Annotated in this window: 57 protein-coding genes (1 of these 57 cut by a window edge); 20 read left to right on the forward strand and 37 right to left on the reverse strand. The window is 63.6% G+C overall.

What is annotated here, in order from left to right:
- From fliK to fliE, 4 genes are all read right to left on the reverse strand, one after another.
- Positions 1–269: the beginning of a flagellar hook-length control protein FliK gene (fliK, locus tag RW095_RS34315; RefSeq protein ID WP_317020259.1), read on the reverse strand. The gene continues 1,195 nt to the left of window position 1, outside the view; 269 of the gene's 1,464 nt are visible here — the first part of the coding sequence; its start codon is at positions 267–269; its stop codon lies beyond the left edge, outside the window.
- A gap of 67 nt (positions 270–336) precedes the next feature.
- Positions 337–663 (reverse strand): flagellar protein FliT, encoded by a 327-nt coding sequence (locus tag RW095_RS34320; protein ID WP_317020260.1) that lies wholly within the window; start codon positions 661–663, stop codon positions 337–339.
- Positions 660–1,094, reverse strand: a complete 435-nt coding sequence (fliS, locus tag RW095_RS34325) for a flagellar export chaperone FliS (RefSeq protein ID WP_128592521.1) — start codon at positions 1,092–1,094, stop codon at positions 660–662. Before fliS ends, RW095_RS34320 begins: the two co-directional genes overlap by 4 nt.
- A gap of 238 nt (positions 1,095–1,332) precedes the next feature.
- On the reverse strand, positions 1,333–1,683 hold the full coding sequence (fliE, locus tag RW095_RS34330; protein ID WP_128592522.1) for a flagellar hook-basal body complex protein FliE: 351 nt from the start codon (positions 1,681–1,683) through the stop codon (positions 1,333–1,335).
- Between the two features lie 236 nt (positions 1,684–1,919).
- Here fliE and fliF point away from each other — a divergent pair, with 236 nt between their 5' ends.
- From fliF to fliR, 13 genes are all read left to right on the forward strand, one after another.
- Positions 1,920–3,716, forward strand: coding sequence for a flagellar basal-body MS-ring/collar protein FliF (fliF, locus tag RW095_RS34335; protein WP_317020261.1), 1,797 nt, complete (start codon positions 1,920–1,922; stop codon positions 3,714–3,716).
- Entirely contained in the window at positions 3,706–4,701 is a 996-nt protein-coding gene (gene fliG / locus RW095_RS34340) for a flagellar motor switch protein FliG (RefSeq protein ID WP_027776990.1), read from the forward strand. The genes fliF and fliG overlap by 11 nt, the downstream gene beginning before the upstream one ends.
- Positions 4,688–5,371 carry a flagellar assembly protein FliH gene (fliH, locus tag RW095_RS34345; protein ID WP_317020262.1) on the forward strand — a complete coding sequence of 228 codons (684 nt, stop codon included), beginning with the start codon at positions 4,688–4,690 and terminating at the stop codon, positions 5,369–5,371. Before fliG ends, fliH begins: the two co-directional genes overlap by 14 nt.
- Positions 5,365–7,020, forward strand: coding sequence for a flagellar protein export ATPase FliI (gene fliI / locus RW095_RS34350; protein WP_317020263.1), 1,656 nt, complete (start codon positions 5,365–5,367; stop codon positions 7,018–7,020). Before fliH ends, fliI begins: the two co-directional genes overlap by 7 nt.
- A gap of 2 nt (positions 7,021–7,022) precedes the next feature.
- On the forward strand, positions 7,023–7,472 hold the full coding sequence (gene fliJ / locus RW095_RS34355; RefSeq protein ID WP_317020264.1) for a flagellar export protein FliJ: 450 nt from the start codon (positions 7,023–7,025) through the stop codon (positions 7,470–7,472).
- 60 nt (positions 7,473–7,532) lie between these two features.
- Positions 7,533–9,071, forward strand: a complete 1,539-nt coding sequence (locus RW095_RS34360; protein WP_317020265.1) for a flagellar hook-length control protein FliK — start codon at positions 7,533–7,535, stop codon at positions 9,069–9,071.
- A 905-nt stretch (positions 9,072–9,976) separates the two neighbouring features.
- Positions 9,977–10,474: a flagellar basal body-associated protein FliL gene (gene fliL / locus RW095_RS34365; RefSeq protein ID WP_317020266.1), complete on the forward strand. Its 498-nt coding sequence runs from the start codon at positions 9,977–9,979 to the stop codon at positions 10,472–10,474.
- Positions 10,475–10,538: 64 nt separating this feature from the next.
- A complete protein-coding gene (gene fliM, locus RW095_RS34370; protein WP_020070762.1) occupies positions 10,539–11,537 on the forward strand; it encodes a flagellar motor switch protein FliM in 999 nt (332 codons plus the stop codon).
- Positions 11,530–11,997 carry a flagellar motor switch protein FliN gene (gene fliN / locus RW095_RS34375; protein WP_317020267.1) on the forward strand — a complete coding sequence of 156 codons (468 nt, stop codon included), beginning with the start codon at positions 11,530–11,532 and terminating at the stop codon, positions 11,995–11,997. Before fliM ends, fliN begins: the two co-directional genes overlap by 8 nt.
- Positions 11,994–12,593, forward strand: a complete 600-nt coding sequence (gene fliO, locus RW095_RS34380; protein WP_317020268.1) for a flagellar biosynthetic protein FliO — start codon at positions 11,994–11,996, stop codon at positions 12,591–12,593. The genes fliN and fliO overlap by 4 nt, the downstream gene beginning before the upstream one ends.
- Positions 12,593–13,426, forward strand: a complete 834-nt coding sequence (fliP, locus tag RW095_RS34385) for a flagellar type III secretion system pore protein FliP (protein ID WP_317020269.1) — start codon at positions 12,593–12,595, stop codon at positions 13,424–13,426. The genes fliO and fliP overlap by 1 nt, the downstream gene beginning before the upstream one ends.
- Positions 13,427–13,508: 82 nt before the next feature.
- Entirely contained in the window at positions 13,509–13,778 is a 270-nt protein-coding gene (gene fliQ / locus RW095_RS34390) for a flagellar biosynthesis protein FliQ (protein ID WP_013340831.1), read from the forward strand.
- A 37-nt stretch (positions 13,779–13,815) separates the two neighbouring features.
- Positions 13,816–14,598: a flagellar biosynthetic protein FliR gene (gene fliR, locus RW095_RS34395; protein WP_317020270.1), complete on the forward strand. Its 783-nt coding sequence runs from the start codon at positions 13,816–13,818 to the stop codon at positions 14,596–14,598.
- A gap of 108 nt (positions 14,599–14,706) precedes the next feature.
- On the opposite strand, the gene flgL is transcribed toward fliR, so the two are convergent.
- The 12 genes from flgL to flgB all read right to left on the reverse strand — a co-directional run bounded on the left by flgL (position 14,707) and on the right by flgB (position 27,214).
- Positions 14,707–15,930, reverse strand: a complete 1,224-nt coding sequence (gene flgL / locus RW095_RS34400) for a flagellar hook-associated protein FlgL (protein WP_128589886.1) — start codon at positions 15,928–15,930, stop codon at positions 14,707–14,709.
- A gap of 10 nt (positions 15,931–15,940) precedes the next feature.
- Entirely contained in the window at positions 15,941–17,914 is a 1,974-nt protein-coding gene (gene flgK, locus RW095_RS34405) for a flagellar hook-associated protein FlgK (RefSeq protein ID WP_317020271.1), read from the reverse strand.
- Positions 17,915–18,089: 175 nt separating this feature from the next.
- Positions 18,090–18,860 (reverse strand): flagellar brake protein, encoded by a 771-nt coding sequence (locus RW095_RS34410; RefSeq protein WP_317020272.1) that lies wholly within the window; start codon positions 18,858–18,860, stop codon positions 18,090–18,092.
- A 352-nt stretch (positions 18,861–19,212) separates the two neighbouring features.
- Positions 19,213–20,217, reverse strand: a complete 1,005-nt coding sequence (gene flgJ / locus RW095_RS34415) for a flagellar assembly peptidoglycan hydrolase FlgJ (RefSeq protein ID WP_110405353.1) — start codon at positions 20,215–20,217, stop codon at positions 19,213–19,215.
- Between the two features lie 12 nt (positions 20,218–20,229).
- Positions 20,230–21,411 (reverse strand): flagellar basal body P-ring protein FlgI, encoded by a 1,182-nt coding sequence (locus RW095_RS34420; RefSeq protein ID WP_317020273.1) that lies wholly within the window; start codon positions 21,409–21,411, stop codon positions 20,230–20,232.
- Positions 21,412–21,413: 2 nt separating this feature from the next.
- Entirely contained in the window at positions 21,414–22,112 is a 699-nt protein-coding gene (gene flgH, locus RW095_RS34425) for a flagellar basal body L-ring protein FlgH (protein WP_128592219.1), read from the reverse strand.
- 48 nt (positions 22,113–22,160) lie between these two features.
- Positions 22,161–22,949, reverse strand: a complete 789-nt coding sequence (gene flgG, locus RW095_RS34430; RefSeq protein ID WP_020070751.1) for a flagellar basal-body rod protein FlgG — start codon at positions 22,947–22,949, stop codon at positions 22,161–22,163.
- 143 nt (positions 22,950–23,092) lie between these two features.
- On the reverse strand, positions 23,093–23,851 hold the full coding sequence (flgF, locus tag RW095_RS34435) for a flagellar basal-body rod protein FlgF (protein WP_128592223.1): 759 nt from the start codon (positions 23,849–23,851) through the stop codon (positions 23,093–23,095).
- Positions 23,852–23,870: 19 nt separating this feature from the next.
- The gene (locus tag RW095_RS34440; protein WP_317020274.1) at positions 23,871–25,409 is read right to left on the reverse strand and encodes a flagellar hook-basal body complex protein; all 1,539 of its coding nucleotides are present in this window, start codon (positions 25,407–25,409) and stop codon (positions 23,871–23,873) included.
- A 43-nt stretch (positions 25,410–25,452) separates the two neighbouring features.
- Positions 25,453–26,184: a flagellar hook assembly protein FlgD gene (gene flgD, locus RW095_RS34445; protein WP_317020275.1), complete on the reverse strand. Its 732-nt coding sequence runs from the start codon at positions 26,182–26,184 to the stop codon at positions 25,453–25,455.
- 10 nt (positions 26,185–26,194) lie between these two features.
- Positions 26,195–26,620, reverse strand: a complete 426-nt coding sequence (gene flgC / locus RW095_RS34450) for a flagellar basal body rod protein FlgC (protein ID WP_027805057.1) — start codon at positions 26,618–26,620, stop codon at positions 26,195–26,197.
- A gap of 102 nt (positions 26,621–26,722) precedes the next feature.
- A complete protein-coding gene (flgB, locus tag RW095_RS34455; protein ID WP_317020276.1) occupies positions 26,723–27,214 on the reverse strand; it encodes a flagellar basal body rod protein FlgB in 492 nt (163 codons plus the stop codon).
- Between the two features lie 216 nt (positions 27,215–27,430).
- Here flgB and flgA point away from each other — a divergent pair, with 216 nt between their 5' ends.
- From flgA to RW095_RS34480, 5 genes are all read left to right on the forward strand, one after another.
- Positions 27,431–29,038: a flagellar basal body P-ring formation chaperone FlgA gene (gene flgA / locus RW095_RS34460; RefSeq protein WP_317020277.1), complete on the forward strand. Its 1,608-nt coding sequence runs from the start codon at positions 27,431–27,433 to the stop codon at positions 29,036–29,038.
- A 153-nt stretch (positions 29,039–29,191) separates the two neighbouring features.
- Positions 29,192–29,545 (forward strand): flagellar biosynthesis anti-sigma factor FlgM, encoded by a 354-nt coding sequence (gene flgM / locus RW095_RS34465; protein ID WP_027776970.1) that lies wholly within the window; start codon positions 29,192–29,194, stop codon positions 29,543–29,545.
- 93 nt (positions 29,546–29,638) lie between these two features.
- Positions 29,639–30,085, forward strand: coding sequence for a flagella synthesis protein FlgN (locus RW095_RS34470; protein ID WP_317020278.1), 447 nt, complete (start codon positions 29,639–29,641; stop codon positions 30,083–30,085).
- 431 nt (positions 30,086–30,516) lie between these two features.
- Complete coding sequence (locus RW095_RS34475) at positions 30,517–30,699, forward strand: type II toxin-antitoxin system HicA family toxin (RefSeq protein WP_128588352.1); 183 nt, start codon at positions 30,517–30,519, stop codon at positions 30,697–30,699.
- Positions 30,696–31,106, forward strand: coding sequence for a type II toxin-antitoxin system HicB family antitoxin (locus RW095_RS34480; RefSeq protein WP_317020279.1), 411 nt, complete (start codon positions 30,696–30,698; stop codon positions 31,104–31,106). The genes RW095_RS34475 and RW095_RS34480 overlap by 4 nt, the downstream gene beginning before the upstream one ends.
- A gap of 73 nt (positions 31,107–31,179) precedes the next feature.
- On the opposite strand, the gene RW095_RS34485 is transcribed toward RW095_RS34480, so the two are convergent.
- The 20 genes from RW095_RS34485 to flhD all read right to left on the reverse strand — a co-directional run bounded on the left by RW095_RS34485 (position 31,180) and on the right by flhD (position 53,417).
- Positions 31,180–31,914 carry an RNA polymerase sigma factor FliA gene (locus tag RW095_RS34485; protein ID WP_128595997.1) on the reverse strand — a complete coding sequence of 245 codons (735 nt, stop codon included), beginning with the start codon at positions 31,912–31,914 and terminating at the stop codon, positions 31,180–31,182.
- A gap of 28 nt (positions 31,915–31,942) precedes the next feature.
- Complete coding sequence (locus tag RW095_RS34490; protein WP_317020280.1) at positions 31,943–32,812, reverse strand: MinD/ParA family ATP-binding protein; 870 nt, start codon at positions 32,810–32,812, stop codon at positions 31,943–31,945.
- The gene (gene flhF, locus RW095_RS34495; protein WP_317020281.1) at positions 32,805–34,790 is read right to left on the reverse strand and encodes a flagellar biosynthesis protein FlhF; all 1,986 of its coding nucleotides are present in this window, start codon (positions 34,788–34,790) and stop codon (positions 32,805–32,807) included. Before flhF ends, RW095_RS34490 begins: the two co-directional genes overlap by 8 nt.
- Positions 34,791–35,164: 374 nt before the next feature.
- Positions 35,165–37,267 (reverse strand): flagellar biosynthesis protein FlhA, encoded by a 2,103-nt coding sequence (gene flhA, locus RW095_RS34500; RefSeq protein ID WP_317020282.1) that lies wholly within the window; start codon positions 37,265–37,267, stop codon positions 35,165–35,167.
- Positions 37,264–38,469: a flagellar biosynthesis protein FlhB gene (gene flhB, locus RW095_RS34505; protein ID WP_317020283.1), complete on the reverse strand. Its 1,206-nt coding sequence runs from the start codon at positions 38,467–38,469 to the stop codon at positions 37,264–37,266. The genes flhA and flhB overlap by 4 nt, the downstream gene beginning before the upstream one ends.
- Positions 38,470–38,686: 217 nt before the next feature.
- Positions 38,687–40,003 carry a DUF3443 domain-containing protein gene (locus RW095_RS34510; RefSeq protein ID WP_317020284.1) on the reverse strand — a complete coding sequence of 439 codons (1,317 nt, stop codon included), beginning with the start codon at positions 40,001–40,003 and terminating at the stop codon, positions 38,687–38,689.
- Between the two features lie 15 nt (positions 40,004–40,018).
- Entirely contained in the window at positions 40,019–40,555 is a 537-nt protein-coding gene (locus RW095_RS34515; RefSeq protein WP_317020285.1) for a DUF2844 domain-containing protein, read from the reverse strand.
- Positions 40,556–40,816: 261 nt separating this feature from the next.
- The gene (gene cheZ / locus RW095_RS34520; RefSeq protein ID WP_128592425.1) at positions 40,817–41,527 is read right to left on the reverse strand and encodes a protein phosphatase CheZ; all 711 of its coding nucleotides are present in this window, start codon (positions 41,525–41,527) and stop codon (positions 40,817–40,819) included.
- A gap of 1 nt (position 41,528) precedes the next feature.
- Positions 41,529–41,924 (reverse strand): chemotaxis response regulator CheY, encoded by a 396-nt coding sequence (gene cheY, locus RW095_RS34525; protein ID WP_006050905.1) that lies wholly within the window; start codon positions 41,922–41,924, stop codon positions 41,529–41,531.
- A 59-nt stretch (positions 41,925–41,983) separates the two neighbouring features.
- On the reverse strand, positions 41,984–43,072 hold the full coding sequence (locus RW095_RS34530) for a protein-glutamate methylesterase/protein-glutamine glutaminase (protein ID WP_317022783.1): 1,089 nt from the start codon (positions 43,070–43,072) through the stop codon (positions 41,984–41,986).
- A gap of 5 nt (positions 43,073–43,077) precedes the next feature.
- Entirely contained in the window at positions 43,078–43,863 is a 786-nt protein-coding gene (gene cheD / locus RW095_RS34535) for a chemoreceptor glutamine deamidase CheD (protein ID WP_317020286.1), read from the reverse strand.
- A complete protein-coding gene (locus RW095_RS34540) occupies positions 43,860–44,792 on the reverse strand; it encodes a CheR family methyltransferase (RefSeq protein ID WP_317020287.1) in 933 nt (310 codons plus the stop codon). Before RW095_RS34540 ends, cheD begins: the two co-directional genes overlap by 4 nt.
- 201 nt (positions 44,793–44,993) lie before the next feature.
- Positions 44,994–46,895, reverse strand: coding sequence for a methyl-accepting chemotaxis protein (locus RW095_RS34545; protein ID WP_317020288.1), 1,902 nt, complete (start codon positions 46,893–46,895; stop codon positions 44,994–44,996).
- A gap of 42 nt (positions 46,896–46,937) precedes the next feature.
- On the reverse strand, positions 46,938–47,468 hold the full coding sequence (locus tag RW095_RS34550) for a chemotaxis protein CheW (protein WP_317020289.1): 531 nt from the start codon (positions 47,466–47,468) through the stop codon (positions 46,938–46,940).
- 63 nt (positions 47,469–47,531) lie between these two features.
- Positions 47,532–49,826: a chemotaxis protein CheA gene (gene cheA, locus RW095_RS34555; protein WP_317020290.1), complete on the reverse strand. Its 2,295-nt coding sequence runs from the start codon at positions 49,824–49,826 to the stop codon at positions 47,532–47,534.
- Positions 49,827–49,913: 87 nt separating this feature from the next.
- The gene (locus RW095_RS34560) at positions 49,914–50,291 is read right to left on the reverse strand and encodes a response regulator (RefSeq protein ID WP_317020291.1); all 378 of its coding nucleotides are present in this window, start codon (positions 50,289–50,291) and stop codon (positions 49,914–49,916) included.
- A gap of 84 nt (positions 50,292–50,375) precedes the next feature.
- Positions 50,376–51,383 carry a flagellar motor protein MotB gene (gene motB, locus RW095_RS34565; protein WP_317020292.1) on the reverse strand — a complete coding sequence of 336 codons (1,008 nt, stop codon included), beginning with the start codon at positions 51,381–51,383 and terminating at the stop codon, positions 50,376–50,378.
- A 19-nt stretch (positions 51,384–51,402) separates the two neighbouring features.
- Positions 51,403–52,263, reverse strand: coding sequence for a flagellar motor stator protein MotA (gene motA, locus RW095_RS34570; RefSeq protein WP_134961442.1), 861 nt, complete (start codon positions 52,261–52,263; stop codon positions 51,403–51,405).
- Between the two features lie 227 nt (positions 52,264–52,490).
- Positions 52,491–53,051, reverse strand: coding sequence for a flagellar transcriptional regulator FlhC (flhC, locus tag RW095_RS34575; protein WP_128596008.1), 561 nt, complete (start codon positions 53,049–53,051; stop codon positions 52,491–52,493).
- Positions 53,052–53,096: 45 nt separating this feature from the next.
- Positions 53,097–53,417 (reverse strand): flagellar transcriptional regulator FlhD, encoded by a 321-nt coding sequence (gene flhD / locus RW095_RS34580; protein ID WP_317020293.1) that lies wholly within the window; start codon positions 53,415–53,417, stop codon positions 53,097–53,099.
- 702 nt (positions 53,418–54,119) lie between these two features.
- Between flhD and RW095_RS34585 the strand changes: the two genes are divergently transcribed.
- Positions 54,120–55,184, forward strand: coding sequence for a glycosyltransferase family 4 protein (locus RW095_RS34585; RefSeq protein WP_317020294.1), 1,065 nt, complete (start codon positions 54,120–54,122; stop codon positions 55,182–55,184).
- A gap of 313 nt (positions 55,185–55,497) precedes the next feature.
- Here the strand turns inward: RW095_RS34585 and RW095_RS34590 are convergent, their stop codons facing one another.
- A complete protein-coding gene (locus RW095_RS34590) occupies positions 55,498–55,800 on the reverse strand; it encodes an H-NS histone family protein (protein ID WP_020070720.1) in 303 nt (100 codons plus the stop codon).
- Between the two features lie 293 nt (positions 55,801–56,093).
- Here RW095_RS34590 and aqpZ point away from each other — a divergent pair, with 293 nt between their 5' ends.
- Positions 56,094–56,834 carry an aquaporin Z gene (gene aqpZ / locus RW095_RS34595; protein ID WP_317020295.1) on the forward strand — a complete coding sequence of 247 codons (741 nt, stop codon included), beginning with the start codon at positions 56,094–56,096 and terminating at the stop codon, positions 56,832–56,834.
- The last annotated feature ends 10 nt before the right edge of the window (positions 56,835–56,844 follow it).

Genomic DNA, 56,844 nt, shown 5'->3' on the forward strand with positions numbered 1-56,844 from the left:
GCGGGCCAGATCGGCAACTGCCCGACGATCGCGGGCGTCGCCTCGCCGCCGGAGCGGACGATCGCGTTGAGCGTCAGTGCGACGGCGGACAGCGCGGTCTGCGCGGAAGGCTGCGGCGCAGAAGGAGCGACCGGAGCCGGCGTTGCCGGCGCGGTCTCGACGTCGGCCGCGCCCGTCTGGGTGGTGGCCGCGCTGCCGGGGGCAATGTTGAGCAGGCTGTCGACGCGGGTCGCGAGGAGCGATGCGACGGCCGTGTCGATTCCGTTCATGCCGATTCCTTGATCACATTGGCGGCAACGCGCTCAATTCACACAATCAGACGCCTTGCGGTCACCCTCAGCGCGCCCCGTACAGCTCCTTGAGCACCCGGGACGGCCGGCCGCCGAACAACGCCGACAGTTTGGCGAGGCTCGGATTGGCCAAGTCGCGGATCGCGGCGTCGTCGGCGAGGATTTGCCGGATCAGCGCGTACTTGCGCAGGCGTTCCGTCTCGTCGAGTCTGACGCCCGTCTCCGCCTCTTTCAACGCGTCGACGAGCAGCCGGTATTCATCCTGCAAGTGGACCAGGTCGTTCCACAGGGCACGTCGGGCAGCCATCAACATGCGGCAGGACAACGCTGCAATGGCCTCGTAGCGGGCAAAGTATTCTGCGTTCGATGTCATCTCATGCTTTCCGCGGCCGGCTGAGCAGCCATCCGCGCTATCTCCGGGGCAATCCCGATCCATGCCTCTTCGAGCGTAGCCAGCAGGCCGTCTACTTCGACCAGCATTGCCTCGCTCTCTTTTATGTTGGCTTCGAGCAGCCGGCGCGACATATAGCTATATAGCGCGTTCAGCCGCTGTGCAATCTCGCCGCCCACCTCAAGGTTGAGCGACTGTTGCAGCCCGCTTTCGACGATCTGAATCGCCTTGCCGATCGCCTCTCCACGACCGGGCACATTGGCCTGCAGCAAGTGCATCCGCGCTTGCGCGATTGCCTGCCGGGCCCCCTGATACAACATCACGATCAGACGATGCGGACTCGCGCCCATCACCCCTGTCTCGACGCCCACGCGTGCATACGCATTGGCTCCAGAGTGTCCTGGGGAAAACATCGGCGCTCCTCCTCAATTGCAACTACGGTTGGTCGTGGCAGCCCATCGCGATGCGTAAGCGCACCCCGATTCATGCCTGTATCTGGTTATCGGATACGCAGCGAAAAAGCTTTAGGCCGGTGTAAGGAGGATTAAGGGGCCAGGCTGCGCAAGCCCCTCGGGGCCGCGCGGCGCGTGTCACGCGGGCAGTTGCAGCCGGGCGGGCGGAACATTCTTGCCGCCGCGGCCGCCGCCTCGTTCAGACCTGCATCTGCATGATGTCGTTATAGGCGGACACCAGCTTGTTGCGCACCTGCAGGCCGAACTGGAAGCCGACGTTCGCCTTCTGCATGTCGACCATCACGTCGTTCAGCGACACATTCGACGCGCCAAGCTCGAACGCCTGCGATTCGCCGACCGCCTTGGTCTGATCGCCGCTGATCTTGTCCAACGAAGCCTTCAGTGCCGACGCAAAACCGCCGGTAGTTGCCGCGCCGGACTCGCCTGCGGCCGAAGCGCCGGTCGCGGCGGTGCTGCCGCCGGCGGCGTGCGCCGCCATCGACTGCAATTGTTGCAGCGCCGACGAAAGCGCGTTCACGGGCAAAGTCATGTTCTCTCCAGGAATGACGAGCGGCACGACCAAACCGTACCGATCTGGACGAAAGCATAGCAGCGGGCTTTCCTGGAAAGCCCCGAAACTAGGGGGCAAACCCGGCTCTATTCAAGCAATCGCGCGCGCCTGCCGTGCGGATAATTTCAGTCGTGAAAGTATCTGTCCATACTCCCGCCGAGCCTCGGTGCGGTTGAGCGGCAGAACGCAAAAGGCTTCCCGGAGAAACCCGACGCATGGATTCGTCAGCCAACTCTTTGATCAACCCCGACGCCCGCATGGGCCTCGCCGGCGCACAGCCCGGCGCGGCGGCGGGCGCCGGTCAGCCCGGCGGTAACGCAGACCTGGGCGGCCTTGGTGGCGGCCTCGGCGGCAATTTCGGCCAGCGCCTGTCGGGCCTCGCGCAAATGCGCGGCAACCCGCGCGCGCCGCTGATTTTCGCGGTGGCGCTGCTTGTGGCCGTGGTGGCAGGCCTGTTCCTGTGGTCGCGCGCCCCGGACTACAAGGTGCTCTACAGCAATCTGTCCGACCGCGACGGCGGTGCGATCATCACCGCGCTGCAGCAGGCCAACATTCCGTACAAGTTCTCCGAGTCGGGCGGTGCGATCCTCGTGCCGGCCGAACAGGTGCATGAGATGCGGCTGCGCCTCGCATCGCAAGGCCTGCCGAAGAGCGGCTCGGTCGGCTTCGAACTGATGGACAACCAGAAGTTCGGCATCAGCCAGTTCGCCGAGCAGATCAACTATCAGCGCGCGCTGGAAGGCGAGCTGGAACGCACGATCGAATCCGTTTCGTCGGTCAAGTCGGCCCGCGTGCATCTGGCGATTCCGAAGCCTTCCGTGTTCGTGCGCGACAAGGAAGCGCCGTCGGCGTCGGTGCTCGTCAATCTCTATCCGGGCCGCGCGCTCGACGAAGGCCAGGTGCTGGCGATCACGCACATGGTGTCTTCCGCGGTGCCGGAAATGCCGGTCAAGGGCGTGACCATTCTCGATCAGGACGGCAACCTGTTGACGCAGCCGTCGGTCGGCGGCGGGCTCGACGCGTCGCAACTAAAGTATCGCCAGCAGATCGAACGCAGCACGCAGCAGCGCATCGACGCGATTCTCGCGCCGCTCTTCGGCGCCGGCAATGCGCATTCGCAGGTGAGCGCCGACATCGACTTCTCGCGCACCGAACAGACTTCGGAAAACTACGGCCCGAACGGGAACCCGCAACAGGCGGCGATCCGCAGCCAGCAGTCGAGCACCGCGACCGAAATGTCCCAAGGCGGCGCCTCGGGCGTGCCGGGCGCGCTGTCGAATCAGCCGCCGCAGCCCGCCTCCGCGCCGATCAATGCGCCCAACGGCGCGAGCGGCGGCGTGACGACGACGCCCGTCAGCGATCGTAAGGACATGACCACGAACTACGAGCTCGACAAGACCGTGCGTCACCTCGAGCAGCCGATGGGCGGCATCAAGCGTCTGTCTGTGGCGGTGGTGGTCAACTATCTGCGCGTGGTCGACGGCAAGGGTCACGCGACGATGCAGCCGGTCACCGCCGACAAGCTCGCGCAGGTCAACCAGCTCGTGAAGGACGCGATGGGCTTCGACGCGCAGCGCGGCGACTCGGTCAACGTGGTCAACAGCCCGTTCACCGCCGACCTGGACCCGAACGCGGACCTGCCGTGGTGGCGCACGCATGACATGCTGGCTCTGTACAAGCAGATCGCGACGTATCTCGGCATCGGCGCCGTAGCCCTGTTCCTCTACTTCGTGATGGTGAAGCCGGCGCTGCGCCGCGCCTTCCCGCCGCCGGAACCGGTCGCCGCCGCGGCGCTGCCGTCGCCGGACGAGCCGATCCTGCTCGACGGCATCCCGAGCGCGGAACGCACCAACGGCATCGTCGAAATAGATACTGGCGACAGCGAGCTGCTGGCGCTGGAAAACGCGAAACACAAATATGAGCGGAATCTGGAGTTCGCACGCAGCATCGCGCGCCAGGATCCGAAGATCGTTGCAACAGTCGTCAAGAATTGGGTGACCGATGAGCGCTGAAGGCGTAATGAAGAGCGCGCTTCTGCTGATGTCGATCGGCGAGGAAGAAGCCGCGCAGGTGTTCAAGTTCCTTGGACCGCGTGAAGTTCAGAAGATCGGCGTCGCAATGGCCGCCATGAAGGCCGTGACGCGCGACGAGATCGACGTGGTGCTGCACGAGTTCGTGCGCGAGGCGGAAAAGCACACCGGCATGTCGCTGGATTCGAACGAGTACATCCGTTCCGTGCTGACGAAGGCGCTCGGCGACGACAAGGCCGGCGCGATCATCGACCGGATCTTGCAAGGCAGCGATACCAGCGGTATCGAGGGCCTGAAGTGGATGGACTCGCCGGCGGTCGCGGAACTGATCAAGAACGAGCACCCGCAGATCATCGCGACGATTCTCGTTCACCTCGACCGCGATCAGGCGTCGGAGATCGTCGCGTGCTTCACGGAGCGTCTGCGTAACGACGTGCTCTTGCGAATCGCGACGCTCGACGGCATCCAGCCGGCCGCGCTGCGCGAACTCGACGACGTGCTCACGCACCTGCTGTCGGGTAGCGACAACCTGAAGCGCAGCCCGATGGGCGGCATTCGCACGGCGGCCGAAATCCTCAACTTCATGTCGAGCAACCACGAGGAAGGCGTCATCGAGAACGTCCGCCAGTACGACGCGGAGCTTGCGCAAAAGATCGTCGATCAGATGTTCGTGTTCGAGAACCTGCTCGACCTGGAAGACCGCGCGATCCAGTTGCTGCTGAAGGAAGTCGAATCCGAGGCGCTGATCATCTCGCTGAAGGGCGCGGCACCGGCACTGCGTCAGAAGTTCCTGTCGAACATGTCGCAGCGTGCAGCCGAGCTGCTCGCGGAAGACCTCGACGCGCGCGGCCCGGTTCGCGTCTCGGAAGTCGAGACGCAACAGCGCCGCATCCTGCAGATCGTGCGCAACCTGGCAGAAAGCGGCCAGATCGTGATTGGCGGCAAGGCGGAAGATGCATATGTCTAATCGCAACTCCACGGCAAAGGAAAGCCTCTCGGCCTACCAGCGCTGGGAGATGGCCTCGTTCGATCCGGTGCCGCCGGCGCCGCCCACCTCCGAAATCGACGAAGCGGCTTTCGAAGCCGAGCTCGAGCGCCTGCGCGAAGCCGCGCACGAGCAGGGCATCGCATCCGGCCACGTGGCCGGTCAGGCGCTCGGCTATCAGGCGGGTTACGACCAGGGCCACGCGCAAGGCTTTGAACAGGGCAGAAGCGAAGCGCGCGAGGAAGCTGCGCGACTCGCCGCGCTCGCCGAGACCTTCAAGGCCGCGCTAGACGGCGCGCAAGGCGCCATTTCGGAGACGCTCGTCGCGCTCGCGCTCGACATCGCGCAACAGGTGGTGCGCCAGCACGTGCAGCACGACCCGACCGCGCTGATCGCCGCCGCCCGCGAGGTGCTCGCCGCCGAACCGGCGCTGACCGGCGCGCCAGCGTTGATCGTGAGTCCCGCCGATCTGCCGGTGGTCGAAGCGTATCTGATGGAAGAATTGCAAACGCGTGGCTGGACCGTGCGCACCGATCCGGCCGTGGAGCGTGGCGGCTGCCGCGCGCAGGCCGGCAGCGGCGAGGTGGACGCGGGCATCGATACACGCTGGGAACGCGTTGCCGCGGCACTCGGCAAAGTGAGTACATGGTGAAGCCGACGCTCGAGGAAATCCGCGCAAGCGACCTGACGCCGCTCGAACGCGAGCTGGCGCTGGCGTCGTTCGGCGCCGAGGCGCTCGCGGACACGCCGTTCGCGGACGCAGTCTCGACTGCGGCTGACGCGGGTCACGCTCATCCCGTGACGGGCGCGGCCGCGAGCCGCGAGTCGGCACCGGCTGCGGGCGCCGGTATGGGGGCGAGTCAGGCCGCCGCCAAGGCAGCAAGCGCCGCCACTCCTGCTGCGTACGACCCCGCGCTCGACAGCAATCCGCATATGCAAGCCTGGCGCGGCCGGCTCGACGCACTGCGCGCGCGCAACGCGATTGCGAAGCCAATGCGCGCCTGCGGACGCCTGACGCGCGCCGCCGGTCTCGTGCTCGAAGCGGTCGGATTGCGCCTTTCGGTAGGCGCCGAAGTGATGATCGAACTGCCGCCGGGCAGTTCGCTGCCGATGGCTGAAGCGGAAGTTGTCGGCTTCTCCGGCGACAAGCTGTTTCTGATGCCGACTACCGAGGTGATCGGCCTGTTGCCAGGCGCGCGCGTCTATCCGCTTGAAAGCGCGCCGATCGCCGATCCGATGGCGGGCGCGAAGCGTCTGCCGGTAGGCTGGGAACTGCTCGGCCGCGTGCTCGATGCGTCCGGCCGTCCGCTCGACGGACTCGGCCCGCTTGGCGCTCATGCCGATGCGCCGCTGTCCGCGCCGGTCATCAATCCGCTGAACCGGGAGCCGATCCACAAGGTGCTCGACGTCGGCGTGCGCGCGATCAACGCGCTCTTGACCGTGGGACGCGGCCAACGCATGGGGCTTTTCGCAGGCTCGGGCGTCGGTAAATCGGTGCTGCTCGGCACGATGGCGCGCTATACCAGCGCCGAAGTGATCGTGATCGGACTGATCGGCGAACGCGGCCGCGAAGTGAAGGAATTCATCGAACAGATTCTTGGCGAGGAAGGGCTCGCGCGCTCCGTCGTGATCGCCGCGCCGGCCGACGTCTCACCGCTTTTGCGGATGCAGGCCGCGTCGTACTCGACGTCGCTCGCCGAATATTTCCGCGATCAGGGCAAGCACGTGCTGCTGCTGATGGATTCGTTGACCCGTTACGCGATGGCACAGCGCGAAATCGCGCTGGCCGTCGGCGAGCCGCCCGCGACCAAGGGCTACCCGCCTTCTGTGTTCGCGAAGCTGCCGGCGCTCGTCGAACGTACCGGCAACGGCCCCGCGGGCGGCGGCTCGATTACCGCGTTCTACACGGTGCTGACCGAAGGCGACGACCAGCAGGATCCGATTGCGGACTCGGCGCGCGCGATTCTCGACGGCCACATCGTGCTGTCGCGCTCGCTCGCGGAAGCCGGCCACTATCCGGCAATCGACATCGAAGCGTCGATTAGCCGGGCAATGACCGCGCTGATCGACGATAACCATCTGGACAAAACGCGTATGTTCAAGCAGATGCTGTCGCGCTATCAGCGCAACCGCGATCTGATCAACGTGGGTGCTTATTCGAGCGGACGCGATGCGTTGCTCGACCGCGCAATCGCGCTGTACCCGCGGATGGAAGCCTTCCTGCAGCAAGGCTTCCGCGAGTGCGCGAACTTTGAACCGAGTGTCGAGATGCTGGACGCGCTGTTTGCCCAAGGAGCCTGACGATGGCGAAACACTTTCCGATCAAGACGTTGATTGGGCTGGCGCAAGACGATGTCAACGCCGCCGCGCAACGTCTCGGACGCGCTCAGCGCGAGCGCAACGAAGTGGAGGCGCAGCTCCAGTCGCTCGTGCAGTACCGCGACGAATACCACGCGCGTTTCACGGCGACCGCCCAGGCGGGCATGCCCGCCGGCAACATGCGCAATTTTCAGGCGTTCATCGACACGCTCGACGCCGCCATCGAACAGCAACGCAACCTGCTTGTAACGGCCAATGCGCGAGTCGAGGCGGCCAAGCCCGACTGGCAGCGTCAGAAGCAAAAGCTCGGCTCGTATGAAGTGCTGCAGGCGCGCGGCGAAGCCGCCGAGGCCAAGACCGTGGCGCGGCGCGATCAGCGCGACGCCGACGAACACGCCGCACGAATTCTGAGGATGCGCGCGGAAGGCGCCTGACGCCCGCGCCGCCCTCGACTGACTGAACACCGCACCCTTTGTCGGATTGACAGGACACTTATGTCGCTTCTTTCACAGATCGGCTCGCTGCCAGGTTCTACCGGCAGCACCTCCACCAACGGTTCGAACAGCGCCGCGGCTCGCGCCGCCGCAAGCGCGAATCCGTTCTCGCAAACCTTGCAGCAAAGCATCAGCCTGCAGAACAGTGTGGCTGCGAATGCGGCTGCAAGCGCGGCTGCGAACTTCAACGCGAGCGCGAACCAATCCGCGCCGACGCCCTCGCCATCGCCGGCGGATGCGTCGCAGGCGTCGTCGAGCGTGCACGACGCGCCGCCGCCGGACGATTCCGCAACTAAAAGCGCCGACGACGCGAGCAGCGACAGCAAGGACAGCACCGCGACAGACGCAGCGGCGTCTGCGCCGGCGGACAAGCCGCAACAGGCATCGACCGACAAGACCGGGGCCACGCCGCCGAAGTCGGCCAACTCCGCCAACTCGGCAAGCAGCAGCGACGCCAGCACCGCGGCGGCAGCCGCAGCGGCTCAGGCGCAAGCCCAGGCCCAGGCCGATGCGAGCGCTGCCGCCGATGCGGCCAACGTGAACATTCCCGCAACGACGGATGCCGACGCGACCGCGACAGGCGCGGCCACCGACGCCACCACGGTTGGCCCGCCCGGCAGGAAAGCGCCGACCGATCCGAAGTCGCTGCAGGACGCATTGCAGGCGGCACTGGCGGCGCTCGCGAACGGCCAGGCCGTGGTGCCATCGCAGGCGCTGGCGAGCGGCGCTGCCGCGGCTGCGGCGGCGAACGGACTGGCGAGCGCGAACGCGTCGTTGAACGATACAGACAGCAAGACGCTGGAAGCCGGTCTTTCCGGTGGCGGCAAGGGCTCGGCAGCCGCCCGTGGCGCATCGACGACGACGACCGCGGCGGCGGCTGATCCGACGGCGGCTGCTTCAGCAGCGGCGGCGGGCGCGTTAGCATCGGCGGGCGCGGCAGGCGCACAGGCGGACGATCTGGCGGCGTTCAAGAACGCAGCCGACGCGGCGAGCGCGGCGCTGGCCGCGACCCAGGCTGCAGCGAGCGCAGCCAGCACGACGGCCGCCGTGCAGACGACCGGCAATGCGGGCGCGGCTGCAGCGGCGAATGCGTTGGGACCGCAGGTCGGCACGACCGACTGGGAGGAAGCGCTGAGCCAGAAGGTAGTGTTCCTGTCGAACGCTCATTCTCAGAGCGCCGAGCTGACGTTGAACCCGAAGGATCTGGGGCCGCTCCAGGTTGTGCTGCAGGTTGCCGATAACCATGCCCACGCGTTGTTTGTTTCGCAGCACCAGCAGGTACGTGAAGCCGTCGAGGCAGCTTTGCCGAAGTTGCGCGAGGCGATGGAAGCGAACGGCATCGGGCTCGGCAGCGCGAGCGTGAGCGATGGGTTTGGGCGCCAGGGTGGGCAGCAGCAGAATGCCGAGTCGGGACGGTCTGGGTCTGGAAGCCGCTCTGCGGCGGGTAGCGGAGTCGGGATGGGCGGTGCGGCTGGCGGCGGCGTGGCGGTGGATGTTGCCGTGCGGCGTAGTGTTGGATTGGTCGATACGTTTGCCTGACGGTTTTTTGCTTTTTGCCGTTCGCGGCTTTGTTGGTGGTTGATTCGCAGTGTTGGCCTTTTGTTGATTTCGCGGTGGTTGATTCGGGGTGTTGGCCTTTCCTTGAATTCGTGGTGGTCTATTGGCGTTGCCCCTGTGCGGGGCGGCACTTACTTTCTTTGCATGCCGCAAAGAAAGTAAGCAAAGAAAGCGGCTTTACACCGCTAGCTCATAAGTGGGCTCCCTGGCTCCCAGGGGCAGTGGTGCATCTGGAGTCTGTGCTCTCGCACATTTCGCCTCAGTGACAAGGCAGTCATACCTCCCGCCTCGCACTTCGTGCTCGCCGGAAAGGTCCACCTGAAACCACCCGCTCGCGGCTGCACGGTGGGAGCGATCGGCTTCGTCAACAATCATCGAACGCCGCGCCCCGCAAGAGTGGCCCCAAAGCAGTCGGTGCGAAACCCCGATTGTCTAAAGAACGACCGCTACGGCGCGCGCAGCGTCGCCGGAAGAATGACTGCCTTGTCACCGGCGCGGAGTGCGCGAGAGCACAGATTCCAGATGCACCACTACCCTCTCGAAGCCAGGGGACCCACTTATGAGCTAGCGGTGTGAGCCGCTTTCTTTGCTTACTTTTCTTTGCGGCATGCAAAGAATGTAAGTGCCGCCCCGCACAGGGGCAACGCCAATAGACCGCCGCGAATTCAAGGAAAGGCCAAAAAAAGAAGCCCGGAAACCAGGCCAAAACCAAAGCTTCCAGAAAAAAGAACGAAAACCAATCCACAAAACCCATCAACAAAAAGCACCGCCCCGCCGGGCCAAAAACTAGAGATAGCCCGCATTAACCCTTCTGTTCGACCCATCGCGCCGCAGGCAAATCAACAACAATCACTATCACCAGCACTAACGGCAAGCAAGCAAACCTCATGGCTACCACTCCCGCAAATCAGCAAGCCGCGCCCGCGTCTCCGGGCCCCTTGAAGCGCATCATCCTGATCGCCCTCATCGCAATCGTCGCCGCTGGCGCCGCCGGCGCAGGGGTGTGGTTCTTCATGTCCAAACGCGCTCCGGCCGCCGCCTCCGCAGCTGCGCCGGCCCCGGCTCCCGCTCCCACGTTCTTCCCGCTCGAATCGATGACCGTCAACCTGCAATCGGACGACGGCCAGCAGCACTTCCTGCGCATCGGCCTCACGCTCAAGCTCACCGATGCGAAGACGCCGCAGGAACTCACCGATCACATGCCGGAAATCCGCAGCCGCATCCTGCTTGCGCTGTCGAACCATCATCCGGATGAACTGGCTCCGCTCGAAGGCAAGCGCGCGCTTTCCGCCGAACTGCGGACGCTGATCGAGCAACCGACCGACAAGGGTGCCGCGCCGATCCATGTCCAGGACGTGTTGTTCACCGAATTCGTCGTGCAGTGACGTCGTTGTGACGCTATCCCGCACTGCCATCATCAACCGTCACGGTATGCACGAGGAATAAGGAATGGGCCACGAAGAGTTCATGTCCCAGGAGGAGGTCGATGCCCTCCTCAAGGGCGTAACCGGCGAGTCCGACTCTGAAGCCGAGCAGAGCGAGCGTGTAGGCGTACGTCCCTACAACATCGCGACGCAGGAACGCATCGTCCGCGGCCGGATGCCCGGCCTCGAAATCATCAACGACCGCTTTGCGCGCCTGTTGCGCGTCGGCATCTTCAACTTCATGCGGCGTTCGGCGGAAATCTCCGTCGGTCCGGTGAAGGTGCAGAAGTACAGCGAGTTCACCCGCAACCTGCCGATCCCGACCAACCTGAACCTGGTCCACGTCAAGCCGTTGCGCGGCACGTCGCTGTTCGTGTTCGACCCGAACCTGGTGTTCTTCGTGGTCGACAACCTGTTCGGCGGCGATGGGCGTTTTCATACCCGAGTCGAAGGTCGCGATTTCACGCAGACCGAGCAGCGCATCATCATGAAGCTGCTCAATCTGACGTTCGAACATTACGCGGCATCGTGGAAAAGCGTGCGTCCGCTGCAGTTCGAGTACATGCGTTCGGAAATGCACACGCAGTTCGCCAACGTGGCGACGCCGAACGAAATCGTCATCGTCACGCAGTTCTCGATCGAGTTCGGCACGACGGGCGGCACGCTGCACATCTGCATGCCGTACTCGATGATCGAACCGATCCGCGACATCCTGTCGTCGCCGATCCAGGGCGAGGCGCTCGAAGTCGACCGCCGCTGGGTCCGCGTGCTGTCGCAGCAGGTGCAGGCGGCGGAAGTCGAACTGACGGCCGACCTCGCGCAGGTGCCGATCACGTTCGAACAAATCCTGAACATGCGCAAAGGCGATGTTCTGCCGATCAACATTCCCGAGCACATCACGGCGAAAGTCGACGGCGTGCCGGTGATGGAATGCGGCTACGGAATTTTTAATGGTCAATACGCGTTGCGCGTGCAGAAGATGATCAGCGCAGCCGACACGATGAAGGAAGGTGGATATGAGTGATCTGAACGCAAAGCCCGCGGACGAGTTGACCGCCGCCGCCGCGCAGGCGGCCGCCGACGCGGCGAGCGCGGAAGACGAAGCGGCGCTGGCCGACTGGGCGAGCGCGCTCGCCGAGCAGAACGACAACCCGAGCGAAATCAGCGCCAGCACGGCCGGCGTGTTCCAGCCGCTGTCCAAAGTCGCGCCGAGCTCGACGCGCAACGACATCGAAATGATTCTGGACATTCCTGTTCAGATGACCGTCGAACTCGGCCGCACCAAGCTCGCGATCCGCAACCTGCTGCAACTCGCGCAAGGTTCGGTCGTGGAGCTCGACGGCATGGCCGGCGAACCGATGGACGTGCTCGTCAACGGCTGCCTGATCGCCCAGGGTGAAGTGGTGGTGGTGAACGACAAGTTCGGTATCCGCCTGACCGACATCATCACGCCGTCAGAACGTATCCGGAAGTTGAATCGATGAAAGCAGCAGTCCGCCGCGCCGTGTTCCCTGCGTCGCGCCATGTTTCGAGCCGTGCAGTACGGGCAGTGTTCGCGGCGACGGCGTTGTTCAGCGCGCTATGCGCACCGCTCGCCGCATATGCGGCCGACATGAATGCGGTCAACAATGCTGCGAAGATCGCGTCCGGTGTCGGCGCGGGCACGGCCGTTCCGGCGCTCGGCGTCGGCGCGGTGCTGCAAACGATCGTCGGCCTGCTTGTCGTGATCGGCCTCGTATTCGGATGCGCGTGGCTCGCACGCCGCTTCGGCTTGCAGCCGGGTAGCCGCAGCGGTCTCGTCAAGACAGTGGGTGGCACGTCGCTCGGCGGCAAGGAGCGCGTCGCGGTGATCGAGATCGGCGATACATGGCTGGTACTCGGCGCGGCGCCCGGCAATGTGCGTCTGCTTCATACGATGCCGGCCGGCTCGGTCGCCATCGAAACCGCAGGCAATGCGCAAGCGGGCGCGCCCGGCGCAGCAGGCACCACGTTGACCGGCAACTTCGGCCAGCGCTTTCGCGACGCCTTGAAAGGCGAAGTGAGCAAACGTTTCAACGGGCAAGGCAACGGGGTTCGGTAATGCAGTTCAGTCTTCAATCGGCGCATTGCGCGCAATCCGGCGGCACCTCGCGCGTCGCCTCGGCAATCCTTCGCGGATTGCGCCGCGCCGCACCTGTCGCGTCGGTTGCATTGCCCGCGCTGCTGCTTGCGCTGCCGTCGCTCTCGTTCGCGCAAGCCGCCGGCTTGCCGGCCTTCAATACGAGCCCTGGCCCGAACGGCGGCACGACGTATTCGTTGAGCGTGCAGACGATGCTGCTGCTCACGATGCTGTCGTTCCTGCCGGCCATGGTGCTGATGATGACGAGCTTCACGCGCATCATCATCGTGTTGTCGCTGCTGCGCCAGGCGCTCGGCACGACCACTACGCCGCCTAACCAGGTGCTCGTCGGTCTCGCACTCTTTCTCACGCTGTTCGTGATGTCGCCTGTGCTCGACAAGGCTTACACCGACGGCTACAAGCCCTTCTCCGAAGGCTCGGTTCCGATGGAGCAGGCAGTGAGCCGCGGTCTCGCGCCGTTCAAGACGTTCATGCTGCGTCAGACTCGCGAAACCGACCTCGCGCTGTTCGCGCGCATCTCGCACGCCGCGCCGATGCAAGGCCCGGAAGATGTCCCGCTGTCGCTGCTGGTGCCCTCGTTCGTCACCAGTGAACTGAAGACTGGCTTCCAGATCGGCTTCACGATTTTCATTCCGTTTCTCATCATCGACATGGTGGTGGCGAGCGTGCTGATGTCGATGGGCATGATGATGGTGTCGCCGGCAACGATCTCGCTGCCGTTCAAGCTGATGCTGTTCGTGCTCGTCGACGGCTGGCAACTGCTGCTCGGCTCGCTCGCGCAAAGCTTCGTGTGAGGTTGCTCAAGTTTGTCCAGGCGCGCCTCGCGCTCGCCTGGTTCAGGTCTTTCACGTTGTTCAAGCTTCCGGTTGAATCGCCATGAATTCAGAATCCGTCATGACGCTCGCGCACCAGGCCATGTATGTCGGCCTGCTGCTCGCTGCTCCGCTTTTGCTGGTCGCTCTCGTGGTCGGCCTGGTGGTGAGCCTGTTCCAGGCCGCCACGCAGATCAATGAATCCACGCTGTCGTTCATCCCCAAGCTTCTCGCGATTGCGGTCACGATGGTGATCGCAGGCCCGTGGATGCTCACGACCATGCTCGACTATCTGCGCCAGACGCTGACCAATATCCCGACGCTCGTCAACTGAGCGTCGCGTTTTCCTTCGCGCATCGAGCCCCGCCGCCATGTTTTCCGTCACCTACGCGCAACTGAACGCCTGGCTCACCGCGTTTCTGTGGCCGTTCGTGCGGATCCTCGCGCTGGTGGCGACGGCGCCCGCGCTCGGCAACCGCGCGCTGCCGCTGCGTGTGAAAATCGGCCTGTCCGCTTTCGTCACGATCATCGTCGCCCCGACCCTCGGCGCGCTGCCGCAAGTCACGGTGTTCTCCGCCGAGGGCGTGTGGATCATAGTCAACCAGTTCCTGATCGGCATTGCGCTCGGCATGACGATGCAGATCGTCTTTCAGGCGATCAGTGCGACCGGCGATTTCGTCGGCCTGGGCATGGGCCTGGGCTTCGCGACGTTCTTCGACGCGCAGGCCAGCAGTTCGAGCCAGGTGCTGTCAACCTACATGTACACGATCGCGATGCTCGTGTTCCTCGTGATCGACGGCCATCTTCAGATGATCAGCGCGCTGCTCGCGTCCTTCAATTCGCTGCCCGTGTCGGCGAATATTCTCGGCTCGCCGGGTTGGCGCACGCTCGCCAATTTCGGCAGTACGATTTTCTCTGCTGGACTTTTGCTGTCGTTGCCGGTGGTCGCGGCGCTACTGATCACGAATCTGGCGCTCGGCATTCTGAACCGCGCAGCGCCGCAAATCGGCGTGTTTCAGATCGGCTTTCCGCTGACCATGCTGATCGGCATACTGCTTTTGCAACTGATGATCCCGAACATGATTCCGTTCTTCACGCGTCTGTTCGCGGTGGGCATCGATCAGATGGGACGAGTTGCGCTGGGGTTTAGATAGGCCAACCGTTCCCGCAACAGACGTCGAAACAGATTAAAAAAGAGAAAGGGCGGAGCCGGTTAAACCGGTTTTCCGCCCTTTGTTCATGTACCGACCACCCACTCCCCATCAGTTCAAGTACTGGAACAACGACATATTCTGAATCTTCACGAACGCCTGTTGTGCCGCTTGCAACGCGTTCTGCGCCAGCGTGTATTTGCCGACCGTCTTGATCAGGTCTGTCTGCGTCAGATCCGACAGGTTGCTGGCCGTTTGCAGCGTATTGGTCTGCGTGACCGTCTGCAATGCCTTGACCTCCTGTGAGCGGCCGCCCACTGTCGCTTGCGCGGTCGTGACATTGTTCATCGTGTTCTCAAGCTGCGTCATGCTCGTCGTGAGCGCGCTCTGGTAGCTCGCGGTCGACGCGCCGCCCGAGATCGGCGATTGCAGCGTGCTGATCAACTGACTCAGGTTCGCGAACACGTCCATGCTCCCTTGCGTCGCGGGAGTCACCGAGAAGCTGTCGCCAGCGTTCGGCGCGCCGCTGATCGTCACAGACTGGCCGCCGAGCGTGATTGCCGTGCCTGCCGTGAACGCCTGCGGTCCGCTCGTCGTCACCGCGCCGGTCGCCGGATCGGTCTGGCTCACGGTGTAAGTCGTCGACGACGTAAAGTTGATCGCGTATTTGTCGGCGTTCGTCGGATCGGTCGGGTTGTTCAGGCTCACGGTGCTGATGACGCCCGTACCCGTGTTGCCCGCGGTCGCCGCCGGCACCGCGCTCGTGCCGATAGGCGCGACGCTGCCGAAGATCGAAATGCCGGTGTCGCCGGTCTGCACGACGTGCGAGTCGGTGATTTGCACTGCAGGCGTGCCGGTATCGCCCGAATACGTGACCACACCGGCCGAACTCGTGGTGTACGGCTGCGCGCTGCTCTGATAGCCGGCGAACATGTAATTGCCCTGCGGATCCGTCGCATTGGCGAGCGTCATCAACTGGCTGCGCAAGCTTTGCAGTTGCGTCGCGATGGAGCCGCGGTCGCCATTGTTGAGCGAACCGTCGCCGGCGTGCAGCACGAGCGTGTGGATACTTTGCAGCACGTCGGTGACGCTGCCGAGCGTCGTGTCTTCGAGCTGCAACGACGCAAGCGCCGTGTTCTGGTTGCTCGTGTACTGCGCGAGGCTCGTCGCGGTCGAACTCAACTGCACGGCCTGTGCCGCGCCGAGCGGATTGTCCGACGGCGTCGCGAGGCTCACGCCGCTCGAGATCTGCGCGTAAAGCTGCGACAACTGAGCTTGCTGATCGCTCATCGTCGCCACGTTCATGGTGAAGTACTGCGTGCTGGAGATGCGCATGTTCAACGCCTCACTGGAAGATGCCGAGCAGCGTCTGGAACAGGGTCTGCGCGGTCTGAATGACCTTGCTGTTCGCCTGATAGAGCTGCTGATACTGAAGCAGATTGGCTGCCTCTTCATTGATGTTGACGCCCGAGACGGACTGCTGCGCGGTGGTGATCTGGGTCACCAGCGAAGCCTGCGCCGTGCTCGAAGTCTGGATCTGATTCGTCTGGTTGCCGATGTCGTTGACGTAGTTCGCGTAGGCGCCCGTCAGCGTGACCGTGCCGCCGTTCATCGATTTCGTCGTCGACAGGTTCGACAGTGCAAGCGCGTTGCGGCCGTCGTTGTTGGCGCCGGTGTTCGGACCGATCGTGAACTTGTCGCCGGCAGCGGGCGCGCCGCTGATCGTCACCGACACGTTGTTCATCTGGCCGGCGGTCGGGTTGTTGATCGTCAGGCTGGCACCGTTGCTCGACGAATACGGCACGACGGTCGTCGCGCTCGCGATCGGATAAGTGGTCGCCGGCGAACCCGCGACGGTCACCGTCGAGCCGACCGGGAAGCCGGTGAGACCCGTGCCGTCATACGTCAGCGTGGTCGTCGAGTTCGGCATCGTGTAGCCCGCCGTGACCGTGCCCTTCGAGATGGCGCCGGTGCCGGTGTTGGTCGACGCTGCCGCGCCGAGAACCGGCGCTGCGGCCGCGATCGCCGAGGCGTCCGTCGTCGCGGTCGCAAAGCTGTTCAACGCGCCGCGGGTCGGCTGGACCGTGAACGAGTCACCGGCGTTCATCGTGCCCGTGGTCGAAAAGTTCAGGCCGTTGATCGGCTGGCTCAAACTGGTCGCCGATCCCACCACGCCACCTGTCGAATTGTCGGTCAACGTGTAGGTGGTGCCGTTGAAGGCGAGCGTGTAGTCGCCAGTGGTCGGCTGTGCGGAATTCGCGAACGACACGTTGAGCGACGCATTGCCGGTGTTCTGCGTATTCGCATAGACGGTCGGGCCGCCTACCGAGAACAGCGCGCCGCCCTGCACCCCGGCGAGCGTGATGCCGAGCGCATTCTGCGCGTTGACTTGCGAGGCGAAGCTCACGGCAATCGCGCCGAGTTGCGCTTCTGCCGGATCGAGCGTCTGGCTGCGGAACGCGACGAGGCCGCCGAGCGTGCCGCCCTCGATCTTGCTGTCCGGAAGGTCTTGCGGCGCGGCGGCAGGGTTTGCGCCGGCCTGGCCGAGATACTGCACGGACAGCTCGCTGGAATCGCCCTTCGAAGGCGTGGTGCCCAGATTGAAGCTGTTGCCACCCGACACGAGCGGCTGGCCGTTGCTCATGAAGACGCCATAGCTGCCGTTGCTGTTCACCACTTGCACGCCGATCAGTTGCGACAGATTCGACACGGCGAGATCGCGCTGATCGAGCAACTGGTTCGGCGGCTGGCCTTGCGTGCTCGCGGCGGAAATCTGGCCGTTCAACTGTGCGATCTGCTTCGTGTAGTCGTTGATCTGTGAAACGGTGTTGGTCAGTTGCGTATTGACGCTTTGGCGCAACGCGTCATATTGCTGGCCGGCGGCGTTGATCTGGTTCGCGAGCGTCTGCGCGCCGCTCATCGCCGTCTGGCGCGTGGAGAGGCTCGAAGCGCTGTTCGCGACGTTCTGCATGCCCGTGAAATAGCTCGTGACCGCGCTCGCAATGCCGGCAGTCGGGCTGCCGATCAGATTGTTCAGTTGCGAGATCAGCGTGTTGTAGGTCGCGAGCGAGCTGCTGGACGACTGCGCGTTATTCAGCTGGGTCGTCAGATACTGGCTGTACTGGCGCGTGACCGTGACTGTCGAGACGCCCTGCGGCAAATAGCCGGAACCAGTGTACTGGCCACCCGTTTCCGCGAAGACCGGCGTTTCAATGGTATAGCCGGGCGTCGACGCGTTGCTGATGTTCTGGCCGGTCGTCGTGAGTCCCCACTGGGCTGCATTCAGTCCACTGAGGCCGAGATTGATGAGATTGGACATGCGTCATCCTGAAGGGCGACACCACACATGCCGCCGCGTTACTTGAACTTAGTGTTTAACGGCTTTCGCGGCGGAAAATTGAGTCCATTCACGACGCTTGCGAGAGTTTGTTTCAACGTTTGCGAGGCCGATGCGCCGGGCCTTCGCCGGCGCGTCATGTATGGTCCGCGCGCTGTCAGCGAACCAGCGAACGGCGTTTCATTTCGAGCTGCGTGATGAGACGCTGCAGCGTGTTCTCCGCGTTGCCCGGCAGCGTCAGAAAGCGGAAACCGAGCTGATAACGCTGCGTGCCGTTGGGCAGCGCGAGCGAGCGATGCGACACGAGTTGCAGATCGAGCGAAAGGCGGCCCAGTCCGCCGAGCGACAATTCGCAATCGCCGAGACGCGTGCCCATGGGCAGCTCGGCGACGCGTTCGTCGGAAGTGCGCATGCCGACGCCGCCCAGTGAGAGGTCGTGCACCTCGAAGCGGAAGGAATCGCCTTCCGGCAGACGGCCGCTGCACACGTACGGATCGAGAATCGGTGCGTCGACGCGGAAATACTCACGGCGTTGCACGTAGAAGAGCACCTGCGGAAAGTCGGCTTCGAATGCCGGCATTCCCTCGTAACGCGTTTCGCGCGGCGTGCCGGTGACGAACTCCATGCGCACGCCCTCGGGCGCCGCGTGGAACTGACAGCTCGACGCCGCAAGCAGACCGCGGTTCTGATCGGACAACGCGCCCCAGTCGAACGTGAAGGTGCGTCCGCGCACGTCGACGTCGAGCAGGCGCGTGACGAGCTGGCCGCCCGCATATTGAACGGTGAGGAAATCGCCCCGATTGACGAGGTTGCGCAATTGAACGCCGATTTCGAGCGGATTGCGGCGGCCAAAATCGTGTGCACTGTCGTCCAGCGGAACGTGCGGCTGAAGCGTGTCGGTTTGGCCGTTCGACTGATTGGTTTCCATGGGCTTGCCGGTATGCATGTTCTTGCGGGCACGTGCCAGAGCTCCTGACGGGGCTTTCACGCGGTCTTTCATTCCCGGCCGCGGCACGCACATTCAACCGGACATAAACGCTTCCGGTATGGGGTCTAACGGATTAGCGGCAGTATCGAGCCAAAATTTAGGGGCGACTAATAATATATTTAGAATAATCTCTCGCAAACGTTAAAGCCCCGGTAACTCGCCGATAACGTGTCTGTAAATCGCCCGCTGTCTCTTCGCCGCGTGTCTGTTGCTTGTACGTCCCTGGTTCGCCGAGTCCGGCAAAACCGCCTGTCGCGGCCAATCGCCGTCGACCGGTCGCATTGACGCCCGCTCAGCCCATCTTTTGCATAATGGACATCAGCTTCTTCGCGTAATGCGGATCGGTTGCATAACCGGCGCGCTGCATGCCGTTCGCAAAGCCCTTCACGTCGTGCGCGGAATTGATGACCTGCGCGTAACGCGGATTGCCCTTCAGCATGCTCGCATAATCGGTCATGGCTTCCTGATACGAGTCGTAGGCGCGGAACTTCTCGACCACGCGCTGCGGCTTGCCGTTCACGTACTCGGTAGTGAGCGTGGAAACCGTCTTGCCGGTCCAGTCCTTGGTCGCCTTGATGCCGAATACGTTGTGGCTCGTGCTGCCGTCGGCCTTCTTGATCTCGCTTTTGCCCCAGCCCGATTCCAGCGCCGCCTGGCCGATGATGAAGCGCGCCGGAATGCCGGTGGCCGCGCTGGCGGCCTGCGCCGGAGCCGCGAGCTTGTCGACGAAAGCATCCACCTTCGGCGAGCTGCCGTCACCCTTCAACGGCGGCGTCAGCGCGCTATTGGCCGAGTAGCCCTTGCCCATCGCGAGCTGGCCGTTGGCTTGCGCATTACCGTAGGCCTTGGCAAGCGCGTTGAGCGCCGCGGTCTGGCCTTCGTCGCCGCCGCTGCCGCCGCCGAGCGCGTTGGCCATGCCGGCCAGACCGCCCGCGCCGCCTGCTCCATTCGGGCCGCTCACCTGCATGCCCTGGTTGCGCATCAACTGCTTGAGCATCGCATCGGCCACACCGATGCCCTTTTGCGACATCTGCTGCGACAACTGCTGATCCATCATCGACGTAAACGTCGCGCTGTCGTGCGAGTCGAACGGGCCGTCCTGCGGCGTCGCATCGCGCATGCTCTTCAGCATCATCTGCGTGAAGACCGCGTCGAACTGCTGCGCGGCTACCTTCATGCCGGCTTGCGGCGACGCCTTCGCCTGCGCGCTCAGCTTCGCGAAACCCTGCACGTCGAGCGCGAAGCGCTGGCTAAGATCGTTTGCCGCCGCGGCGGAATTGGTCGTATCCGAATTCATCTGCTGTGTTCCTTAGATGATTTCCAGGTCGGCGCGCAAAGAGCCCGCCGCTTTCATCGCCTGCAGGATCGACATCAGATCCGCGGGCGTCGCACCCAATGCGTTGAGCGCCTTCACCACGTCGGCGAGATTCGCGCCGGCGGTCACGAGCTTCAGCGCGCCGTTGTCCTGCTTCATCTGAATCTGCGACTGTTGCGCCACCACCGTCTGGCCGTTCGAGAACGCGCCCGGCTGGCTCACCACCGGCTGCGTGTTGATCACGACCGACAGGTTGCCGTGTGCGACCGCGCAGTTCTGCAGCGTGACCATCTGGTTCATCACGATCGAACCGGTGCGCGCGTTCAGGATCACCTTCGCTGCGGCCTGCGCCGGTTTCACGTCGAGATTCTGCAATTGCGCCATGAAGGCGACCTGCTGCTCCGGGTCAGCCGGCGCGCGCAGTTGAATCGTGCGGCCGTCGAGCGCCGTGGCCGTGCCGCCGCCGAATGCATTGTTCACTGCCGCCACCACGCGCTGCGTCGTGTCGTAGTCCATTTCGTTCAGGTCGAGTTGCATCGTTCCGGCTTGCGACACCGAGGTCGGCACCGCGCGTTCGACAATCGCGCCGCCGGCGATACGGCCGGCAGCGAGCGTATTGACCTGCACCTTGCTGCCGTTGGCGCTCGCGCCGGCGCCGCCAACCGCGAGATTGCCCTGGCCGAGTGCGTACACCTGGCCGTCGGCGCCCTTGAGCGGCGTGAGCAGCAGCGTGCCGCCTCGCAGGCTCTTCGCATTGCCGAGCGACGACACCGTCACGTCGATCTGTTCACCCGGGCGCGCGAACGGAGGCAGCACCGCCGTCACCATCACCGCGGCAACGTTCTTCAACTGGACGTTCGACAGCGACGATTGCGAGTTGCTCGAACCGGCCGCCTGGTTGTTGATCGAGATGCCGAGGTTCGCCAGCATGTTGGCGAGCGTCTGCGTGGTGAACGGGGTCTGCGTGGTCTGGTCGCCCGTGCCGTCGAGACCGACGACGAGGCCGTAGCCGATCAGCGGATTGTCACGCACACCCTGGATCTGCACGAGGTCCTTCAGGCGCTCGGCGTGAGCAGGCGTCGCCGCCGGCAGCGCCGCGCAGGCGAGCGCGACGAAAGCCAACGCCCGGCCGATCCGGCCGGCTCGCGCGAGGAAGCGGAATGAAACAGTACGCATGATCACCACGGCGACACGTTGAGGAAGAAGCGTTGCAGCCAGCCCATGTTTTCGGCCTCGTCGAGATAGCCTTTCGCGGAATACTCGATCTTTGCGTCGGCCACCTGCGTGGAGTACACGGCATTCAGACTGGAGATCGTGTTCGGGTTCACCACGCCCGAGAAGCGCACGAACTCGTTGCCCTGATTGATGAGCATCTGCTTTTCGCCGCTTACCATCAGGTTGCCGTTCGGCAGCACGCCGGTCACCGTCACAGTGATCGTGCCGTTGAATGTGTTCGACGCGTTGGCGCCGCCGGTGCCGCTGAACACGTTCGCGCCGTTGGCGCTGAGACTCGCCTTGCCGAACAGTCCGGCAAGGAAGCCCGCCGTCGGCACGGCCAGATTGGTGCTGCCCGAGCGGTTTGAATTGGCGCCCGAGGACTTCGTCGCGTTGACGTTTTCCTGAATCACGATGGTCAGGATGTCGCCCACATTGCGCGGACGCTGATCTTCGAACAACGGCCGGCCCGCGTAACCCGGGTTGTAGATCGAGCCTGGCGACTGTGCTTGCGGCGGCATCGGCGGCAGCGCCGTCATTGGCTGCTGCGTGATCGGCTGCTTCGGCACGAGGCCGCAACCGCCGAGCGCGACGAGCAGCGTGAGCTGCGCGAGCGCGACGGCAGTACGCGAATGAACCGGATTACGAGTGAAGTGCGACATCTTGATTACCGCCTGATTTACAGCCTGTTAATTCCAGTGACTTCAGCGTTAGACCTGCATCTGGCTGAGCGTCTGCAGCATCTGGTCGGACGTCGTCACGGCCTTGCTGTTGATTTCGTACGCACGTTGCGTCTGGATCATGTTCACCAGTTCCTGCACCACGTTCACGTTCGATGCTTCGACGTAGCCTTGATTGAGCGTGCCCGCGCCGTTCAGGCCAGGCTGCGCAACGTTAGGCGCGCCCGACGACGCAGTTTCCGCGAACAGGTTCTCGCCCTTCGCATCGAGACCGGCCGGGTTGATGAAGGTCGCGACCTGCATCGAGCCGAGCTGCTGGCTGTTGGTCGAGCCGGCGACGGTGATCGACACCACGCCGTCGCTGCCGATGGTGAGCGACGTCGCGTTGTTCGGCACCGTGATGGCCGGGATCACCTGGTAGCCGCTCGACGTCACGAGCTGGCCTTGCGCGTTGGTCTGAAACGAGCCGTCACGCGTATAGGCGGTCGTGCCGTCGGGCATCTGCACCTGGAAAAAGCCCTGGCCGTTGATGGCGACGTCTTTCGAGTTGCCGGTCTGCTGCAGATTGCCCTGCGTGTACAGACGCTCGGTGGCGACCTGCTGCACGCCGGTGCCGAGCTGGATGCCCGACGGCAATTCGGTTTGCTGCGTCGAGTTCGCACCAGGCTGGCGGACGGTCTGATACAGCAGATCCTCGAATACCGCACGTGAGCCCTTGAAGCCGTTGGTGCTGACGTTCGCGAGGTTGTTCGAGATCACGTCCATCTGCGCCTGTTGCGCATTCATGCCGGTGGCGGCGATATAAAGCGAGCGATTCATATTCCTTCTCCTATGTCGACCGGAGTCCGCGCTTCAGCCATGAACCCAAAGTCCGCGCTTCAGCGCGCTACTCCGGTCCCATGCAAAGCACTTACTCTGGTCCCATGCAACATCGTTGCGGGCCGGCACGAGCCGGCGGCCCGTTAGCTAAAGCTGAGCAACTGGTTAGCCGACTGATCGTTCTTGTCGGCGCTTTCCAGCAGCTTGGTCTGCATCTGGAACTGGCGCGCGTTCGTGATCATCGAGACCATCGCGCTGACCGGATTCACGTTGCTCCCTTCGAGCGATGCAGGCGCGACCGTCACGGCCGGATCGGCGTCGGCGGGATTGCCGTCGGCGGTACGAAAGAGTCCGTCGTCGCCGCGCGTCATGGTTTGCGGATCGGGGTTGACCAGCTTCAGCTGATCGACCGTCACCACGGCGGTCGGCGGATCGCCCGGCGTGAGCGCCGACACGGTGCCGTCCCTGCCGATGGTGATCTGCGCACCCGGCGGCACCGAGACCGGCCCGCCGTTGCCGAGCACCACCTGATTGGTGGCGTTCACCAACTGCCCGTTCTGGTCGATGTGCAGATTGCCCGCACGCGTGTAGGCCTCGCCGCCGTCAGTGGTTTGCACCGACAGCCAGCCCGGACCTTCGATGGCGACGTCGAGAGGATTTCCCGTCTGCTGGATCGGGCCCGGCGTGTAGTCCGCGCCCGGCGTCGACGACAGCACGAAAGTGCGCGTGGTGTTGTCGTTGATCGAACTGCCGTCGCCGAACGACATCGGCACGGCGCGGAAAGTCGCCAACTGCGCGCGAAAACCAGTGGTCGATGCGTTCGCCAGATTGTTGGCAACGATTGCCTGCTGTTCGAGCGCTTGCGTGCTGCCCGACATCGCGGTGTAGATCAGCCGATCCATAATGGGTGGGTCCGGTCGCTTACAGGTTGATCAGGGTCTGGTCGACGGTCTGCTGGGTCTTGATCGTCTGCGCGTTCGCTTGATAGTTGCGTTGCGCGGTGATCAGGTTCACCAGTTCGCTCGTCAGATCGACGTTCGAGTTTTCCACCGCGCCGCCTTGCAGCACCCCGTGGTTGGTCGAGCCCGGTGCGGAAATCTGCGCGACGCCCGATTGCGAGGTCTGCTGAAACTCGTTGTTGCCGAGGTTCACAAGACCGTTCTGGTTCGAGAAGTTCGCCAGCACGATCTGGCCGAGCGCCGCGGTTTGCTGGTTCGAATAGTTGCCGGTCAGCGTGCCGTCCGCGCCGATCGTGAAGCTCGTCAGCGTGCCCGCGGCGTAGCCGTCGGGCTGCAGCGAGTTCACGCCGTCCTTGCCGCCGTACTGCGTCGTGCCGGCAATGTTGAGCGTCAGGTTCTGAGGCGTCGACGAACCGTCGGTGGTCGGAATCGAGAAGTTGTAGGCGAACGGCGTGGCGGTGGCGACGAAAGTCGCCGGCACGGTCGCCGGGACAGACGGCTGGGTCGTGCTGAGCAGCGTGCCCGACGAGTTGAAGTTTGCCTGGCCGATCAGGTTCGCCGCGCCCGTCGAGGTGCCGGCATACACGTTCCACGTGCCGGCCGACGTTTTGGCGAAGTACATGTTGACCGTCTGCGAACCGCCGAGCGAGTCATAGACCGTCGTGCTGGTCGAGTAGTTATACGTCGACGAGCTGTTCTGGTTGAACGCCACAGGCGTCGGCGCAATCGCGACGCTGTCGCCCGTCGCCGGCGTGCCGTTGAACGTGATGGTCTGGCCGTTGCCGAGCGGGATCGCCGTGCCCGCCGTATACGTCGCGGGGGGTGCCGTCGTCGTGCCGAGCGTGGTGTCGGTGACGGTGTAGGTCGTCGGGCTCGTGAAGTTGACCGTGTAGCTGTCGTTGTTCGTGCCCGAGGCGGTGTTCGTGATGGTCGCGCCGGGCGTGGTCAGCGTACTGCCCCCGGCGAGCGTCGGCGTCACGGTCGGCGTGCCGAGCATCAGCGGATCCTGCGCGTTCAGGTTCAAACCCGCGGTGATCTTGGTAGTCGCTTGCGGCGCGATGTTAGCGGTCGGCACGGTGAGCGGCACGGTCTGCGCGGTGTTGACGACGCCCGAGCTGTTCGCGGCGTAGCCCATCAGTTGCAGGCCTTGTGCATTCGTGATGAAGCCGTTCTTGTCGAGCTGGAACACGCCGTTGCGCGAGTACACCATCGAGCCGTTGTTCGACAGCTGGAAAAAGCCGTTGCCGTTGATCGCGATGTCGAGCGCCTGGTTGGTGCTCGTAATCGTGCCTTGCGAGAACTGCTGCTGCACTTCCGAGAGCTTGGTGCCGATACCGACCTGGTTGCCCACCGAGGTCGCCACGGAATTGGCGTACATGTCGGCGAATTGCGCTGCGCCGCTCTTGAAGCCAACCGTATTCGCGTTGGCAATGTTGTTGCCGATCACGTCGAGATCGCTCGACGATGCGGACAAACCACTCAAACCTTGTTGGTAACCCATAACGGTCTCCGTATCTGGAAAGTCGTAACTGACTGAATCTGAACTAGAGGATCGCGGCCACGCTGGTCAGCCCGACAGTCGTGCCGTTCGACAGCACGAGACCCGGCGTACCGTTGTTCTGCATGACGACGCTTCGCACCGTTGCGCCTGCGAGCGTGGTGGCCGTGGCCTGCTGGCCGTTGATCGTGCCGACCGCGCTGATCGTGTACGTGCCGTCGGGCAGCGCGTTGCCGGCCGAGTCGGTCGGCGTCCAGCCCACCGGAATCGTGCCCGCCGACTGCTTGCCGAGGTCGATCGTGTTGACGATCTGTCCCGCCGAGTTCTTCACGACGACCTGCAGGTCGCTCACCGAGTTCGCAAGCTGCACGCCGAAAGCGCCGGCCTTGCCGCTCGCGACCGACACGGAGCTTCCCGGCGCGAGCACGGTCGAGCCGATCAGCAGCGCCGCTTGCGACTGCTGGCCCGCCGACATCTGCGTCGCGAGCGAGCTCAACGTCGTGTTCAACTGGCTGATGCCCGACACGGTGTTGATCTGGGCGAGCTGCGAGGTCATCTGCGAGCTGTCCATCGGATTGGTCGGATCCTGGTTCTTCAACTGCGCTACGAGCAGGCTCAGGAAGGTGTTCTGCAGATCGGTCGCCGAGGTGCCAGAGGTGCCGCTCTTCGAACTCGTCGAACTGCTCGAACCCGACGTGCTGTTCGTGCCGTTCATCGTATCGAGCAGCGTTTGCGACACGGTCGTGCCGTTGTTGCCGATGGTGGTGCCAGTAGTCAAGGGGCTCTCCTCAGGTTCCGATCGTGAGCGTCTTCAGCATCAGGGTCTTGGCGGTGTTCAGGGTTTCGACGTTGGCCTGGTACGAGCGCGACGCCGAAATCATGTTCACCATTTCCTGGACCGGGTCGACGTTGGGCAGCGTCACATAGCCGTCAGCGTTGGCCGCCGGGTTGCCGGGGTCGTAGGCGGTCTTCATCGGCGTCGGGTCGTCGACCACGCCGGTGACCTGCACGCCGCCAACCTGCTGGCCGGAGCCCGAGCGCGCGCCGCCGAGCGGCGCAACGCCGAACACGACCTGCTTGGCCTTGTACGGCTGGCCGTCCGGGCCGGTGGTGCTGTCCGCGTTGGCGAGGTTCGACGCCGTCACGTTGAGCCGTTGCGACTGCGCGGACATCGCGGAGCCTGCAACACCAAATATGTTCATCAAAGAAGGCATGTTTGCTGACCTTTCCCGCCGGTTCGATCCGGCTTCAAGTTAGTTCCCGTAGCGATTGTTCTTGCGTACTGCGTGTTTCTTTGCGTGCAGACCGTTACCCGGTTACGAGCCCGACTGGATCGCCGACAACATCGTCTTGATCTGGCTCGACAGCATCGTCATGCCCGACTCGAAGTGCAGCGTGTTGTCCGCGAACTGAACGCGCTCGGTGTCGATGTCGACCGTGTTGCCGTCGAGCGCGGGCTGCGTCGGAACGCGGTATTGCAGGTTGCCGTAGTCGTCAGGCGCGCCGCCCGCCGGGCTCAGCGTCGATTTGCCGGACATGTGGCCCGGCGTGGTCGACGCCATCGACATTCCGCTCGTCAGGCCGGCCGGCTGCGCCATGGGAAGCGTCGCGGTGTTCGACGCCGTGTGCGCGGCCACGCCGGTCTTTTTCAGCGCGCCCGCGAGCGACGAAGCGAAGTCGACGTCGCGCGCCTTGTAGCCGGGCGTGTCGGCATTGGCGATATTCGACGACAGGAGCTCCTGGCGATAAGCGCGCACATCGAGCGCTTCACGTCCAAAGGCGAATTCGGCATCGAGTTTGTCCAGCATAAGAATCTCCGGAGAACGGTCCCGAGGCTTCCCGTGCGCCTCGCGTGAGGACCGCATCAGGCGGGAAGACCTTTTTGCATGAGGTGCATCTTATGGGCCGAGTGCAAGCAGCAATCGGACGAATAACCGGGAAAGGGGGCTTCTATTCAACGTTTGCGCAGAGGGGGCTCTCAATAGAATGCAAGGCGTACCAAATGCATTCGATGGAGAACCGCAATGAACCAGCACACTTCCGATCCGACGCACCGCGCGAAACGCGCGGCGGCGCATCGCCTGTGTGCGGCCGCGCTGCGCGTCGCCGCGCGGCTCGTGCTGAGTTCGTCGCTGGGTGTGCCCGGTGTCGGCGCCGCCGCGCTATGCGCGCCTGCCGCCGCTATGCTGTTCGCCAATGCCGCACATGCCGGCGAGGCGGACGGCCCCATCGTGATTGCCGGTCCAAACGAAAAGAATCCGGCGGCACTCACCGAGCTTGCCGAGCATATGCAGGCAGCGCCCGCGAAACGAGCCGGCTCGGCGGCGACGCTCGCCGCCGCCACCGCGCAATCGCTCGGGCGCGGTTCGGCCACGCGTGACGCCGATCCTTTCAGCCGCGCCGCCAATGCAAGCGGCTCGATCGTCATCGCGGGCTCGGGCGACGCGCCGGCCGCGCCGCAAATGATCCGTACGAGTTTCAAGCCGGACGCGAACGGCGTCGTCACCATTCCCGCGCCGGGCCGTGCCGGTTCTGCCGCGACGAACGCAACAAACGCAACAAGCGCAACAAGCGCAACCGACGCACCCAGCAACATCCATCCGGCCGACGGTGCCGCGCGCCTCAATGAGATGCCGGCCTCGCGCCGTGTCGTTCCGGTTGTCGTGACACCGGCGCCGCAAGCGAACGGAGTGCGTCAGTCCGCCGGCGTTCAGCCGGTGGCGGCGAACGCGCCGACCAGCGTGACGAGTCGCGCAGCGGCCGCGCAGTCGCAAGCGTTGGGAGCATCAGCAACCGACTCGTTCGACACGCTCGCTTCGCGTGGCGAGCCGCCGCAGATCGGCGCGGACGGCAAGCCCATCAAGGCCCGTTCGAGCGCGCCCGCGAATTCGACCAATGGCGCCGCCGCGGCGCCGACTGCACGCATGTCCGCGACACGGCCCGTCGCGCCCGCGCTCGCGCAGCAGAATCTGCGTGCGGCAGCACCGGCGCAGCCCGAGCCGCTGCCCGGCCAACAAGACGCGGAAGCGATCCGCACGACCGCGCTCGCGTTCCTGCAGCAGCAGTCGGCGGGATTGCCTGGCAAAGTGGACATCACCGTTGCACCCGCGTTTCCGCGCGGTCTCGCGGCCTGCATGATGCTGGAGCCGTTCATGCCGAGCGGCGCGCGCCTGTGGGGTCGCGTGACCGTCGGCGTGCGTTGCGCGGGCCAGCGTCCTTGGACCATCTATCTGCAGGCCCGCATCTCGCTGCATGCCACCTATTACCTCGCCGGCCGCGCGATGTCGCCTGGCGAAGTGCTGACAGCCGCCGATCTGGTCGCGCGCGAGGGCGATCTGACGGGTTTGCCGCAGGCGATCGTGACGGACCCGTCACAAGCGGTCGGCTCTGTCACGTTGACACGCGTTGCCGCAGGCATGCCGCTGCGCCGCGATATGCTGAAGAGCGCGTCGGCGGTGTCGATCGGACAGACGGTGCGCGTGGTCGCAGCCGGCGAAGGATTCGCAATTTCGTCGGAAGGCAGCGCGATGAACAATGCGTCGCCGGGTCAACAGGTCCGCGTGAAGACCCCCAACGGCCAGGTTATCTCGGGCATCGTCAAGGACGGCGCGACGGTGGAGATCCAGCTATGAGTCGCCAGCGTTCCGAGCTGGCGGCCGGTCCAGATGCGTCCGCCGTTTCAGGGCCGGATCGCATTGACAGACAAGGAAAAAGCAGCAGCGATTGCGCTAAAGTTTTGATCGACGGTTGCCGTTATCAGAATCAAATCGTTCAGGAAGCCAATCGTGAAAGTCGATTCCAAAACCAATTCGAATCTGCCGACGTTGAAAGACGGCGTGTCCCGCTCGCAACAAAGCGACGCGGCGACGGCCAACACCGGCGCGCAGACCGCGAGCACTGCCTCGCAAGCCACTCCCAGCAGTTCGGGCGACGCCAGCGTCAGCCTGTCGGGTCTGTCGCAGCACCTGCGCAGCCTCGCGGCATCTGGCTCGGCCGACATCGATACGGCGCACGTCGAGTCGATCAAGCAGGCCATCAAGGACGGCACGCTGCAGATCGACTCGGGCAAGATCGCCGACGGCGTGCTGAGCACCGCACGCGAACTGTTGCAAAGCAAAACCCCGTCGACCGGCAATTAATCGACGCATCGAAGTACGGTGAATGGCCGGGCGGCGTTCGACAAACCCGACTCGCGGTCGTCCGCGAGCCGTCGTTTTCAGCGAGTTGTTGAGATGAAAGACGCCCTGCTTGCCACCCTCATCGAAGAGTATTCCGCCGTCGAGGCGTTCGCCTCCGTTTTGACGCTGGAGACCAAGGCATTGACTGCCTTGTCGCCGGTCGAACTGCTGCCGCCAGTCATCGACAAGAAAACCGAGCTGATCGGCGAGCTCGCGCAGCTCGAAACCCGCCGCGACGAACTGCTCGCCGAAATGGGTTTTCCGGGCGGTTGGGCCGGCATGGAACTCGCGGTCAGCACCGACGAGCGGCTCGCTGCGCAGTGGTCGCTGCTGCAAAAAGCGGCCGAGCGAGCGCGCCGCTTCAACACGAGCAACGGCGAGCTGATTCGCGTGCGCATGGATTACAACCAGCGGGCGCTGACGGCGTTGCAGGTAGCCTTGCCGCAAAAGGCCAACTTCTATGGCCCGGACGGACGCATTCCGGCGCGTGCAGCGGTCTGACGCCGGTTGACGCTGGCGCTCAGCGACAGCGTTTCGTGTTCGCTTCTGCGAATGCCGATTGTCGCGATGCGGGCCTCGCATGCATTGCATGTGTTTGACACTAACGCCCCACTCGCCCGCAACTTCGTGACTCGCGGCTAGTTCGCCGCAGCCACGCAGCCAACTCAAGCAGCCTCGTGTGAACAGAAGGGTTCGTCGTCTCGACGAACTCTTTTTGTTTTCTGTCTCCTCGGCACTCGCGTCCTTCTCTTTCCCCGTCTGCTTTAGCCATTCGGCCAGGCGGCGGGAATCCGTCGCGCACGATCAAATCACCGCTTTCCCCAACGAAGTTTTTCGCTCCCAGCGAGCGCGCTGACGCGTCGCGACGAAAGCGGGAGTCAACTTCATCTAGCGAGGGTGTGTAATCGTGTGTATGATTCGAGGAGTGCAACATGAACAGTGCCGAAGTCGTCAAACTGATTCAGGCGAACGGCTGGCGGCTCGTCCGCATATCGGGCAGCCATCATCATTTTCGGCACGCATTCAAAGCCGGGCTCGTGACCATCCCCCATCCCAGGCGGGATCTACCAGCCGGCACGCTGAACAGCATCTTGAAACAGGCAGGGCTGAAATGAAAAATCTGATCTTCCCGATCGCAATCGAGGCGGGCGACGCGCAGCACGCGTTCGGCGTCATCGTGCCGGATATTCCGGGCTGTCACTCGGCGGGAGATACGCTGGAAGAAGCTTATGCGAATGCAAAAGAAGCGATCGAGGCGCATCTGGATACGCTGCTCGACGAAGGCTTGCCGATTCCCGAAAGGCTGACGCTAGACGAGCATCGGCGTAATCCTGACTACGCGGGTTTCACGTGGGGTTTCGTGACAATCCGGAATATTCCCGCGCTGAAAAGGGCGGTACGCATCAACATTTCGTTGCCCGAAGCTTTGGTGCATGAAATCGACGAATACGCGCAGGCGCGTGGCATGTCGCGTTCCGCTTTTCTCGCGCTCGCAGCCGAGCATGAAATGGCGGACGCATGACAGAAGGCGCGGGTAACGCCCTCGCTTCACAACTCATTCGCCCCGCTGGGCGCTAGCTCACGAGGCGAGCCGCTCACGTTGCCTCGGCATTGGCCCACGCCATCTCGCGCAAGCGCGTGCGCAAACGCGCCACCGCCTGGCTGTGCAACTGACACACGCGCGACTCGCTGACTTCCATCACCGCGCCGATTTCACGCAGGTTCATGCCGCGCTCGTAGTAGAGCGACATCAGCAACTTCTCGCGTTCCGGCAAGCGATCGATCGCCTCGACCAACGCCGAGCGCAGGCTGTCGTCGAGCAAGGCCGAAAGCGGGTCCGAGTGATCGACGCAGTAGCGGTCGAGAAACGGCTCGTCGTCCGCGGAACGGTCGAAGTCTTCGTAGTAGATCAACTGGCTTCCGTGCAGGTCCTGCAGCATCGACTGAAACTCGTCGAGCGGCATTTGCAGATGTTCGGCAATCTCCGTTTCGCTCGCCGAGCGGCCCAGATTCTGCTCCACCTTGTGCACTGCCGTCTCCACTTCTCGCGACGTGCGCCGCAAGCTGCGCGGCAACCAGTCGTTGCTACGCAGTTCGTCCAGCATCGCGCCGCGAATCCGCTGGCTCGCGTAGGTTTCGAACTGCGCGCCCTGATCTTCCTTGTAGCGACTCGCGGCATCCAGCAAGCCAATCATGCCCGCCTGAATCAGATCGTCGAGATCCACGCTGGCCGGCATTTTTGCAACGAGCTGCAAGCCGAGTCGACGCACCAGCGGTGCGTACTTCGTCAAAACATCGGCTTGGGAAATTTTTCCCTGAGCGTTATACATCGTGCTCCCCTTGTCCTTGTGCCGCCTCTCAGGCGTGCTGCGCAGACGGTTGGTCGGCGTGTTGCGCCGCTGTAACTGCCGCAGGCGCCATCCATGGCGTTTGCGGCGACATCGCTGGCCGCATCGGCCAGTACTGCAATTCGGCTGCGAGGTGCCGGAAGTCGCGCGCTGCCGGTGTCGACGGAAATGCGTCGACGACACAACGCGACAACTCCTCGGCTCGCGCCATCCGCGCATCCGCGGCAATACAACCGGCGTCTTCCAGCGCCACCGCGAGGTAACGCCCGGCCACGCCGGCAAGGTTTGCAAAAGCGGTGCGAGCGTCTTGCACGCTCTGTACGTGGTTCACCAGCACGCGAAACTGCGCGATGGCGTGCACATAGTGCAGACGCTTGATGCACGCATACGCGTCGGTGATCGCCTGAGCCGCCATGCGCGTCACGACCATCACGTCATGGGCCTGCATCGCGAGCGCCGAGAGGTGTCCTTGCTGATCCAGTTGCGCGTCGATCAGCACGATGTCGGCCGAACCATGCAGCACCGCGCTGAACTGCGCCGCGCCATAACCTTCGCGATGCGCACGTGAGGCGCCGAGCACCGAGAAGCCGAGCGCGTGGCGCAAAGCGGCTTCGTCGAGCGTCATCTCGCCGCGCATAACGGCGGCAAAGTTGCCCGCGCCGCGCACGCTGCCGAGCATCGCGCTCACCGACTTGTCGCCAAGGCACTCGTCGATCACGAGTACGTCTTTGCCCTGCTGCGCGAGCGCCACCGCAAGGTTCATCACTGTCGCCGTACAGCCGGCGCCCAGCGAACCGCCCGTCACCGCAATCACGCGCGAGCCGCTCCGCGCGAGAAGGCGCCGCAGTCCTTCTGCCTGATCGGAGACGAGCTTATCCAAAGCGGACCTCGTGCAATTCGGCGGTCGAGCGCGCGGACAACGCGGACAGCAATGCCGGAACATCGTCGTCATGCGGGACGAATGGCGAGTGATCGCGCGGAATGCAGAACGCGCTCTTGATCAGAAAACGTTTGGTCGCGACGTACAGGTTTTCCGGCACTTTCTGACCGGTCGATACGTAGTGCACCGGCAGCTTGTAGCGGATCACCGTATCGAGCACGCCGCCCAGGTTGGTCGCCTCGTCGAGCTTGGTCAGAATGCAGCCGGCGAGCGGCTGTTGATCCGGCCCGCGCTGATAGGCCTGCACGACTTCATTGAGCGTGTCGCCGTGGCTCGTTGCGTTCAGCAGCAACAGGCGCTGCACGGGCTGACCCGCGCGGCTCAGCATCGCGATCTGCTCGGAGACGAGGCGATCGCGCTGGCTCATGCCGATCGTGTCGATCAGCACGATGTGCTTGTTGCGCAATTCGGAGAGAGCGAGTTGCAGGTCGGCGCTGTCTTTCACGGCGTGAACCGACACGCCGAGAATCTTGCCGAAGATGCGCAGTTGTTCGTGGCCGCCGATCCGGTAGCTGTCGGTGGTGAGCAGCGCCACTTTGCTGGCGCCGAAACGCATCACGCAGCGCGCGGCGAGCTTGGCGGTGGTCGTCGTCTTGCCGACGCCCGTCGGACCCATCAGCGCAAAGACGCCGCCGCGTTCCATCAACGTGTCTTCGTCTTCCATGACCGGCAGATTCGAGGCGAGCACCGAGCGAACCCAGTCCATGCCGTCGTCCATGTTGTCGACTTCGTCAGGCAGGTTCGCGACCATCATCTGCACGAGCTGCGCGGAAAAGCCCGCGGCGAAGAGATGCTTGGTGAGCGACGCGTGCGCCGGGTTGCGGCGCTGACGATCGCCCCACATGAGGCCGGCGAACTGTTCTTCCATCATGCCGCGCATCGAAGAAAGCTCGTTCATCACGGTTTCTTTGACGACCTGTTCCATGCGCGCCTTGATCGCTTCAGCGACAGCAGCAGGCGTGCGCGAGTCGTCGGTCGGGGGCAGCGTCGTCGGTGTAATCTTGTGCGCGGCGCGGCGTGCGGCGACCTGGGCGGCTTCGCGAGCCCAATCAGGTGTGTTGTCCGCCTGCGACGCGGCGGCGTTGCCCGGTTCGACAGCGGCGCCAAGACCCTTGGCCATCGCGGCGGCCGGCGTCATCGCGCCGGGACGCGCGTTGTATTCGCTTTGCGGCTCGTGGTCGGCGGCGATGCGTCGAGCGTGATCGATCAGCCAGGGATTCGATTCGGCCATCGTGCGCGGCGCGTGAATGTCCGAAGCTGGCGCGGCCGAGCCGGACGGCACGCCTGCGGCCTTCAGCAGATCAGCGCGAATGTCTTCGTTCAAACGGGCGGCGGCTGCTCGCGCGCTCGGCTGGCCGACGTTGATCTGTTGCGATTGCGGCGTCGACGCGTGCTTCGCGGCCGTGGCCGCCGACGCGCCCGGCAATGCGGTCTTGCGCGAGTCGGCTTGACCGGCGGACGCCTTGGCTGCATTCATCGCGGCATTCATGGCCGCGCTCGGAACCACCTTCGCAGCAGGCTGGGCTTCGTGACTGGCGGCTAGCGCTGAGTCGGCAAAGCTGCCCGTCGTTTCGGTACCGGCTTCCGGGCTCGCGCCGAACACCGACGAGAATACGTCCGGCATGCCGCTCGCGTACGGATTCGCCTGCATCGGCTGCGCGGACGACATTGCGCGCGGCGCACTCAGCGCGGGCTGGGCAGCCGCTGCATTCGTCGATGCGAATTGCGCTGCGCTGGCGTCGGCGCGCGGAGCCTTCGGCGTGATCGCCGCGAGGTCGCTGTCGGCCAGGGCGACGATCTCGACGCTGCCGTCGTCCATCGTGCGATTGGACAGCACGACCGCGTCGGCACCGAGCGCTTCGCGCACGAGACGCAGCGCGTCGCGACTGGTAGCACCGGTAAATTTACGAATGTTCAAGCTGGACCCCTGATGAGGTAAACGGACTGACGGACCGGCAACACACCGCTTCCCATTGAGATCATTATTGCGAAACGCGACGACCGACGATCGGTGGATAAAGGCTGTTAAACGTGGGTAATTCGAACGATGGACGGATGCCGCGATTCGCGGCCACCGCGCCTGTCGAGTGAGCGCGCGCCCGCCGGGCGCTTCCTTCTCCCGCGAGCGAAGCATGGACGCTTCAATACGGTGGCGGTACGAAAAGTCAGACGCGGAAATGAAAACCGGCGCCCTGGGGCGCCGGTCAATATGTCGGGCGTGGATCTGGCCGAGAAACGAGCCATGAAGCAAACGCAGCTCGCCCGATCGCAGTCACGCTCATAGAACGCGCTTTAACCCTGCGCGCCGATCAGATTCACGACCTTGATGTTGCGCGTGTCGGGCACTTCCGCATACGACAGAACCTTCAGTTGCGGCAGGCTGCGTCGCAGGAAGCGCGCGAGCATCGGCCGCAATGCGTGTTGCACGAGCAGCACCGGTGCGAGCCCCAGGTTCTGCTGGCGATTCATCGCCTTCTGCGTTTCGTTCATCAGCGTATGCGCGAGGCCAGGCTCGAGGCCCGGGTTGGAACCGGTCGAAAGCGCCTGCGACAGCACGCGTTCGAGATTCGAGTCGAGGCCCATTACCTGCATGTCGCCGGTGCCTGGGAACCACTGCTGCGTGATCGCGCGGCCGAGCGCGAGGCGCACGGCGGCGGTGAGATCGTGTGCGTCGGTGATCTTCGGCGTGTGTTCCGACAGTGCTTCGAGAATCGTGCGCATGTCGCGGATCGGCACGCCTTCTTCCAGCAGGTTTTGCAGCACCTTTTGCAGCGTGGTGAGCGGCAGCGACTTCGGCACCAGATCGTCGACGAGCGACGGCGTGTCTTTCTGCATTCGTTCGAGCAGCGCCTGCACTTCGCGGCGGCCGAGCAATTCGGACGCATGCGTAACCACCAGGTGATTCAGGTGAGTCGCGACGACCGTGCTCGAATCGACCACCGTGTAGCCGTACACCTGCGCCTGTTCGCGCAGATTCGTGTCGATCCAGATGGCTGGCAGACCGAATGCCGGATCCTGCGTCGGCGTGCCCGGCAGAGCAGCGGAAACCTGGCCGGGATTGATCGCGAGCCATTGACCCGGATAAGCCTCGCCGACGCCCACTTCCACGCCCTTGAGCGCGATCCGATAGCCGTTCGGACGCAATTCGAGGTTGTCACGAATGTGGATGACAGGCGGCAAAAAGCCGATTTCCTGCGCAAACTTCTTGCGGATGCTCTTGATCCGCTTGAGCAACTCGCCGTCGGAATTCTTGTCGACGAGCGGAATCAGCCGGTAGCCTACTTCGAGGCCGAGCGTGTCGATCATCGTCACGTCGTCCCAGCTTGCTTCGGCGTTTTCGATCGGCGTGACGGCTGCCGGTGCGACATCCACGAGCGCGGTCGTGTTCTTGCGTTCCTCGGCGCGCTTCTTCATCGTGCGGCCGAGCTGGATCAGACCGCCGCCGAGAATCAGAAACGCGAAGTGCGGCATGCCCGGAATCAGGCCCATCAGCACGAGAATGCAACCCGTGATCGCCAGCACGCGCGGGTTCGTGAAAAGCTGCCCCGTGAGCTGTGTGCCGATGTCTTCGTTCGTCGCGACGCGCGACACGATCACACCGGCAGCGGTCGAAATGACGAGCGACGGAATCTGCGCGACGAGGCCGTCACCGATGGTCAGCAACGTGTAGTTCTTGCCCGCCGACGCGAAGTCCATGCCGTGCTGAACCATCCCGACGATCAACCCGCCGAAGATGTTGATCACCATGATCAGCAAGCCGGCAATCGCATCGCCGCGCACGAACTTGCTCGCGCCGTCCATGGAACCGTAGAACTCGGCTTCCTGCGAGACTTCCGCGCGGCGCTTGCGCGCCTGTTCTTCGTTGATGAGACCGGCGTTCAGATCGGCGTCGATCGCCATCTGCTTGCCGGGCATCGCGTCGAGCGTGAAGCGTGCGGACACTTCCGCAATACGCCCCGCGCCCTTCGTGATCACCATGAAGTTGATGACCATCAAAATAATGAAGACGACGATACCGACCGCGAAGTTGCCGCCCACGAGGAAGTGGCCGAACGACTCGATCACCTGGCCGGCCGCGTCGGGACCGGTGTGGCCTTCGAGCAGCACGACTCGCGTCGACGCAACGTTCAGCGACAGCCGCAGCAAGGTCGAGAACAGCAGCACGCTCGGGAAAGCGGCGAAGTCGAGCGGCTTCATCGTGTACATGCTGACGAGCAGCACCATCACGGAAAGCGCGATATTGAACGTGAACAGCAGATCCAGCAGGAACGGCGGCAACGGCAAAATCATCATGCCGAGGATCATGCAGATCAGCACCGGGCCGGCCAGGGCGCGTAAATTGGTGCCGCTCAAGGCATCGGGCCGTCGAGCGAGGAAACCGGCGCGAGCGTTCATGCGGAGGCTCCGTTATCGTTAGCGGGGTTAAGCGTGTCGGCGGCTTCCTGATCGGCTTCTTCATCCGATACACCGCCCTTGTCGAGTTCCGCGGGCACGTCGAGCTCGGTCGGTGCGACCGGCAGGTCGCCGCCGTCGGTTTTGAAGCGCCGCAACTGGTACACCCACGCGAGCACTTCGGCGACCGCGCCATAAAGCTGGCCGGGAATCTCGCGGTTCAGTTCGACGTTGTGATACAGCGCGCGCGCAAGCGGCGGCGCTTCCAGCAGCGGTACATTGTTTTCGGCGGCGAGTTCGCGAATTCGCGCGGCCACCAGGTTCACGCCCTTGGCGACCACCTTCGGTGCGCGCATCTCGCCGTCCGTGTATTGCAGCGCGACCGCGAAGTGCGTCGGGTTGGTGACCACGACGTCGGCCTTCGGCACCTGCGTCATCATGCGGCGGCGGGCAATCGCGCGCTGCTGCTGGCGAATCCGGCCTTTTACGTGCGGATCGCCTTCGCTTTCGCGGTGCTCGCGCTTCACTTCTTCCTTGCTCATGCGCAGTTTCTTGTGGAATTGCCACAGTTGATACGGCACATCCATCGCGGCCACGACGAACATGCCGGCCACCGTCATGCCGCAGCACACGGCGATCAGATGCACGGTGTTCGCAAGCGCGAGGTGCAGCGGCTGCGTGGCCAACGCGAGAATTTCCTCGCGCCGGTTCCAGATTGCAGTGCCGCCGATCACGCCCACCACCAGCGTCTTCGCGAGCGACATGACGAGCTGGATCGGTCCGTTGATCGAAAAGATCTTGCCGAGGCCGGCGATCGGGTTGAGACGGTCGAACTTGGGCTCGAGCCCTTTCGTCGACAGTTGCCAGCCGCCCAGCGCCATCGGCGCGAGCAAGGCCGCGGCGCCCGTGATGGCGAGGATCGGCAGTAACGCGTAGAGCCCTTCGCGGCTGGCCGCGCCTGCGCCGATCAACATGCGGCGGGTCTCGAAAGCGGTGGCGTGATCGAAGGTGAAGGCCGAGCGCAGCATGCCCTGCAAATGTTCGCCGATGCTGCCGGACATGCCCCACACGCCGAAAAAGCCCGCCGCGAGCAGCGCGAACGTCGATAGCTCCCGCGAACGCACGATCTGCCCTTCCTCGCGCGCTTTCTGCAAGCGCCGGGGAGTGGCTGATTCGGTTTTTTCGAGGTCGCTTTCCTCTGCCACAAAGCTCTCCAGTCGGCCGAGGCACAGCGCCTCTTTCCAGTGAGAGCGATTATTCCCGCTCGGCGCAAGCACCGATCGACGGATAAGGAAGGGGAAACGGGGGCTTTTCGGGGGATGGGCAAGCGCGGCGTGGACCCGCGCGTGGCCGAAAAAAGAAACGCCCGCGCGGGGTCGCGCGGGCGTCGTGGACAGCCTTCAGGCTTTGCGTTGCCGCAGCTTAGCTTGCGTAAGCCACGTAAGGCGCCTGGGTCCCGCCGATTGGCCGCAGGTCGAAGCCGTGATACACGTGGCGTCCGTAGAAGAACGGCAAACCGAGGTCGAATGCGGCGAGCCCGCCGACCTGACCCGCCAGATCGTTGAAGGCGTAATTGGTGCCATTGCCGAACAGCGTCGACGCACTGACGATGCCGATATTGGCCGTCGCCTTCACGCTGTTCAGGCCGGCCAGCGTGATGGAGCGGGTTTGCGCGGTGGACGGGCAATAGAAGCCCGAGAAGTTGCTGCCGCACAGCGTGAGCGAGCTATCAGTGAAGAAATAGCCGTTCGAGCCCGAATCCAGGAACGCCGTCACCGTGTTGCCGTTGAACACGCTGTTGGTCAGGTCGCCGAAGTTATCGGTCGTGAAGGTCTGTGCCGATCCGAGCGCATTGTTCGACTGCGTGCCGATGCCGAACACCAGCGTGCCGGTGGCCGACGCCGCGCCGCTATTCGATATGGGCGGCATTTGCACGATCACGCCGTTGTTGTCGACGGGGAATCTGGCGACCGGATTGGCCACCTGATTCGCCAGCGCAACCGTGGCACGAGTGCACGATGTGCCGTTGGGACATTCGAAGTAATTGCTGTAGGTCGACGCAGTGGACGCGTTCGCGCACGTGGTGCCGCAATCGTAGAGCGCGGTGCCGATGCCGATGATGCCGTTCGCGCCGAGATCGCTCGCCGTGTTTTCCGCCGAGCCGCTGCCGCAACCGGCCGACGGCACGCTGCTCGCGTCCTTGTCGCCAATCACCTGAATTGGAACCGCCGATGTCGTGGTTTCGCCGCCGATGGTGACGGTGGCGGTACGCACGGTGCCCCACGTGTAGCCGTCGGCGAACGTCGCGCATTCGGCAAGCTGATTGCCGCTCGCGGTCGCGGTGACCGGCAATGCGCGCTGCATCGCCGTGCTCAGCGCCCCGCCTACGATGCGCAGCCCGAACGAGCCCGTGTCGACCTGAATGTTGTTGATGGTCTGGCAGGTCGTAGTGCCGGGCACGCACAGCGTCACGCTGATGGTGGGTATGTTGATCACACCGGAGGTGCCGTGGGCGACCGTGATCGGCACGGTGTTCGCGGCTGTCGCGGCAATCGGCTGCTGTGTTGGGCTGGCCGGCAACGAGCCGTTGATCTGGCCGCCAGACGAGCCCCCACTGGAGCTGGAACTCCCGCCGCTGTCGCCGCCGCCGCCGCACGCGGCAAGCGCCGACACCAGCGCAACAGTCGCCACGACCTGCATCCAGTCCTTGAGTTTCATTGCAATATGCATGGTTCGCATCGTTCGTCCTCGCCGTTACTGGATGTCTGAGCTGGTGACGCCGGCCGGCAGCGCGGGCGGCAGCCATGCACGGCCGCTAAACGCGCCCATGTGACCACCGGACTGCACCACGAGCGTGCTCTGATCCACCGCGACCGGCCCACGGGCGCCGCCGCGCGCCGCGCGCGCCGCCTTCACACCCGCGACGTATTGCGGAAAGTAACTGCCGAGCATTTCATTCAGATCGGGCATTTGCGGACCGCTCCACGCGATGCCGAACACGGTGCCGTCAGCGGCGAGATATTCGCGCACCACCGTGCCGTTGCCGAGCGTGGTTTCACGAACGGTATAGGACGCGGAAGCGGAAGCGGAAGAAGCCGCACCGGATGCCGAGCGCATCACGGTGTTCGCCGAGGTGTCGGCAGGCTGGAACTTATGGGACGAAACCGACGCGTCTGCCGGAGGCGACATTGGGGCGCCGCCGAGCGCCGCGTGAGCGGACTGCACGGCGGACAACGAACAGGGCAAAACAAGCGCCGTAACCACACCGGCGCGACGTACACGACTCCACATAACGAGACTCCTCCCTGGCTGCTAGCCGGCGCATGCTCATGCCAACCGGCTGCAAATAGGCAAATCATACGGCACGGACGGGGCCGCATTGTCGAGGAATACCTCGTCGTGCAGGCCGCTGGTGATCGCGTTCACCTTCGGCCGCGCCGCTGCTTGACCTCGTAGTATGCCTGCGGTTTGTGTCGATAGACAGCATTCGCGCGCGGGAGCGCGCCTTGCTATTCATACTGGCTGGCCTCGCGCCGCAAGGGCGCGGGCCGCTCAGAAACCGAGGCTAGCGAGCAGATCGTCGACCTGAGACTGGTCCTGAACGACGTCAGTCTTGCCTTCCGGATTGATCTGCGGACCGTTCAGCAGATGCTCGGGGCTGCCGGTCGGCGATACTTCGGCGACCAGCGCTGCGGCGTGCGCCGCGAACTGCTCACGGCGCTCGAGTGCGATGTTCTCGACGAGCACGCCGAGCAACTGCTGCTCGATCAGGTACACGACGTCCGTGATCTTCTTGATCACCTGACCGGTCAGATCCTGGAAGTCCTGCGCGAGCATGATCTCCATGAGCTGCGAGTTGGTCGCGGTGGTTGCTGCGGGCACGCCGCGCAGGAATTCGCGCGTATCGTTCATGAGCGCGCGCACTTCCGCGCGTTCGATCGGCGCCGCATACCATTGCTCCCAACGCGCGTCGAGTTCGCCGGCGTCTTTCTGCAACTGCTCCTGGATCGGCTTCGCGACATCGATCGAGCCCAGCACGCGCTCGGCGGCCTGCTCGGTCATGTTCGCGATGTACTTCAGACGGTCGCGTGCATCGGGTACGGCTTCGGCCGCGCGCTCGACATGCTTGTCGAGCCCAAGCTCGCGCATCGAATCACGCAGCGTACGTGTCAGTTGTCCAATGCGGGCAAGAATGCGGTCTGACGCGAAGTCGCCGCTCTCGTTGACCGCTTCGGCGCCTGGTGCATTGGTCGGCAGGTTCACATCAGCTCCCGGTCTTGGCCATCTTTTCGAGAATCTTGTTGAGCTTCTCGTCCAGCGTCGCGGCCGTGAACGGCTTTACGACATAACCGCTCGCGCCGGCCTGAGCCGCCGCGATAATGTTTTCCTTCTTCGACTCGGCCGTCACCATCAGCACCGGCAGGTGCTTGAGGTTTGCATCGGCGCGGATCTCCTTGAGCATCGCGAGACCGTCCAGGTTCGGCATGTTCCAGTCGGAGATCACGAAGTCGTACGTGCCGCCGCGCAAACGGGCGAGACCGGCCTGGCCGTCTTCGGCTTCGTCGACGTTGCCGTAGCCCAGCTCTTTCAGGAGGTTGCGAACGATCCGGCGCATCGTCGGAAAATCGTCTACAACCAGAAACTTCATTGCCTTATCCATTTGATTCCCTTTACTTGATTCACGGTGCGGCGTATGACCGCCTCAATTCGAACGGCGCATCATACCCGCTGAACGCGATCGCCCATCGACGCAAGCCGCGCCATCACGCGCCGGCACATGTCCGGCAGCGACGCGATTTCGTCGGCCGCGCCCAGCGCAATCGCTTCGCGCGGCATGCCGAACACGATGCAGCTCGCCTCGTCCTGCGCAAGGGTGTAAGCCCCTGCCTTTTTCATATCCAGCAGACCTGCGGCGCCATCGCGCCCCATTCCGGTCAGGATCACTCCGACCGCATTCTTGCCCGCGTGCTGCGCGGCGGAACGGAACAGCACGTCCACCGACGGACGATGCCGGTTCACCGGCGGATCGTCCGACAGATGCGCGATGTAGTTCGCGCCGCTGCGGGCAAGCAGCAGATGAGCGTGGCCCGGGGCGATATACGCATGTCCCGGCAACACACGTTCGCCGTGCTCTGCCTCTTTAACGGTAATCCGGCACAAACCATTGAGGCGTTGCGCAAAAGATTTTGTGAAACCCGGCGGCATATGCTGTGCGATCAGCACCGCGGGTGCATCCGGCGGCAGCGGCACGAGCACTTCGCGGATGGCTTCCGTGCCGCCCGTCGACGCGCCGACGATGATCAGCTTCTCGGTACTCAGCAGCGGATTGTTGAACAGCGGCGCGGCGCCGACGGGCGCATGTCCGGCGGCAGCCGGCGCATGATGCACCGGCGAGGCCTGGCGCACGCGAGCGCGCGCCGCCGCGCGAATCTTGTCGGCTAGCTTTTCCGAATAGTCGAGCATGCCGTCGCGAATGCCGACCTTCGGCTTCGTCACGAAATCGACCGCGCCGAGTTCCAGCGCGCGCAGCGTGATTTCATTGCCGCGCTCGGTCAGCGAGGAGACCATCACGACCGGCATCGGACGCAAACGCATCAGCTTCTCAAGGAAGTCGAGACCGTCCATCCGCGGCATTTCGACGTCGAGCGTCAACACGTCGGGGTTGTGCTGCTTGATGAGCTCGCGCGCGACCAGCGGGTCGGGAGCGGTTGCAACCACGGTCATGTCCGCCTGGCTATTGATGATTTCCGTCATCAAGCTGCGGATCAGCGCCGAATCGTCGACGCACAATACTTTGATCTTTTGCACAGCGCTCACGCCTCCTCCGCGGTTCTGGCGTTATTTGAATTAGTCGGGCGCGGGGTCGAGCCGAACAGTTCGATACGCGATCTTGACGCGCCAGCGCCGTTCGCTGCCGTGCTGCCCGAGCCACCGTTCGAGGCAAAGAGTTCTATCTTCGGCCTCGTGGCGGCTGGCGCTGAAAACAGTTCGACCCGCTTTCTCGCGGCGGCAAGCCGCTCGGCGCGCGCTTCGGCGGTCTGCCGCACGAGCGCCTGTTCGCGCTCGGCCACGCTCGGGTCCTGCTGCAGACGCAGCTTCTTCACCATCACCTGGCCCGTGCGCGGCATGAATGCCACCTTCCGCGGATGCGAGCCCTGCAAATCCTCGGCGACGATGCGAATCTTTTCGAGCGCGAGATAGCGGCGCACGAATTCCGAATTGCGATCGCCGATGTTGATCGTCGTCATGCCCGCAAGCACCGCGCCGCCGCCGAACACCTTCGCTTCGAAACGCTCGCGTCGGCCGCCGGCCTTGATGAGTTCGTTGATCAGCACTTCCATCGCGTAAGCGCCGTAGCGCATCGAATCCGATGCAGGCTGGCCGACTTCCGCGCCGTCGTCGGGCAACATGAAGTGATTCATGCCGCCGATGCCGGCCGTGCGATCCTGAATGCAGGCCGCGACGCACGAACCGAGCACGGTGACGAGCACCATGTCCTCGTGCGTGGTGTAGAACTCGTTGGGCAACAGCTTCACGCCGGGGCGTTCGAAGTGGTTGTCGTAGTAAAGATTGGTCGCGATAGGCAAGGCGCTGCTCATACCGTCACCCCGCTCGTCGACGCCGTGCGCGTCGGTGCGCGCGCGCCGGCTGCATCGCTCGTCAGTTCATACACAGTCTGACCGCGCAGCTTGAAAGCCTGCGTGACGTAGGTGAAGTTTTCCGAGTGGCCAGCGAACAGCAGGCCGCCGGACTTCATCAACGGCTCGAAGCGGCCGAGCACCTGCGCTTGCGTCGGCTTGTCGAAATAGATCATCACGTTGCGGCAGAAGATCGCGTCGAACTGCGTGCGCAACTGATAATCCCGGTCGGTGAGGTTCAACTGCTCGAAGCGCACCATCGCGCGCACTTGCGGACGCACCTTGACCATGCCCGCATGCGCGCCGGTGCCCTTCAGGAAAAAGCGCTTGAGCCGCTCCGGCGAAAGGTGCTTCACCTGGTCGAACTGGTACATACCGGCTTCGGCTTTCGCAAGCACTTGCGTGTCGATGTCGGTTGCGAGCACCGTGGCCTGGCGCGCGCCGGTCTCGCCGAGCGCTTCGATCAGCGTCATCGCGATCGAATACGGCTCCTCACCGGTCGATGCCGCCGAGCACCACACCGAAACGGGCTGCGCGCGGCGCGGCACGAAATCGGCCAGGATGGGAAAGTGATGCGCTTCGCGGAAAAACGCGGTCAGGTTCGTCGTGAGCGCATTGGTGAATGCTTCCCACTCGGTGGGATCGTTTTCCGCTTCGAGCAGATCGAGGTACTGCTTGAACGAGTCGAGACCACGGGCGCGCAGCCTCCGAGCGAGACGGCTATACGCCATGTCGCGCTTGTGATCGGAGAGCGAAATGCCGGCGCTGCGGTGAATCAGTTCGCGAATGCGTGTGAAGTCCGCAGAAGTGAATTCGAAATCACGTCCCTGTTCGCCGGATCTGACCGGTTCTGCACGGTCGGTGCGTTGCTGTGCGCGCGTTGCCATCATGAAAGTTCCTGCCTGCGATACGAGCCATCACGCTTGCGCGACGGAGCTGCCGGCGAGCAAGGGATTATTTTCACGGGGTCGCGCCCGCCCGCAAGTTCCGCCACCATGCAGTCGGCCCGCGACACGCTGTATGAGCGTGCTTCGATGATTCGCGCCACGCGGAGCGAGATACCGAATGACTGCATGTTTCTTCGTCATTTTCTAAAACGTTTCCCAGTCCGCGTCCGAGCCCGCCGAGGCTACGCTGGCAGCGGCCGGCCGTGCTGTGGGCGCGGATGCCGCGGGCGGCGTCTTCGGCTTGAGCGCAGGTTCGACGCGCACCGCGCCTGCTTCGTGATTGCCTGAAGCGGAAGCGGTACTGCCTGCCGATGCTGCATTTGCGGTTGCTGCTCCGCTTGCTGCTGCGCTTGCTGCTCCGCTTGCTGCCGGCTGCGCTGACGCGCCATGCGCCGGTCGCGGCGCGCTCTTCGCCACTGTCTTGCTCTTGCCCACCGCCGCCCGCGCCTTCACCTGCGGCTGGGCCGGCGCGGCGAAACTGGGAGCCGGGCTGCTGGCGACCTTCCAGCCGCTCAGCACGGCTTGCAACTGACGCGTCTGATCTTCGAGCGACCCTGCCGCTGCCGCTGCTTCTTCGACGAGCGCGGCGTTCTGCTGCGTCACTTCGTCCATCTGCACGACCGCGCGATTCACCTGCTCGATGCCGCCCGATTGCTCCTCGGACGCCGCGCTGATTTCACCCATGATGTCGGTCACGCGGCGCACGGCCTGCACGATCTCGTCCATCGTCGTGCCGGCGCGTCCGACGAGTGCCGAACCGCTTTGCACCTTGTCGGTCGAGTCGCCGATCAGTTCCTTGATTTCCTTTGCGGCGCTCGCGCTGCGTTGGGCAAGGCTGCGCACTTCGCCGGCCACGACCGCAAAGCCCCGGCCCTGTTCGCCGGCACGCGCCGCTTCCACCGCCGCGTTCAGCGCCAGAATGTTGGTCTGGAACGCAATGCCTTCGATCACGCCGATGATGTCGACCACCTTGCTCGAACTGCTCGCGATGTCCTGCATCGTCGTGACGACCTGGCTCACCACCTTGCCGCCGCGCGTCGCGATGTCGGACGCGTTCACAGCGAGCTGGCTCGCCTGACGCGCGTTCTCGGCGTTCTGACGCACGGTGCCCGTGAGTTGCTCCATGCTCGATGCGGTTTCCTGCAACGAGGCGGCTTGCTGCTCGGTGCGTTGCGACAGATCGGTGTTGCCCATCGCGATTTCGCGCGCGCCGGTGTCGATCGATTCGGTGCTGCTGCGAACCGCGGTCACCATCGACGCCATGCTTTCCTGCATCCGTTTGATGCCGGCAAAGAGGCGGCCGATTTCGTTGCGGCTTCTCACCTCGATCGCTTCAGACAGATCACCCGCGGCGATCCGCTCGAAGCATTCGGTTGCGTCCTGAAGCGGCTGCACGATGAGGCCGCGCAGCGCGAAACGCAGGCCGATCACGAGCAGCAGCGCGAGTGCGGCAAACGCGACGATCAGCGTCGTCATCAGCGAAATGTTCGACTGCGCGGCTGCCTGCTGGTCCACCGCCTGTTGCTGCAGGCTCTTGACCACCGCGGACGCCGCATTGTCGTAGACGACGAACATCGGGCTGATTTTCGTATCGGCGATCGCGTGGTAAGCCGCCAGATCGTTCGCGCGCAGTGCGGCGAATTCCGGCTCCATGCCGTCGCGCACGAGCGTGGTGCGGCGCGCGAGCAGTTCGTCCATCTGCGCCTGGTCGACGCCGTTCTTGGGCGCGTCGACGTAGGTCTGCCAGTTCTTGTTGCTGAAGCCGTACAGTTCCACTGCACGGTCCAGAACCTTTTTCGCCGTTTCAGTGTCGCCAGCGGCTGTCAGCGCGGTAAAGCGGTCCAGCGAAACACGCGAGCGCAGCAGATATGCCGAAGCGTCGTCGAGCGCGTGAATCGCAACCAGATCGCCGCGCGCGATGCGGTCGAGCGACTTGCTTGCGCTGCCGAGCGCCGTCAGCCCAAGCACGCCGACCACCATGGTCAGCGCGACGAGAATGATCCCCACTAGCGTGAGCGATGTGCGAATCGACCACCTGCTTAGCATCTCAATGCTCCCTGTCCCAAGCTTTTCTGAACGCCGCGGCCGTTAGACGCCGAGCGTTTCAATGAGCGCCATTTCGCGGCTCGTCATCAGCTTCTCGATGTCCATCAGAATCAGCATGCGGCCGTCGACGGTGCCGAGACCCGTGAGGTACTCGGTCGTCAGCGTCGCGCCGAATTCCGGCGCCGGCATGATCTGGTCGATGGCAAGCGTCAACACGTCGGACACGCCGTCCACCACCATGCCGACCACGCGATGCGCGACGTTCAGGATGATCACGACGGTCTGGTGGTCGTACTCGACACGGCCCAGATGGAACTTGATGCGCATGTCGACGATCGGCACGATGATGCCGCGCAGATTGATGACGCCCTTGATGAACTCGGGTGCATTCGCGATGCGCGTCACGTTGTCGTAGCCGCGGATTTCCTGCACCTTGAGAATGTCGATGCCGTACTCTTCGGCGCCGAGCGTGAAGACGAGGAATTCCTGACCGCCGGCGTCGGCCAGCTGCGCGTCGCGGCGACCATTCGTCGCGTTCGCGACGCTCGAATTGATGGATTGAACTTCTGCCACGTTAGCCCCCAAACGGTTGGGATAAATCAAGTTGAGTGAGTGTTACAGCGAATTTGACGGACATCATGCGAGACTCATTGCGCCATGCGCCTTGCGCGACTCGCGGTTCAGCGCCGCCACGTCCACGATCAGTGCTACGCGGCCGTCGCCAAGAATGGTAGCCGCGGAAATGCCCCGCACCTTGCGGTAGTTCGTTTCGAGGTTCTTCACGACCACTTGCTGCTGTCCCACCAGCTCGTCGATCAGCATCGCAAAGCGACGCCCTTCGGTTTGCATGATGGTGACGATGCCCTGGGTCGGCTCCTGCTTCGCTCCGTCGACGTTGAACGCTTCGTGCAACGCGACGAGCGGCAGATATTCACCGCGCACGCGCACCACGCGCTCGCCGTTGGCGACCGTGTAGATGTCTTCGGCTTGCGGCTGCAGCGATTCCATCACGAAGTTCAGCGGCAGAATGAAGATCTCGTCGCCGACCTTGACGGACATGCCGTCGAGAATCGCCAGCGTGAGCGGCAGAACGATGCGCGTCGTGCTGCCCTTGCCGGCGTGCGACGTGATTTCCACGTGACCGCCCATCGCCTGGATGTTGCGCTTGACCACGTCCATGCCGACGCCGCGGCCCGACACGTCCGTGACCTGCTCCGCCGTCGAGAAGCCCGGCAGGAAGATCAGGTTCCAGACTTCCTCGTCGGTCATCGTTTCGCTGACCTGCATGCCCTGCTTCGCGGCCTTCGCGAGAATCTTGTCGCGGCGCAGACCGGCGCCGTCGTCGCTGACTTCGATCACGATGTTGCCGCCGTGATGCGCCGCCGACAGCACGAGCTGGCCAGTCGAATCCTTGCCCGCCGCGCGCCGCGCTTCCACGGTTTCGATGCCGTGGTCGAGACTGTTGCGCACGAGGTGGGTCAACGGGTCGATGATCCGCTCGATCAGGCTCTTGTCGAGTTCGGTCGCCTGACCGAAGGTGACGAGTTCCACTTCCTTGCCGAGTTTCGCCGCGAGATCGCGCACGAGACGCGGGAAGCGGCTGAACACGTAGTCCATCGGCATCATGCGGATCGACATGACGGCTTCCTGCAGATCGCGCGCGTTGCGCTCGAGCTGCGCCATGCCGTTGAACAGGCGATCGTGCAGCGCCGGATCGAACGTGCTGGTGGTTTCCGCAAGCATCGCCTGCGTGATCACCAGTTCGCCGACCAGGTTGATCAGTTGATCGACCTTTTCGACGCCCACGCGAATCGAGCTGCCTTCCGCGCCGCCTGCCGCCGCTGCCGGACGTGCGGCCTTGCGATCCTGCTCGCCGGCTGCCGCGCCAGCGGACGCCGGAGCTGCTGCCGGTGCGCTGGCCGCAGGCGCTTGAGCCGCTGCGGGAGCCGGAGCTGCCTTGGCGGGCTCGGCGGCGCGCGCCGGAGCAGGCTGCGCGACCGTCGCGGCAGGCGCCCCGGGTGCTGCGGTATTAGTGGCGGCCGAAGCCGCCGGTGCTGCTTGCGCCGGAGACGAAGGCTCAGCGTCGGGCGTTCCAGGTTCGCCTTGCTGAGCACCGTCCGCCGGTGCGGTTCCGCGGCCGATCGAGATCTGACTTTCGTCGATCACGAAACAGCACACGGCGATGATGTCGTCGGACGTAACATCGGTCTGAAGCCACAGCGTGAGATCGCCGCCACTCTTGACCCGCCCGACGATATTGCCCAGGTTACCCAGCTCTTCGGCAAGGAGTTCCTGGTCCTTCTCATCAACGCCCCGTAGCGTAATTTTCAGATGTGGACCGGCGGCGTCGTCCGCGTCGCCGGTTCCTTCGGCTTGCCCGGTCTGTGCCGGTTCGCCGTCATTCCATTCGCCCGCCGCCTGCACCGCCTGTTCGACGACGTGCTCCGGCGGACTGCCTTCTTCTACTGTTGCCAGTTCCTCGACCGGCGCCGCTACCGCGACTTGCACCGGCGCTGCAGCAGCCGGCGCAGCCACGCCGCGGCTTTCCGCGTGCAACTGTTCGAGCTTCGCGCAGATCGCCTTCGCAACCGCCGCGTCGGGCTCTGCGCTCGCGCGGTAGTCGGCGAGCTGGCCCGACAACACGTCCTTGGTTTCGAGGAACGTGTCGATCATGTCCTTGCGCAGAACGAGTTCGTTGTTGCGCGCACGGTCGAGCAGCGATTCGAGGATGTGGGTCGTCTCGGTCAAGGCGGTGAAGCCGAACGTCGCCGCGCCGCCCTTGATCGAATGTGCCGCGCGGAAAATTGCCGCGAGGTCTTCGGGGTCCGGTTGCGCGAGGTCCAGATTGAGCAGCAACTGCTCCATCTGCGCGAGCAGTTCGTCCGCTTCGTCGAAGAACGTCTGATAGAACTGAGTGATGTCGAGTGTCATGCCTGGGTCACCGCGAGAGTTCCTGTCTAGGCTTGGGCTACCGTGCCGCAGCGTCGAGAGCTTCTATAACTTGTCTGAGGTTGATGCTTACGCCTGATCCGGCTCGGCCAGCGCCGCCACCAGTTCCGTGAGCATGTCGGGGTCGAGCGGCTTTTCGATCCAGCCGGTCGCACCCGCTTCGCGCGCCGCGGCTTTGAACGACTCGCCCGATTCCGTCGTCAGGACGAGGATAGGCGTCGCCGCGTAGGCCGCATTGCCACGCAGTTCGGCGATCAGATCGAGGCCGGTCTTGCCCGGCATGTGCTGATCGGTCAACACCAGGTCGAACCGCACGGCGAGCGCGTTTTCGAGCCCTTCCGCGCCGTCCGCGGCGAGCGTCACCTCATAGCCGGCCGCCGTCAGCGTCGCGGAAAGAATCTGCCGCATCGATGCCGAATCGTCGATTGCCAGGATATGCCTGATCATGAAAACCTCGCTGCACTTACGCTATGTGTCGCCTCGCTGTCCGCGCCAGTGAGGCGCATGGAGCAGCCGGGCGACCGCCTTCTGTTACTGAGCCGCCGGCGCTATTGCCGGCACCTTGGGCGCGACCGTCATCGGCTGCGCCAGTTTTTGCAGCAGCGGCTTCGAGCCGGCTGCGTCGTCCGACAAGGTCGTCGTAGTGGAGTCGTCATGATTGAGCGCATCCTCTGACTTCCTGTTTAGAACGATGATGCTGATGCGGCGGTTTTCCGGATCCATTGCGTCCGCCTTGTTCAGGTTCTGCGTCGACGCGAGGCCGAGTACGCGCATCACCTTTGCTTCGTCCATGCCCCCGGCGATCAGCTCGCGGCGCGACGCATTCGCGCGGTCCGCGGACAGTTCCCAGTTGCTGTAGCCCTTCTCGCCGCCCGCGTACTGCGCGGCGTCGGTGTGTCCTTGCACGATGATGCGGTTCGGCACATCGTTCAGCGTGTGGCCGATCTCGCGCAGAATGTCGCGCATGTACGGCTCGACCTGATCTCTCGCCGTCGCGAACATCGGCCGCTTCTGTGAGTCGACGATTTCGATGCGCAAGCCGGTCAGCGTCGAATCGATTCGTATCTGCTGCTTGAACTGGCGCAGCACCGGATTCGCTTCGATCGCGGCCATCAGCTTCACTTGCAGATCGTGCAGACGGACCTGCTCGCGTCGCTCCAGCTCACCCTGCAACTGCTTCATCGAGTCTTCGCTGCTATGCGAGACAGTGCGCTCGGCTCGATTGTTCGAACCGTCCGTTGAGCGCGTCACTCCTTGCGCATCGGTCGAAATATCGCGGCCGCCGCCCTTCAGAATGCTCGAATCTTCCGCGCTGCGGTCGCCGCCCCACAGCGTGATCTTCAACGGCTGGTTGAAGTACTCCGCGATGCCTTTCAGCTGCACCGTGGATGCCGAACTCAGCAGCCACATCAGCAGGAAGAACGCCATCATCGCGGTCATGAAGTCCGCATAGGCGAGCTTCCAGGCGCCGCCGTGGTGGCCGGCCTTCTTCGGCGCGGCGCGCTTGACGACAATGGCGCGGTCTTTGTTGTTGCTCATCGGTTCGTTCCCGGCGCCCTTACTTGGCCTTCACGCGGCGCACGTGCTCTTCGAGTTCGGCGAACGACGGACGCTCGGTCGAGAAGAGCACCTTGCGGCCGAACTCGACGGCGATTGCGGGCGCATAGCCGTTCAGGCTGGCGAGAATCGTCACCTTGATGCACTGGAACATCTTGGTCGACTCGGTCACGCGCTGTTCGGCGACGCTCGCGAGCGGCCCGATCAGCCCGTACGAAAGCAGAATGCCGAGGAACGTACCGACCAGCGCCTGCGCGATCATTTCGCCGAGCACCGCCGGCGGTTTGTCGGCGGACGCCATGGTGTGCACCACGCCCATCACCGCGGCCACGATACCGAACGCCGGCATTGCGTCGCCGACCTTGTTCAGCGCATGCGCGGGCGCTTCGCCTTCCTGGTGATGCGTCTCGATCTCCTCGTCCATCAGGCTTTCGATTTCGAACGCATTCATGTTGCCGCCCACCATCAGGCGCAGGTAGTCGGTCAGAAACTCGATGATGTGATGGTCAGCGAGAATCTTCGGGTACTGCGTGAAGATCGGGCTCTTCGACGGATCGTCGATGTCCGCTTCCAGCGTCAGCGTGCCTTCCTTGCGCGCCTTGGCGAGCAGGACGTAGAGGAGCGCCATCAGCTCCATGTAGACGTCCTTGTTGTACTTCGCGCCCTTGAACAGGGTCGGAATGACGCGCAGCGTCGCCTTGATCGTCTTCATCCCGTTCCCGAGGATGAACGCGCCGATGCCAGCGCCGACGATCATCAGCACTTCAACGGGCTGCAACAGCGCGCCGAGATGGCCGCCTTCCAGCGCGTAACCGCCGAAGACGGACAAAAGCGTCACGAGTGTTCCCACGAAAATCAGCACTGCGGAGCCCTCACAAAGAAGCGACGGTGACCGTCGTTAAACTGGTTTACGGCAACGCACCAGAAAACTTTGACGGAAAAGCGGCTGGCCGCGCCGGTGTAAACCAGAGGCGGGCGCGGCCGGCCACACGCGCGATGCGCGAGGCTCGGCGCGACAATCGGCCGGGCGGCAAGGCCCATTGGACGGGGAGGTGAACGAGGGCCGCGCGCCGGCGGCCCGCTCGCCGATCAGGCGACCAGCGCGGCGAGGCTCTCGCGGGCGCGGGCGTCGGCAACTTTCTTTGTCTTACCGGCGCGCGAAGGCGGCTGGCACAGTCCGCAGACGAACCCGTGTTTCGGGTCGTGAGCATGTGCGACGAAATGCCCGCCGCAGCGGCAGCAGGGCGTGATCTGCAACATCCCCGAATCGAAGAAGCGCACGAGCGTCCATGCGCGCGTGAGGCTGAGCACGGGTTCGTCGTCGTGCAAATGCACGTGCTCGAGATAAAGCCGGTAGCTCTTCACGATCGACTGGATCGTCGCGCAGCCGCCATGGTCGGCCATGAAGCGGTAGATGTTGTAGAACAGCGAGGAGTGAAAGTTCGGCTGCCACGTCATGAACCAGTCGGTGGAAAACGGCAGCATGCCCTTGGGCGGCGAGACCCCTTTCAGTTCCTTGTACAGCTTGATGAGCCGGTCGCGCGACAGGCTGGTTTCCGCCTCGAGCAGTTGCAGACGCGCGCCGAGTTCGATCAGTTCGATGGCCAAGGTGATTTCCTTGACTTCGAGCACCACGCTTTTATAGGCCATCCGCTTACGTTCCCGTCCCGACTGCTTGCCTCGTGCGGACTGCCATCAGCCGAGTTGCTCGACGGGCTGGCTTGCCATCAGGATCGCGGAGTGCGCCTGCGCAACGGCGCTTGATTTGCCCTTGTCCGCGAGCGCGGACAGCACGGCGTGATCGTCGAAACGGAAACGGCACAGCACCTGATTGGACGCCGCCAGCTTCACGGTCTGCGCCAACGAGAGGTTGGCGAGCACATCGGCCAACTGGTCCGAAATTCCCATGCGGAACATGCCCATGGGCTTGTCTTCGCGAAGCAGGCGCTGCGCGAGCATGAGATAAGAAAGGTTGACTTCTCTGATCTCATTGAGCATTTCGCTTGTCGCGCTCATGATTCCCCCGGGGTGTATCTGGCTGGTCAGGCCGTTACGGAAACGTTTGCTTGAACGCGCGCAGTTAAACCGCGCCGGTCGGCTCGTTTGTAGTCTTGCAAGCATTGTCTCGAAAGGGGGAGCGAAACGAAATCGGACAGACACCCAGCTTGTTTGACGGATAAATCCGTCATTCGTGTAGGAGTTTTTCCTACAGCGCTGCGCTCGGAGGCGGATTGAAGCGGATTAGTTGACGCGGTGGTTCGGGTCGCTATGCGCCGTGGATATTGAACTTCGCGGAAATCAACCAACCGGTGAGTTTGGCGAGCGCCAAGCTTGCACCGTTTAACGGTGAGCCGAATTATAAGACGTTTTCACCGCTGTGTAATAACTTGAACTCTGCAGGCCGGGCTCGGTGCTTGCTACAAGGGAGCGCGGCGGCTTCCCGTGGGTTCGCCATTTCCCGCCAGAACCAGCTTCAGAGCGCCTGGCGGCCGCCTGAGCGTGTGTAACGTCTCGTGTTTCGCGCTGTAACAACGTTAAGCGTTTGAAAATTAACTCGAATTGGCGCGGCCGATCCCGATAATGAAGCTAAGGGATAACCCGATGCAGCTTCGGAGCACCCCCGGGCGGCGGCATACCGCGCCCAACCGTCCGTCAGGCATTCGCTCCTCGCTCTACTCGAGCGCCGCTGTGCGAAGCCGTACTCACCAGGAGAAACGCATGCGAATCGCACAAATTGCGCCGCTGTATGAAGCAGTCCCGCCGAAACTTTACGGCGGCACCGAACGTGTCGTGTCCTACCTCACCGAGGCACTGGTGGACGAGGGTCACGACGTCACGCTGTTTGCCAGCGGCGACTCGGCGACTTCCGCGAAGCTCGACGCGTGCTGGCCACGTGCGCTGCGCCTCGACCCGACGGTTCGCGACGCGCTCGCCCCCCATATCCTGATGATGGAAAAGGTGCGCCGGGTCGCGCACGAGTTCGACGTGCTGCATTTCCACCTCGACTACATGCCGTTTCCGCTCTTTTCGACGATGGACACGCCGTTCGTGACCACGCTGCACGGCCGCCTCGATCTGCCCGAATTGCAGCCGGTATTCGACGCGTTTTCAGGCGCGCCGGTCGTCTCGATTTCCGATTCCCAGCGCCTGCCGCTGCCCCAAGCAAACTGGCTGAGCACGATCTACCACGGGCTGCCCGAGCAGCTGCTCACGCCGCAGGCGCACAAGAAGCCGGAATACCTCGCGTTCCTCGGCCGGATCTGTCCTGAAAAGCGCGTCGATACAGCCATCAAGATCGCTGCACAAAGCGGTTTGCCGCTGAAGATCGCCGCCAAGGTGGACAAGGCCGACCAGGACTACTTCAAGCGCAAGATCGAGCCGCTGTTGTCGCAGGCGCATGTGGAGTTCGTCGGCGAGATCAACGAGGCGCAAAAGCCCGAGTTCCTGTCGGGCGCCAAGGCGCTGCTGTTTCCGATCGACTGGTCGGAGCCGTTCGGGCTCGTCATGATCGAGTCGATGGCGTGCGGCACGCCGGTGATCGCTTTCAACCGCGGTTCGGTGCCGGAAGTGATCGACCATGGCGTGACGGGTTACATCGTAGAAGACGTGCAGGGCGCCGTGGCCGCGCTTCAACGTCTGGACGAGTTGTCGCGCAGCGAGATCCGCGCGCAGTTCGAGCGCCGCTTCAGCTCGAAGACGATGGCACGCAACTACGTGGACGCGTATGCGGCGCTGATCGAGGCTTCGCGTCGGCCGATCCTTCGCCAGGTCGCGGTGGGCTGAAGCATGGTGAGCCTGTAGATGACAGCGCAGCCAGGGTGCCGGTGCCTTAAACGGGCCAGTACTCTGTCGCAATCCGGGCTCACATGCGCCAAGCGCTTTTCGATTGACGCACGGAATGCAGGTATTTTTTCCACGTGAATCGTTTGCGCAAACGGTAACTCGGACTTATCCCGCTTCATTTACCGAAAAGCCGCCTCGCAAAGGCGGCTTTTTTAATGGCGACGTGGATGCGCTTCCATGTCCGATTAGAACAGCCGAGTAAAGTCGGACTCGCGCCGATCCTACAATTTGCTTTCGTTCACTCGCGAACGACTCAGCTTGCGCCAATCAAAAAGCGTTCACGGTTCTTGCCGACGATCCACTTCGGCGGTTTGCCGCGTCCGCTCCACGTACTACCGGTTTTCGGGTCCTGATATTTAGCCGGAAGTGGCGCCTTCTTGGGCGGGCGTCCACGCTTGGCGGCTACTGCAAAACCGAGGTCCTGCGCAGTAAGGCCGTATTCGGCGATTTTTTGGCGGATGTCGGCTATCACATTGTCGATTTCCGTACGGCGGGCTTCTTCTGCTTGTGCCTGCAATTTGGCGATCTGCGCCTTGAGGTCTGCATATTGAGACATTCCGGTTCTCCCCTTTTAGATCTCATTCGCTCCGCAGACTAACTGTAATTATAAAAATTCGCAATGGATAACATTACTGATTTAGGACGGTATCTTCTGATAATTATTAAGATCGATGAATTGCAAAACGGCTTTATCCCGGAATAATCGGCAATGCCGCCCGGCATTGACAATTCTTGACACTCGATTGGCGACTCTCTCCTTAGAATTGGCGCTCAAAGGCACGCGCCCGATCGGAGCGTGCGCTCAGACTCCGTGCTTTCAGAGCATCAACTATTTTAGGATTACCAATCATGCAGTTGTCAAAACGCCTTGCTGCCGAGTTGTTCGGCACCTTCTGGCTCGTGCTCGGAGGCTGCGGCAGCGCTGTCCTGGCCGCCAACTTCGCCGGTCCGGTGCATGGCCTCGGCATCGGCTTCGTCGGCGTGTCGCTCGCTTTCGGGCTGACGGTGCTGACCATGGCGTATGCGATCGGCCACATTTCCGGCTGCCATCTGAACCCGGTGGTCAGCGTCGGCCTGACGGTGGCGGGCCGCTTCCCGGCTCGCGACCTGCTCCCGTACATCGTCGCGCAGGTGGTCGGCGCCGTGCTTGGCGCGGCTGTGCTTGCATTGATCGCCTCGGGCAAGCCCGGCTTCGAACTCGTCGCGAGTGGTTTCGCGAGCAACGGTTATGGCGAGCGCTCGCCGGGCCACTACTCGCTCGCCGCGGCATTTGTCTGCGAGGCGGTGATGACCGGCTTCTTCCTGTTCGTCATCCTCGGAGCGACAGACAAACGCGCGCCGGCCGGTTTTGCGCCCATCGCGATCGGCTTGTGCCTGACGCTGATTCACCTTGCCTCGATTCCGGTCACGAACACCTCGGTCAACCCGGCGCGCTCGACCGGCCCAGCGCTTTTCGTCGGCGGGGCTGCGGTGGATCAGTTGTGGCTCTTCTGGATCGCGCCGATCATCGGCGCCGTAATTGCCGGCGTGCTATATCCACTGGTCGCGGAAAGCGGCAGCGCTGACGCGCGGAAGCTGGCACTGGACTAGACGAAACCGG

It is taken from the genome of Paraburkholderia kirstenboschensis (assembly GCF_032806925.1).
Classification (GTDB): domain Bacteria; phylum Pseudomonadota; class Gammaproteobacteria; order Burkholderiales; family Burkholderiaceae; genus Paraburkholderia; species Paraburkholderia kirstenboschensis.

Coding starts and splice junctions, on each gene's coding strand:
- aqpZ (WP_317020295.1), top strand. CDS start 56,094: ATGCAGTTGTCAAAACGCCTTGCTGCCGAGTTGTTCGGCACCTTCTGG.
- RW095_RS34515 (WP_317020285.1), bottom strand. CDS start 40,555: ATGTGGAGTCGTGTACGTCGCGCCGGTGTGGTTACGGCGCTTGTTTTG.
- fliS (WP_128592521.1), bottom strand. CDS start 1,094: ATGTTTTCCCCAGGACACTCTGGAGCCAATGCGTATGCACGCGTGGGC.
- fliP (WP_317020269.1), top strand. CDS start 12,593: ATGCAGTTCAGTCTTCAATCGGCGCATTGCGCGCAATCCGGCGGCACC.
- RW095_RS34510 (WP_317020284.1), bottom strand. CDS start 40,003: ATGCGAACCATGCATATTGCAATGAAACTCAAGGACTGGATGCAGGTC.
- fliF (WP_317020261.1), top strand. CDS start 1,920: ATGGATTCGTCAGCCAACTCTTTGATCAACCCCGACGCCCGCATGGGC.
- RW095_RS34545 (WP_317020288.1), bottom strand. CDS start 46,895: ATGCTAAGCAGGTGGTCGATTCGCACATCGCTCACGCTAGTGGGGATC.
- flgC (WP_027805057.1), bottom strand. CDS start 26,620: ATGCCTTCTTTGATGAACATATTTGGTGTTGCAGGCTCCGCGATGTCC.
- motB (WP_317020292.1), bottom strand. CDS start 51,383: ATGAGCAACAACAAAGACCGCGCCATTGTCGTCAAGCGCGCCGCGCCG.
- RW095_RS34320 (WP_317020260.1), bottom strand. CDS start 663: ATGACATCGAACGCAGAATACTTTGCCCGCTACGAGGCCATTGCAGCG.
- flgL (WP_128589886.1), bottom strand. CDS start 15,930: ATGCGCATCTCCAGCACGCAGTACTTCACCATGAACGTGGCGACGATG.
- fliE (WP_128592522.1), bottom strand. CDS start 1,683: ATGACTTTGCCCGTGAACGCGCTTTCGTCGGCGCTGCAACAATTGCAG.
- RW095_RS34485 (WP_128595997.1), bottom strand. CDS start 31,914: ATGTATAACGCTCAGGGAAAAATTTCCCAAGCCGATGTTTTGACGAAG.
- flgJ (WP_110405353.1), bottom strand. CDS start 20,217: ATGAATTCGGATACGACCAATTCCGCCGCGGCGGCAAACGATCTTAGC.
- flhD (WP_317020293.1), bottom strand. CDS start 53,417: ATGAGCGCGACAAGCGAAATGCTCAATGAGATCAGAGAAGTCAACCTT.
- fliR (WP_317020270.1), top strand. CDS start 13,816: ATGTTTTCCGTCACCTACGCGCAACTGAACGCCTGGCTCACCGCGTTT.
- cheA (WP_317020290.1), bottom strand. CDS start 49,826: ATGACACTCGACATCACTCAGTTCTATCAGACGTTCTTCGACGAAGCG.
- fliO (WP_317020268.1), top strand. CDS start 11,994: ATGAAAGCAGCAGTCCGCCGCGCCGTGTTCCCTGCGTCGCGCCATGTT.
- RW095_RS34470 (WP_317020278.1), top strand. CDS start 29,639: ATGAAAGACGCCCTGCTTGCCACCCTCATCGAAGAGTATTCCGCCGTC.
- fliH (WP_317020262.1), top strand. CDS start 4,688: ATGCATATGTCTAATCGCAACTCCACGGCAAAGGAAAGCCTCTCGGCC.
- flgG (WP_020070751.1), bottom strand. CDS start 22,949: ATGAATCGCTCGCTTTATATCGCCGCCACCGGCATGAATGCGCAACAG.
- fliQ (WP_013340831.1), top strand. CDS start 13,509: ATGAATTCAGAATCCGTCATGACGCTCGCGCACCAGGCCATGTATGTC.
- flgB (WP_317020276.1), bottom strand. CDS start 27,214: ATGCTGGACAAACTCGATGCCGAATTCGCCTTTGGACGTGAAGCGCTC.
- RW095_RS34410 (WP_317020272.1), bottom strand. CDS start 18,860: ATGGAAACCAATCAGTCGAACGGCCAAACCGACACGCTTCAGCCGCAC.
- fliL (WP_317020266.1), top strand. CDS start 9,977: ATGGCTACCACTCCCGCAAATCAGCAAGCCGCGCCCGCGTCTCCGGGC.
- RW095_RS34590 (WP_020070720.1), bottom strand. CDS start 55,800: ATGTCTCAATATGCAGACCTCAAGGCGCAGATCGCCAAATTGCAGGCA.
- flhC (WP_128596008.1), bottom strand. CDS start 53,051: ATGGCCTATAAAAGCGTGGTGCTCGAAGTCAAGGAAATCACCTTGGCC.
- flgH (WP_128592219.1), bottom strand. CDS start 22,112: ATGTCGCACTTCACTCGTAATCCGGTTCATTCGCGTACTGCCGTCGCG.
- flhA (WP_317020282.1), bottom strand. CDS start 37,267: ATGAACGCTCGCGCCGGTTTCCTCGCTCGACGGCCCGATGCCTTGAGC.
- fliM (WP_020070762.1), top strand. CDS start 10,539: ATGGGCCACGAAGAGTTCATGTCCCAGGAGGAGGTCGATGCCCTCCTC.
- fliJ (WP_317020264.1), top strand. CDS start 7,023: ATGGCGAAACACTTTCCGATCAAGACGTTGATTGGGCTGGCGCAAGAC.
- RW095_RS34360 (WP_317020265.1), top strand. CDS start 7,533: ATGTCGCTTCTTTCACAGATCGGCTCGCTGCCAGGTTCTACCGGCAGC.
- flgF (WP_128592223.1), bottom strand. CDS start 23,851: ATGGATCGGCTGATCTACACCGCGATGTCGGGCAGCACGCAAGCGCTC.
- RW095_RS34540 (WP_317020287.1), bottom strand. CDS start 44,792: ATGATGGCAACGCGCGCACAGCAACGCACCGACCGTGCAGAACCGGTC.
- fliG (WP_027776990.1), top strand. CDS start 3,706: ATGAGCGCTGAAGGCGTAATGAAGAGCGCGCTTCTGCTGATGTCGATC.
- RW095_RS34480 (WP_317020279.1), top strand. CDS start 30,696: ATGAAAAATCTGATCTTCCCGATCGCAATCGAGGCGGGCGACGCGCAG.
- RW095_RS34440 (WP_317020274.1), bottom strand. CDS start 25,409: ATGGGTTACCAACAAGGTTTGAGTGGTTTGTCCGCATCGTCGAGCGAT.
- RW095_RS34560 (WP_317020291.1), bottom strand. CDS start 50,291: ATGATCAGGCATATCCTGGCAATCGACGATTCGGCATCGATGCGGCAG.
- fliI (WP_317020263.1), top strand. CDS start 5,365: ATGGTGAAGCCGACGCTCGAGGAAATCCGCGCAAGCGACCTGACGCCG.
- flgK (WP_317020271.1), bottom strand. CDS start 17,914: ATGTCCAATCTCATCAATCTCGGCCTCAGTGGACTGAATGCAGCCCAG.
- RW095_RS34475 (WP_128588352.1), top strand. CDS start 30,517: ATGAACAGTGCCGAAGTCGTCAAACTGATTCAGGCGAACGGCTGGCGG.
- cheY (WP_006050905.1), bottom strand. CDS start 41,924: ATGGATAAGGCAATGAAGTTTCTGGTTGTAGACGATTTTCCGACGATG.
- flgA (WP_317020277.1), top strand. CDS start 27,431: ATGAACCAGCACACTTCCGATCCGACGCACCGCGCGAAACGCGCGGCG.
- RW095_RS34585 (WP_317020294.1), top strand. CDS start 54,120: ATGCGAATCGCACAAATTGCGCCGCTGTATGAAGCAGTCCCGCCGAAA.
- cheD (WP_317020286.1), bottom strand. CDS start 43,863: ATGAGCAGCGCCTTGCCTATCGCGACCAATCTTTACTACGACAACCAC.
- RW095_RS34420 (WP_317020273.1), bottom strand. CDS start 21,411: ATGCGTACTGTTTCATTCCGCTTCCTCGCGCGAGCCGGCCGGATCGGC.
- fliN (WP_317020267.1), top strand. CDS start 11,530: ATGAGTGATCTGAACGCAAAGCCCGCGGACGAGTTGACCGCCGCCGCC.